45 protein-coding genes and 1 tRNA gene are annotated in these 52,607 nt (G+C 51.5%); 35 read left to right on the top strand and 11 right to left on the bottom strand.

Annotation, left to right across the window (positions count from 1 at the left end; genetic code table 11):
• The 10 genes from AD930_RS02410 to AD930_RS02360 all read left to right on the top strand — a co-directional run.
• Positions 1–814: hypothetical protein (locus AD930_RS02410; RefSeq protein WP_208598549.1), on the top strand; the 814-nt coding region annotated here is incomplete at its 5' end.
• Between the two features lie 20 nt (positions 815–834).
• Positions 835–2,448: a pentapeptide repeat-containing protein gene (locus tag AD930_RS02405; RefSeq protein ID WP_061504982.1), complete on the top strand. Its 1,614-nt coding sequence runs from the start codon at positions 835–837 to the stop codon at positions 2,446–2,448.
• Positions 2,408–2,944 carry a hypothetical protein gene (locus AD930_RS02400; RefSeq protein WP_156476816.1) on the top strand — a complete coding sequence of 179 codons (537 nt, stop codon included), beginning with the start codon at positions 2,408–2,410 and terminating at the stop codon, positions 2,942–2,944. The genes AD930_RS02405 and AD930_RS02400 overlap by 41 nt, the downstream gene beginning before the upstream one ends.
• 266 nt (positions 2,945–3,210) lie before the next feature.
• On the top strand, positions 3,211–5,172 hold the full coding sequence (locus tag AD930_RS02395; RefSeq protein ID WP_061504980.1) for a hypothetical protein: 1,962 nt from the start codon (positions 3,211–3,213) through the stop codon (positions 5,170–5,172).
• Between the two features lie 545 nt (positions 5,173–5,717).
• A complete protein-coding gene (locus AD930_RS02385) occupies positions 5,718–6,290 on the top strand; it encodes a lytic transglycosylase domain-containing protein (protein WP_061504978.1) in 573 nt (190 codons plus the stop codon).
• The gene (locus tag AD930_RS02380; RefSeq protein WP_061504977.1) at positions 6,290–7,642 is read left to right on the top strand and encodes a secretion/conjugation apparatus DotM-related subunit; all 1,353 of its coding nucleotides are present in this window, start codon (positions 6,290–6,292) and stop codon (positions 7,640–7,642) included. Before AD930_RS02385 ends, AD930_RS02380 begins: the two co-directional genes overlap by 1 nt.
• Before the next feature lie 239 nt (positions 7,643–7,881).
• Entirely contained in the window at positions 7,882–9,063 is a 1,182-nt protein-coding gene (locus AD930_RS02375; protein ID WP_156476814.1) for a hypothetical protein, read from the top strand.
• Positions 9,064–9,110: 47 nt separating this feature from the next.
• Positions 9,111–10,307 carry a polysaccharide biosynthesis/export family protein gene (locus tag AD930_RS02370; RefSeq protein ID WP_061504975.1) on the top strand — a complete coding sequence of 399 codons (1,197 nt, stop codon included), beginning with the start codon at positions 9,111–9,113 and terminating at the stop codon, positions 10,305–10,307.
• A gap of 32 nt (positions 10,308–10,339) precedes the next feature.
• Positions 10,340–12,598 carry a glucans biosynthesis glucosyltransferase MdoH gene (gene mdoH, locus AD930_RS02365; protein ID WP_208598548.1) on the top strand — a complete coding sequence of 753 codons (2,259 nt, stop codon included), beginning with the start codon at positions 10,340–10,342 and terminating at the stop codon, positions 12,596–12,598.
• 76 nt (positions 12,599–12,674) lie between these two features.
• Positions 12,675–12,764 (top strand) — tRNA-Ser (locus AD930_RS02360).
• Here AD930_RS02360 and AD930_RS17290 read toward each other — a convergent pair.
• Positions 12,743–13,402 carry a RusA family crossover junction endodeoxyribonuclease gene (locus tag AD930_RS17290; protein WP_082781636.1) on the bottom strand — a complete coding sequence of 220 codons (660 nt, stop codon included), beginning with the start codon at positions 13,400–13,402 and terminating at the stop codon, positions 12,743–12,745. The two genes, AD930_RS02360 and AD930_RS17290, sit on opposite strands and share 22 nt — an antisense overlap.
• Positions 13,403–13,688: 286 nt before the next feature.
• Between AD930_RS17290 and AD930_RS02355 the strand changes: the two genes are divergently transcribed.
• From AD930_RS02355 to AD930_RS02330, 6 genes are all read left to right on the top strand, one after another.
• On the top strand, positions 13,689–14,390 hold the full coding sequence (locus AD930_RS02355; protein WP_167375128.1) for an exonuclease domain-containing protein: 702 nt from the start codon (positions 13,689–13,691) through the stop codon (positions 14,388–14,390).
• Between the two features lie 596 nt (positions 14,391–14,986).
• Positions 14,987–15,646: a thermonuclease family protein gene (locus AD930_RS02350; protein WP_156476813.1), complete on the top strand. Its 660-nt coding sequence runs from the start codon at positions 14,987–14,989 to the stop codon at positions 15,644–15,646.
• Positions 15,647–15,971: 325 nt separating this feature from the next.
• Positions 15,972–17,093, top strand: coding sequence for a replication initiation protein (locus AD930_RS02345; protein ID WP_061504971.1), 1,122 nt, complete (start codon positions 15,972–15,974; stop codon positions 17,091–17,093).
• On the top strand, positions 17,086–18,273 hold the full coding sequence (locus AD930_RS02340) for a hypothetical protein (protein ID WP_061504970.1): 1,188 nt from the start codon (positions 17,086–17,088) through the stop codon (positions 18,271–18,273). Before AD930_RS02345 ends, AD930_RS02340 begins: the two co-directional genes overlap by 8 nt.
• Positions 18,274–18,677: 404 nt before the next feature.
• Entirely contained in the window at positions 18,678–20,039 is a 1,362-nt protein-coding gene (locus AD930_RS02335) for an AAA family ATPase (RefSeq protein WP_061504969.1), read from the top strand.
• A gap of 673 nt (positions 20,040–20,712) precedes the next feature.
• Positions 20,713–24,027 (top strand): DEAD/DEAH box helicase, encoded by a 3,315-nt coding sequence (locus AD930_RS02330; protein ID WP_156476812.1) that lies wholly within the window; start codon positions 20,713–20,715, stop codon positions 24,025–24,027.
• 174 nt (positions 24,028–24,201) lie between these two features.
• Here the strand turns inward: AD930_RS02330 and AD930_RS02325 are convergent, their stop codons facing one another.
• The 4 genes from AD930_RS02325 to pilV form a co-directional block, all read right to left on the bottom strand.
• The gene (locus tag AD930_RS02325; protein ID WP_156476811.1) at positions 24,202–24,855 is read right to left on the bottom strand and encodes a hypothetical protein; all 654 of its coding nucleotides are present in this window, start codon (positions 24,853–24,855) and stop codon (positions 24,202–24,204) included.
• Between the two features lie 59 nt (positions 24,856–24,914).
• A complete protein-coding gene (locus AD930_RS02320) occupies positions 24,915–25,634 on the bottom strand; it encodes a hypothetical protein (protein ID WP_156476810.1) in 720 nt (239 codons plus the stop codon).
• Complete coding sequence (locus tag AD930_RS02315) at positions 25,634–26,398, bottom strand: ParA family protein (RefSeq protein ID WP_061504965.1); 765 nt, start codon at positions 26,396–26,398, stop codon at positions 25,634–25,636. The genes AD930_RS02320 and AD930_RS02315 overlap by 1 nt, the downstream gene beginning before the upstream one ends.
• 309 nt (positions 26,399–26,707) lie before the next feature.
• A complete protein-coding gene (pilV, locus tag AD930_RS02310; RefSeq protein WP_156476809.1) occupies positions 26,708–28,768 on the bottom strand; it encodes a shufflon system plasmid conjugative transfer pilus tip adhesin PilV in 2,061 nt (686 codons plus the stop codon).
• 81 nt (positions 28,769–28,849) lie between these two features.
• On the opposite strand from pilV, the gene AD930_RS02305 reads away from it, so the two are divergent.
• The 3 genes from AD930_RS02305 to AD930_RS02295 all read left to right on the top strand — a co-directional run bounded on the left by AD930_RS02305 (position 28,850) and on the right by AD930_RS02295 (position 31,738).
• Complete coding sequence (locus AD930_RS02305) at positions 28,850–29,773, top strand: hypothetical protein (RefSeq protein ID WP_156476808.1); 924 nt, start codon at positions 28,850–28,852, stop codon at positions 29,771–29,773.
• Positions 29,774–29,804: 31 nt separating this feature from the next.
• Positions 29,805–30,128: a hypothetical protein gene (locus AD930_RS02300; protein ID WP_061504962.1), complete on the top strand. Its 324-nt coding sequence runs from the start codon at positions 29,805–29,807 to the stop codon at positions 30,126–30,128.
• 131 nt (positions 30,129–30,259) lie between these two features.
• A complete protein-coding gene (locus AD930_RS02295; protein WP_061504961.1) occupies positions 30,260–31,738 on the top strand; it encodes a hypothetical protein in 1,479 nt (492 codons plus the stop codon).
• Positions 31,739–31,778: 40 nt separating this feature from the next.
• Here AD930_RS02295 and AD930_RS02290 read toward each other — a convergent pair whose 3' ends face one another.
• Positions 31,779–32,780, bottom strand: a complete 1,002-nt coding sequence (locus AD930_RS02290; RefSeq protein ID WP_167375127.1) for an alpha/beta hydrolase family protein — start codon at positions 32,778–32,780, stop codon at positions 31,779–31,781.
• A 270-nt stretch (positions 32,781–33,050) separates the two neighbouring features.
• On the opposite strand from AD930_RS02290, the gene recA reads away from it, so the two are divergent.
• Positions 33,051–34,103, top strand: a complete 1,053-nt coding sequence (gene recA / locus AD930_RS02285) for a recombinase RecA (protein WP_061504959.1) — start codon at positions 33,051–33,053, stop codon at positions 34,101–34,103.
• Between the two features lie 146 nt (positions 34,104–34,249).
• Complete coding sequence (locus AD930_RS02280) at positions 34,250–34,714, top strand: hypothetical protein (RefSeq protein ID WP_061504958.1); 465 nt, start codon at positions 34,250–34,252, stop codon at positions 34,712–34,714.
• Positions 34,715–34,744: 30 nt separating this feature from the next.
• Here the strand turns inward: AD930_RS02280 and AD930_RS02275 are convergent, their stop codons facing one another.
• Positions 34,745–35,389, bottom strand: a complete 645-nt coding sequence (locus AD930_RS02275) for a hypothetical protein (protein ID WP_061504957.1) — start codon at positions 35,387–35,389, stop codon at positions 34,745–34,747.
• Between the two features lie 280 nt (positions 35,390–35,669).
• Between AD930_RS02275 and AD930_RS18460 the strand changes: the two genes are divergently transcribed.
• Positions 35,670–36,290 (top strand): HU family DNA-binding protein, encoded by a 621-nt coding sequence (locus tag AD930_RS18460; protein WP_082781626.1) that lies wholly within the window; start codon positions 35,670–35,672, stop codon positions 36,288–36,290.
• Between the two features lie 90 nt (positions 36,291–36,380).
• Here AD930_RS18460 and AD930_RS02265 read toward each other — a convergent pair whose 3' ends face one another.
• A complete protein-coding gene (locus AD930_RS02265) occupies positions 36,381–38,372 on the bottom strand; it encodes an LPD1 domain-containing protein (protein ID WP_061504956.1) in 1,992 nt (663 codons plus the stop codon).
• Positions 38,373–38,546: 174 nt separating this feature from the next.
• Between AD930_RS02265 and AD930_RS02260 the strand changes: the two genes are divergently transcribed.
• A complete protein-coding gene (locus AD930_RS02260) occupies positions 38,547–38,828 on the top strand; it encodes a hypothetical protein (RefSeq protein WP_061504955.1) in 282 nt (93 codons plus the stop codon).
• A gap of 86 nt (positions 38,829–38,914) precedes the next feature.
• Positions 38,915–39,268 carry a hypothetical protein gene (locus AD930_RS17605; RefSeq protein ID WP_156476807.1) on the top strand — a complete coding sequence of 118 codons (354 nt, stop codon included), beginning with the start codon at positions 38,915–38,917 and terminating at the stop codon, positions 39,266–39,268.
• Here AD930_RS17605 and AD930_RS02255 read toward each other — a convergent pair.
• Entirely contained in the window at positions 39,237–39,812 is a 576-nt protein-coding gene (locus AD930_RS02255) for a DUF1311 domain-containing protein (protein WP_061504954.1), read from the bottom strand. The genes AD930_RS17605 and AD930_RS02255 overlap by 32 nt on opposite strands.
• A gap of 246 nt (positions 39,813–40,058) precedes the next feature.
• Between AD930_RS02255 and AD930_RS02250 the strand changes: the two genes are divergently transcribed.
• Genes AD930_RS02250 through AD930_RS02240 form a run of 3 tightly spaced genes read left to right on the top strand, consistent with a single transcriptional unit; the run spans position 40,059 to position 43,462 of the window.
• Positions 40,059–41,747 carry a Hint domain-containing protein gene (locus tag AD930_RS02250; RefSeq protein WP_061504953.1) on the top strand — a complete coding sequence of 563 codons (1,689 nt, stop codon included), beginning with the start codon at positions 40,059–40,061 and terminating at the stop codon, positions 41,745–41,747.
• Between the two features lie 53 nt (positions 41,748–41,800).
• Complete coding sequence (locus tag AD930_RS02245; RefSeq protein WP_061504952.1) at positions 41,801–42,463, top strand: DUF47 domain-containing protein; 663 nt, start codon at positions 41,801–41,803, stop codon at positions 42,461–42,463.
• A gap of 12 nt (positions 42,464–42,475) precedes the next feature.
• Positions 42,476–43,462: an inorganic phosphate transporter gene (locus AD930_RS02240; protein WP_061504951.1), complete on the top strand. Its 987-nt coding sequence runs from the start codon at positions 42,476–42,478 to the stop codon at positions 43,460–43,462.
• Here the strand turns inward: AD930_RS02240 and AD930_RS02235 are convergent, their stop codons facing one another.
• Complete coding sequence (locus tag AD930_RS02235; protein ID WP_061504950.1) at positions 43,463–44,683, bottom strand: ATPase, T2SS/T4P/T4SS family; 1,221 nt, start codon at positions 44,681–44,683, stop codon at positions 43,463–43,465.
• 24 nt (positions 44,684–44,707) lie between these two features.
• Positions 44,708–45,514, bottom strand: a complete 807-nt coding sequence (locus AD930_RS02230; RefSeq protein WP_156476806.1) for a hypothetical protein — start codon at positions 45,512–45,514, stop codon at positions 44,708–44,710.
• A gap of 175 nt (positions 45,515–45,689) precedes the next feature.
• Here AD930_RS02230 and AD930_RS02225 point away from each other — a divergent pair, with 175 nt between their 5' ends.
• The 8 genes from AD930_RS02225 to AD930_RS02190 all read left to right on the top strand — a co-directional run.
• A complete protein-coding gene (locus AD930_RS02225) occupies positions 45,690–46,775 on the top strand; it encodes a DNA/RNA non-specific endonuclease (RefSeq protein WP_061504948.1) in 1,086 nt (361 codons plus the stop codon).
• Between the two features lie 4 nt (positions 46,776–46,779).
• Positions 46,780–47,112 carry a hypothetical protein gene (locus AD930_RS02220; protein WP_061504947.1) on the top strand — a complete coding sequence of 111 codons (333 nt, stop codon included), beginning with the start codon at positions 46,780–46,782 and terminating at the stop codon, positions 47,110–47,112.
• 350 nt (positions 47,113–47,462) lie between these two features.
• Positions 47,463–47,999 carry a hypothetical protein gene (locus AD930_RS02215; RefSeq protein WP_061504946.1) on the top strand — a complete coding sequence of 179 codons (537 nt, stop codon included), beginning with the start codon at positions 47,463–47,465 and terminating at the stop codon, positions 47,997–47,999.
• On the top strand, positions 47,999–48,625 hold the full coding sequence (locus tag AD930_RS02210) for a hypothetical protein (protein ID WP_061504945.1): 627 nt from the start codon (positions 47,999–48,001) through the stop codon (positions 48,623–48,625). The genes AD930_RS02215 and AD930_RS02210 overlap by 1 nt, the downstream gene beginning before the upstream one ends.
• A 17-nt stretch (positions 48,626–48,642) precedes the next feature.
• Entirely contained in the window at positions 48,643–49,527 is an 885-nt protein-coding gene (locus AD930_RS02205) for a hypothetical protein (protein WP_167375126.1), read from the top strand.
• 130 nt (positions 49,528–49,657) lie between these two features.
• Positions 49,658–50,899, top strand: a complete 1,242-nt coding sequence (locus AD930_RS02200; RefSeq protein ID WP_156476805.1) for a hypothetical protein — start codon at positions 49,658–49,660, stop codon at positions 50,897–50,899.
• A 26-nt stretch (positions 50,900–50,925) separates the two neighbouring features.
• On the top strand, positions 50,926–52,191 hold the full coding sequence (locus AD930_RS02195) for a hypothetical protein (RefSeq protein WP_061504942.1): 1,266 nt from the start codon (positions 50,926–50,928) through the stop codon (positions 52,189–52,191).
• A gap of 27 nt (positions 52,192–52,218) precedes the next feature.
• On the top strand, positions 52,219–52,607 hold a 389-nt coding region (locus AD930_RS02190), incomplete at its 3' end, for a KH domain-containing protein (RefSeq protein ID WP_208598547.1).

Genomic DNA, 52,607 nt, shown 5'->3' with positions numbered 1-52,607 from the left:
GGCTCCGCCCACAGTGATATCGAAGAAGGCACTGCGGGATCTTGCTACAAATGCGCGAGAAAAAGCTGCCCGCCCCCCCCCGCCCGCCGCGGCGCACAAGGCCGCCCCACTCCGCCACATCCACCGCAGTGAGGTTTCCCCGAGGCTTATACAGGCTATTGAACACGCTCATGCCGTGACCGGGATGGACCGCTCCATCCTCGGGACGTTTGCGTTCCTGGAAAGCAGCCTGAACCAACATACGGCTACTGCGAGGTCAAGCGCCGAGGGTGCGTTCCAATTCACAAAGCAAGCCTGGCTGGATACCGTCAGTCATTACGGACGGCAGCATAGCCGAGGGCTGGCGCTGGCTGCAGACCACATTGCCAAGGATGATAGTGGGCATCTGTCCATTGACCAGAAACAGGCCGGCCGCTTCATCTACAACCTCAGAGACAATCTGGCCGTATCAGCTACGCTGGCTGCCGATGCCATGAAGCACAATCAATCAATTCTCGAAGAGAAATTTGGGACATCTTCACCAACAGCGCTATATGCCTTCCACCTTCTTGGCCCCACTGCAGCCATCCAATTCCTTCGCGCTGAAGAGCGCGGCGGCAAAGAAATGTGCAGCGATGTCCTGAAGAGCGGGCTATCCGCTAACCGCGAGATCTTCACGCGTGATGGCCACGACATTACCGTCGCCGAAGCATACGAGAAGATCAACAACAACGTGACAGTTGCGCATGAGATGATGAAGGACATTTTCCCTGAGAACCCGCGCAACATGCATGTGGCATACGAGGAGCCAGCCCCTCCGGAGATGTCACCGTAAAAGATCGGAGGTAAGGTACGATGTCAGATTCCAGACTAACTTTCAGAATAAATTTCCTGGAAGGCCATGACAAAGACCCTATTGAAGATACCAAAGCCGAGTTCAAATCTTTTGGGGACTTTGTGTCGGCCCATGCGAAGAATCTATCTTACGCCGACTTGAGAAACCTGGATCTCACAGCATGCGATCTGTCAGGGGCCAACCTCGCTCGCGCCGACCTGTCTTTCGCCAAACTCGGCTCCGCAGTGCTGGATGGTGCTTGCATCGACCACGCCAAATTCAATCATGCAACCCTCACGAATGTTACGGCTAACAACGTCTCCGCAATAGGAATGCGCGGCGAGTATGCTGATTTGTCCGGAAGCGTCCTACGCGCTTGGAAGGCTGACGGTGCCGCCTTGACCGGGGTGACGGTGGATGGAACCACCATCACCTCGTCGTCGTTCAAAGAGGCTGATCTATCGGAATTACATGGCGTCAACACCAAGCTTATCGATAGCGACTTCCGCGGCGCTTCTTTCGCTCAGTCTTTCGCCGTCACTCCTGTTATGCGCGGGTGCAGTTTCTCCCGCAACAGCGCACGCGCGGCCATAGAATGGAATAATGCCCGTATGCCTGGGGCATCCATCGATAAATGTTCAGGTTTCCTTCCTGTAACCATCACCCTGGAAAGCAAGATAAGCCGCTTAGCTGCCACAGCGGCATCAACAGCATTGATCGGGCTGGGCACCACAGTCTGCGCCGCCGCCGCCGCTATGCCGTCCCTAAATGGGCTTACGAGCCACCTTTATGGCACGTCCGCAGTGATTACTGCTTCCGGGGTGGGGTCCCTTGCCGCTCTGCGAGCCTCTGACAGCATCTGGAATAAGGCTGCAAGGAAATTTGGGGGTATTCTGGGAAAGACCGCAAGGAAAGTAGTCGCTGCAACACGAGCCGCAGCCGAACGGCTGGGGATAACGCCGACATCCTCAGAAAAAGCCCTGCGCAAGTTCCAAAGAATCCTTGACGAGACTTACGTCTGCCTAGGCTCAAAAGAGTCTGAAAATTCACTGAAGTCAGCATTCCATGCTCTGTATATTGGACGCGAAACATTAGGACGCAAAATCGGTATTGCCGAGGACATGGTCTCTACATTCGGGCCATCATCCGAAATACTCGTATGCAATCGAACTGACCTCCAGAAGCTCGATTACACATTCTCCAGGATGGCCCAGGGGCATGAGGCCGGCTGCACAGTTGTCGTTGACCCGCATTCTGTGGTTCAGGCGGATGGTCAGACCCCTGCCATCATCAAAACTGGGAAAGTCCTCACCGACATATGTTTCGTTGAAAAACAGGCTACCGGAAAGATCGCCTGTATCGTCGCTGAATATAAAAAAGATGGATGCCTGTTCGGCATGACGCGCACAGTCGATGGGATCACAAAGCGGTATCGCCCACAGGATCCAGAGACGATTAATCTCGATCTTCCATCTTTGGAGGATGCCGTTTTTTCCATGGAAAGAGCAGGCCATTCTGGTAGCATTGTTGAAGCTGACCCATCTCCTGCAGCCAGGGAGACCGGGGAAATGGATTGTGCAATCAGGAACGATTATGAAGTGTCTTCAGGGAATGCTGCGCCGACACCGGCATGATCGCTCTGAGAGTGGCTATACCCCCCTACAAATATCCGCAGGACTGATTGTTGTGGCGGCGCTGACGGCGCTCACGGTTTCTGTGGTGCAAGCAAGCTTTGTGGATATGCGCATCAGGACGACGTACGTTCGGCTTCAGGATGTGATTACCGCGACTGAGGACTACATTTCTGACACGCACGGCTATTCGTTTTCAACAAACGACCTCCTCGCACAAGGCTCTATCCCAACCTCCATTGCACCACAGACTGGAGGCATAGTTATCGGATATCAGTGGGTGACGATAACGGGCGCCCCCGACCATACAGAAGTCAAAATCCAGGGCCTGAGCCGGAGGGCCTGCGCACGACTTCTTATGTACGATTTTGGGAGCCGGGTGGCTGGGAGAAGCGCCAATCAGTCTCATGGAAACTCCCCTCGCTTTCCAAACCTGCAATTCGCTGAGTCTGCATGTGCACTTCCAGAGACAAATTCCATAACATTTTCAATCAAGTGACACATACGTCCTGAACCCGGCCTTTACTCCCCATGAATGAAAACATTCGAGGGAGATTTAGCTCCGGTCTCTCCTTTGATATGCCGGACGTCAAGGGCCGCGTGACAAGCAGATTGCTTTAACCCCTTTCAAGGATTAATTCGCCCTCTATTCGGCGATGCCCCATAGCTGAGTGCTTTCTCACCCTCTCCGAAGGAAATCCTTCGTTCTTTGCGTCTCTGATCTATACATTTACATCAAAACACTGCATGCGGCGGCACTTAAGAATGGAAGTGAAAACAGATAAGACCGGGAGAGTACCGAAAAAATCCGCCTGGGCGCTAACCCCCCAGGATGCGGATCATGACGCGTGTTTATTCACCATCCTCGATACCGCGCTGCCGCGCATCCCTTCCGATCAGGACAGCTCCCTTCATCGTTACGCGCACAGCTTTTCGCGCGTCGTAGATGTGCCCTTTACCCGAGGGCTGCCAATTCAGAAATCTTTATCTCTGTGGTTCGATCACCTCTCAAAGATGCGTTTTATAAGGAAAGTCGATGTTTCTGAATGGAGAAAAAACTCGGATCTGAATGAGGCTGCTCAACTGCTTAAAGAGGCTGATATCGATGCCCTCCGCTTCACTGTGTCAGGTGCGCGTCAGCCATGCTTAGTCGTTATCAATGAGAGCAAGGTCAGCAAGGTCAGCCATTTCCGCTATCATCGAGACAATGCAGCCCCCCCTTCAATTCAGTGGCTGGATAAGACCCCCGAGATCCAGTCGCTAAATCCAGACGGGAGTCTGCTCAATCTTAGCTCTGGGGGAGCCGCCATCCAGGCTGCATGCAGTAAATTGGATGAGGATCTGGTATCCAGTTCTCATGTGGTCGCGCTTGCGCTCGCAGAATTTCTTGGCGGGGAGAAGGCCGGGGCCGGAATAGGCGGGATCTTCGACACTCAGACAGGAAGGCCTGTCTGGATTGCCGCCACGCTCAAAGTCGGAGAGGACATTATCTTCCTCGACCGAATGGGCGCGCGCAAACGCGGCGATATCGCAACTCAGTTGGCTGCGGGGGCGTTCGGCAATCCAGATTCGCTGATCGCGAGGCAAGGCATCTCTTTAGACAGCCACGTTCATGAGCCGCTGAAAGGTGAGGCGCAAAATCTGGCTAAAGAGCTTGGCGGGGTGCTACCTCCATCCGAAGCCTTTGCGAGCCTTCTCACCATATCCTCTCCTAGCACTACTGCACTCCCCGTGAGAAAGAAATACGCATGGAATTTCCGGCCAGACGGCGCAAAAACAGCCGTCTCGGAGTTCTCCATACTTGATGCAGAAATGCCCGCAGGAGGTCGAGATAATACAATCCTGGTCAAGTACTGCCACAACTTCAGGAAAATCGCTGAGGTCCCCGACAATGACTTTATGTCTCTCAAAGATTCTCTTCTGTTCTGGCTCCAGCACCTAGCTTCAGAGAAACTGATCCCTCCTCACAAGTTTCTGGACTGGGAAGTGGCAGGAAGGTCTCCGAAGGGCGCAAAAAGACTACTGGATGAAGCCGGAATTGATGCTTTGAAATTCGAGAGGGAGGACACTGGAACCATCCATCTTGTTGCCCTGAACCTTTCTCAGATAGAACCTGTACGCACGTTCGATTATCAGGCCCAGACAAAGCTATCGGCCCCATTGGAGAATGTCGCCGACTTCCCATCTGCTCTCGAACTAACTGGCAACCCTGAGGCCCCCTTCCTGAACCTTACCGCTGGCGGAATGGTACTCAAAAACGCCTGCGAGAAGATCAGGAGTCCATTTATGGATGATCCACATGCCACTGCCATTGCACTGGCCAATTACCTCGGCGGTGAGAAAAACGGTGCTGGAATAGGTGCGATTATCGACACCCGGACAGGAAGACCCGTATGGGTCGGGGCAACACTGGACGGGGTGTTCCTTGATCGTAATGGAGCAAGAAAGAAGAGAGACCTGGTTGAGCAGATGCAGTCTGGGGTCTTTGGCCCTCCGGAGCAGCTTGCCACTAGGGAGGGGATCTCGTTGAACAGTAAGATACACCGTCCTGCAGCAATGAAGGCGCAAGCTCTGTTGAGAGAATTGCACGCGCATATGCCGCCGGCCGATGCCATGACACTTTTGCTGGAATTGTCTGCCCCCGCCCTGCTGGACGATAGGATCGGGGAGCCTGTGATGGAGGGGCCAGAGAATAATCCAGAAAAGACATACGCCCCAGAACCATAGAAGACGACGAGACGAAAATTGTCAGCTAAATCTCCCCTCCCCTTCTTGGTCGCCTCGCAAGGCGACAAGAAAAAGGTTGTCTGCTTCATCCCTCACACTCTGTTCGCGATAGTCGACCGGCGCTGCAGGGAAGAGGGGATCACAAGACTTCACTGCATCCAGGAAGCGGTAAACGCCTTCGCTGAGGCCGTTGGCGACACACGTCGAATATCCATAGCAATATCGAGAGATCACAGAGAAGGAGGTCCACGGGCCTCCCTCCGCCTCGACACAGCCACGTGTAATCGCGGCAAGTTTTTTCTCGGTGGCTGGGTCGACCAGAAATCCCATCAGACAATCAAAGGCCTCTCGAAGAGCTACGGTGTGACAATCTCCTCGATGTTGGAGTGGGGCATAGCCCAAACTAATCAGCCAGACTGATCGCCGACCAGGACAACGGAGGGGCATATGGTGTTTTTGCCTTGAAACGTAGATGACCGGTTGGCATTTTTATACAGAATTGGCCCTTTTGGCTTGGTATAATGCATGATCGGTGATTGACGAATATGTCGAGCCTCTTGAGCACTAGACTGCGTAGACGAATACATTTCTTGTCTCGTAGCTTCGCAATAGCTGCTGGACTGACTGTACTGGTTCCGCAAAATGGCAGGGCTGAAGAAAGACCTGTTACGAGAGAGTGCATCCTCAAATCCGCTGATGCGTTCAATGTCCCATATAGGATAATTCTAACACTGTTGCGCACCGAAGGCGGTCGGCTAGGCCTGGAGCATCGCAACAATAATGGCACCTATGACCTGGGTCCGATGCAGGTAAATAGTAGGTGGATGCCAGAGGTGGCAAAACTTCACTTCAACGGCAATCAACGGGATGCCTGGGTCGCAGTGAGAGACTGGGGGTGCTACAACATCATGATCGGAACATGGGTGTTCAGGCGCTATGTCGACGAGGCCGATGGTGACTTAAAAGAAGCTGTTGGCCTCTACAATTCACACACCCCAAAACCGAAAAGAGCCTACCAATATAAATTTGCCTCTCACTACGCTGAGTTATTCTTCAACAAGGTTACGGCGCAGAGTCAGGGATCGGGCATACCTCTTCAACAGGGACAGCATGGATAATGGCGCCACGCCCAGAAAAAGCCGCCCCCCTTATGGGGAGCGAAGAACTCGTCCTTCTGGTCGTTGTCTTAATCTGGCTCGCGATCACTTTTCTATGGCCTTGGATAAGGCCTGTTGTCGAATACATTATCTTTATAAATGCGGACTGGCAGTATCATCTGCTCGACAAACTTTATCTTCTTCACGATGCCCCTGGCATGCAGGCGATGCGCTATGTTGACTTGATGGTAGGCAAGCCCTTCCAGATTGGCATTGTCCCTTGGAAGTCTGCTTTATGGGTGGCTGAAGATATCTCCAACTTCCGCCATATGTTCTTCGGATACGCAGCAGTTCTAGGCTTGCTCTTTTGGCTAACCACCAGAAACAAGCCAAAAAAAAGCTACAAAACCGTCTACAGCCTCACGGGGAAAGAACTCTCTGCCGTCCCATATATTTTTGGCCTTAGAGTCACATTTAAGCCCTTCCGCTATTTTCTCACGGGAGACTGTCGGTCTGATTTTATTAGGAAACTTCTCAATATATTCCTGAAATACTCAGGCATCACTTTCCTGGTGAAAACGAAAAAAGAATGGCTCCGTGTTGGGCCAAGTTTTTTTGAGTATCAAGCCAAAGCGTGGAACGGCACGCGCTACAGCGCAGAGTTTGTGCCGGAGCTGGCCGGCCCGATCGAAAATCCATCCAAGAGTCCGCAGGAGTGGATGAGGGATAACGGCATAGAGATTACTGCAGGCGAGGTGAACGTCGATCAGGCGGAAAAGGTCTTCATATCTCAACTCGGTGAGCCATGGTCTGGGATCGAGAACGCACCCTATTATATGCAAGCTGTGGCAATCCTGTCCTGGCTGAACTACACGGATAAATCCGGGAAAAAGGCAAACGAATTCCGGGGTATTCTCGATATCATTCACTGCACATCAAAAAATCCCCAGGAAGCAGAAGTATCGGCGCGTAAACACCTCCAGAAATATCTGGGTGACAAAGAAATTGTTGCCGGGCTTAATCGCCGAGGGAATTCACACGCTTACCTCAACCCCGCGATGATGACCATTTATGGTGCCGGCGGCCCGATGATCAAATGGGAGGGGGGCGCATCAGGGGTAAACTCTTCTGGCGGGTTCCGGTGGGTAAAAAAAATAGACCGCACCTTTTGGTACTGCATGAACAATGTGGGTCGGGAAGCACATCACATTGAATGCGCGGGAGCGGTCAGCCATTTCCATGCCGAAAGGGTTGCCGGGAAGAGACTGGTTGAGCCTTACGTGGCCAGCGCCATTGAAGGGCTGGAGATAACGGTTAGAGAAGACGGCGTTATGTCCATCAAGGATTATTTCCATGAACGCACCGCGTTCTGACGCCAAGGACTATTCCTAACCATTAATCTTTGATTATACCTTGTCTTTATGCTACGGCAGGCCTTGAACGATAGGAATTGACCCCTATCAGAGTATTATCTCAAGGCCAAAGGCTTACAGTATGCTGCCTCACATTCATTCCTCCCCTATGCCAGCAACCACATTGGCAAGGAAAGGGGTCCCGTAAGCTATTGTATCGGCACGCATTATTATCACCCTTAAACATTTAGGCCGCCTCCATGTCAGATACCAATCTTCCTTTCGTGGATAATTTTCTCCCACGACCTTTGCGGAACGAAAAAACGGTTAGCTCTTCTGGGGCTCAGACTCGTCGCCTCACAGGAAAGAGAAAGCCCTCTCTTCCGGCCGGTCTGTTTTTTTTAAAATCTCCTACGTTCCTTATCCTGGTAGCCGTACCAAATCTGGCTACTGTGACCTACTACGGTCTCATCGCTGCGCCCATTTTTGAATCGGAGTCCATTCTTCGGGTATCATCACCAGCATCTGCGCAGAAGGGCGACACCTCCGCTGGCGCAAGCATGATGGGTAAAAGCAACGCCTCCGCAAACACATGGATGCTAAAGGATCGCCTTGAATCATGGGGGGCTTTCCAGCATATCAACTCCCAATACAACATCGCTGACATATACGCGGGTGGGGATTTCGTTGCGCGCTCAGGCGGTCTCAGTTCGCTTTGGCACCGTGGGTCTGGTGATGTGGCAACCCGAGGCTATTTTAATCGATCTTTCGACCTGAAGATCGACGAAGATACGGGGAATGCAAAACTCACCGTAACCGGGTGGACCCCCGATGCCGCAACGGATATCGCGAATGCCCTCGTCTCTGATGCCACCGAAAGCCTGAACCAGCTCAATGCTCGCGAAGACGGGGAAGCCATCAAAGCCGGGGAACGCGAAGTAAGTCGTCTCACTAAAGCCCTGGAAGCCGACGATCTCGCGATTTCCCAATGGCGAGGGCGTATCGGCATACTCGATCCCAAAATTGACTACACCTCCCTTTCACAAAAACAGGAAGAGCTTGACGTCAAGCGCATCGAAATGAGCGGTCAGTATAATGCACTGACAAAATACACGCCGAACAGTCCGTCTGCTGTGCCGGTGCAAGCGCAAATTGATGCCTTGATCGATGGGCTGAAGAATGCCGCTGGCGATGCTCGCAACATGATCCAGGAAGCGGCCATCTATGAAGGCTTAGACATCCGGCGGAAGGCTGATGCAAAACTGTTGTCCTCCGCTGAGGAAGCGCTGCAGGAAAGCCGCCTGAAAGCCAGCCAGAGTCATTATTACGTTGAGGTGATTTCTCCTCCGTCCAAGCCGCAAGCCGCATCAGGACCATATCGGCTTAAGTGGATCGGGATCGTGTTCGTCATCTCCATGATCTTTTTCATCGTGCTCGGCTAGGCCTGAACCGCTTTCCCTTTTAGATTTTAAGAACAGGATAGAATTCGATGCTACTGCGCGCACGTACTACACTCGTGGCCGTCTCATTTTCCACTCTGCTTTCTCTCAGCGCTTGCGGGACCTCCATGCCTAATGCTGGCCCCTTGGCCAACGAGGTGGAGTCCGCACAATCTGTGGAAATCCTCAAAGTTACCCCCGCCGTTGCGTCACAGATGCTGACGGAAGCGCGCAACAAAGAAGCAGCAGCTCTTGAAAGCGCTCTCCAATATCTTTCGTATTCTGACCCCCTCCGTGACTATCGCCTACACGCTGGGGACGATGTGCAGGTGTCACTCTGGAGCTTCTCAGAAGGCGGCGGCGGCGGCGGGCTGGGTATTGAACCCTCTCAGGCATCTACCTCACCTACACTCGCCAGTGGCATCCAAGGCACTCCCCTAGGCAAGTTCCAGATTGATGCAACAGGCGGCATCACCCTTCCTTACGCCGGTCGTATCAACATGGCCGGGAAAACAGAAGGGCAGGCCCGCCTAGCCATTATGGCGCGGTACAAATCTCTTGGCATGATCCACAATCCTGACGCCACTGTCCGCGTAGTGAAGGGGCATGAGGGTATTATCGTCACCGGAGCAACCGGAAAGCCCCGCATCGTCCAGTGGAATGCTGGAGGCATCTCGCTGAGCGAAGCCATCACCATGGGACTTGGCGATGGGAGCGATACGCTTGACGAGAAAGAAGATTCCTCATTCGAGACGTCGGGCGGTTCTTCATCCAACACCTCCAACGTGAATGCTGTTACTGTAGCCGTCGTTCGGAACGGGACTGAGACAGAACTTCCAATCGCGGTGGCTCTGGATCAGGATATCCCCCTGCACCAGCGAGACAAAGTGGTTCTCAAAAAGCGTCCTGCCGTGCAAGTGACCATGCTCGGAGGTGGCATCGTCCGGAATGGCCTTGTTAATTTCGGTAAGGCTCCAACCCTGGCATCTGCAATCGCAGCCGCACAAGGCCTCAACCCCAACACGGCTAACAGCACGAAAATTTTCATCTTCCGGCAGAAACCTGCCGAAAAGCCGAAGCTCTATACCTTCGAGTGGGCTGATGGTGACGGTATCGTCGCTTCGCAATCATTCCCCATGGAAAACAACGATATCGTTTACGTGGCGGAATCTCCGATCATCCCGATTTCACGGGTGCTGAATACCATCTTCCAGATGGCAGAACCGGCTCTCATCGCGAGGCCGTAATGGACTTTACACCCTATCTCACTGCGACAGGCATGACCGTGGACGAGGCGAGTATAATCGCCCCGTCCATCACGAACTGGGAAGACCTGACGACCTGGCTCGATACGCAGAAGCATCAGGAAACAACGCCGCCCCCCAATCGAACTCCTTTAGGAACTCCGGTGCTGGAAACATCTTGGAAAGCGGCACTTCGGCGCCGCTTTTTTGATATGAAAGAGCAAGGGGAGCCTGTCGGAGAAGAGCCTGTTTGGCCAAAGGTCGTGGAACGAAGGAGAAGAATATCCCTTCTTGTAAGCGCGGCTCTCACGCTACTGCTGACATCGCTCGCGTCAGAAATGATATCTGTACAGCACACTCAAGAGGAAGTTGCCGTCGCATACATCGTTCTTCTGACAATCATGAATTTCTTCATGATTAATGCGTTCTCCAAAACTCTGATCGGAACATGGCATGCATTAAAAGGCCCAATAGGCAATCCGTGGCACCCAAAGCACACGGAGACAGATCCACGACCTGACTCAAAGGTCGCTATCGTGTTCCCAGTTTACCACGAAGACCCGCACCGGGTTGTGGCTGGGATGATAGCTGTTGCACAATCTCTTCAGACGAACGTGCCTGAAGACTTTCATCATTATGAGTTTTTTCTACTGTCTGACAGTAGGAACCCTGCCTATCGTATCGCGGAAGTGGCTGCAATCGACCAGGCACGGCTGGCCTGCCCCCAGATGAAGTTCCACTATCGCTGGCGCATTTCAAACGATAACGCCAAGCTGGGCAATATGACGGATTTCTGCCGGAGATGGGGCAGAGATTATGACTACATGCTTGCTATGGACGCTGACAGCATCATGAATGGTGACACAATCCACCAACTGCTGCGCATGATGGAGGGAAACCATCGTCTAGGGATACTGCAGACCAACCCTACTCCGGTCATGCGAAAAAGCCTGTTTGGAAGAATGCAGCAATTCGCAGGGAGATTATACGGCTCGTCTTTTTCCTATGCTCTCCAAGCCATGTATATGGGGCACGCCAATTACATTGGTCATAACGCTCTTATCCGTACACGACCATTCATGGAGCATTGCTTGCTCCCCGACCTACCCGGTTCGAAACCATGGGGAGGCAAGCCACTGAGCCATGACATCGTGGAGGCGGCATTGATGGCCAGAGCGGGATACGAAGTGTGGTTCCTTCCGGATCTTGGCGGGACATACGAGGAAATTCCAGCCAATATTTTAAGCTTTCTCATCAGGGAACGTCGTTGGATGCAGGGGAACTTGCAGCATACGAGGCTTTTGTTTGTGGATGGACTTCACAAGACGCACCGTGAGAATTTTATAACCGGGTTTATGGGGTATCTCTCAGCTTTCTTCTGGGGGATATTCTTGATCATTTCAGCCGGATCAATGGTCAACTTCCTGAAGGCTGGTAAATTCAGCCAAAAAGAAATCGGAAGCATCGAGATCCCGGCTGTCATGATGCTGATAGCATCGATTGTATTTATGCTGGCGCCTAGATTTCTGGCTGTAATCAAAACAGCAAAAGAGAAGAAAGCTGGAGAATATGGAGGCCTTCCCAAAATGGCTTTTTGCATATTCATCGAAACCGCTTTTAGCTTCCTGTTCTCTCCTCTGATGATGGTATTCATAACCAAATTTCTTTGGGTATGGGCCAAAAGAAGAAGCATTTCCTGGGGGACCCAACAACGAGATGATGAAGCCCTGCCATGGTCTGCCTGCATCAAGAATTTCTCATGGAGTTCTGGGATAGGCATTATCGCCTCCACGGTGTTGTTCTGGGAGATCATGTCGATACCTGCCCAGACGGAAGCACTCCTCTCGATGGCATCAGGACATTCTATCAGCACCGTCAGCCTTTTCCTTTGGTTCTCTCCGATTTTGGCCGGCCTCAGCGGAAGTGTAGTTATTGCCCGGTTTACAAGCCGAAGCTTCCCCGTTCTGGAGAAAATGAAGTGGTTTATGATTCCTGAAGAAACAAACGTTCCTCAGGAGCTAATCGACACCAAAATCTGGCAGGAAAAACTGGCAAAATCGACACCTTCCCCGGAAGATGAGGTTGCCACTTTCTCCTATGCGCTGCGTGACCCGTGTTTTTACGTTGCCCAGCGAGCCAGATCTCGCCGACGTCCTTTCCTCGAAAGAGAAATCAGAAGAAAAATGGAAGGTCAGAATACGCTCACACTCAAAGAGCTGATGCTGGCCCTCTATGAGACCGGCTGCCTGGATATTCTTCACCGGTCTGCAATATCCGAAAAAGAAGCCGCATAACCACGAAAAAAATCTTGAGCCGTCTTTCCTTGGTTGACGGCTCAGATAAGCCTTTATAAAAGGATTAAATTAAGACGGAAGGGTGGCCGAGTGGTTTAAGGCTCCAGTCTTGAAAACTGGCGTGCGGGCAACTGCACCGTGGGTTCAAATCCCACCCCTTCCGCCAATTATCGCTTCCAGTTGCCTTATATCTTCCCTGGTTGCCCTCCTTATGAGCATGTCTATGCCAGGAGAGTGGCTGCACACTTTCATGTGGGAATTCCCAACAACAAGCCTGTCATCTTCATAAGCCACTTTGTTCATTCCATCGCAAAGTGCTTTCTCCAGGTTGTCGATATCTCCATCCTGAATGTGTGTTGGCCATAGTGATGGATCGCCAGAAATACGAAAAATTGTGAATTTCATTACGGGACCCGAGAACGGCCGCAACCCGGCAGATAGCATCGCTGCCCAAGTGATATCCTTGATGGTCTTCTCGTAATTGCGCGTTTTTTCTGGCGTGCGTGTCATCATTTTAATGCTTCTTTCCGCGCCTCCCCCCTCGCCAGAGCTTGCCCTGGCCCACAACTCTCTGTCTGACGATGCTGCGACAAATGTTCGCGCTCTCTCTTTCGGTTGAGGGGCGATCGGGAAAAAGATCCTTATGGAATCGTGTGTTTCTGGTTCATGCACCCCAACTTCTGGACGGAATCCGGTTTCTCGTTTCGGCTTTTTTATTGCCTTTGGCGAACGCGAAACAGTTTTTCCACCGTTTTGCGCAAGCCTCTTCTCAATGGCCTGAAATTGCTTTTCTGTAAGACGCACCAGCCCACATCCCCTTCCGTCAAAGGATTATTTAATCTTCAGTTTACTTTTTTATCATTGCGTGCTTTTTAAGCCACAGGGAAGGATGAAATGAAGCAATAAAAAAAACGCATAACTTTTCTGCATTTTATGACTATTGCCTCTGGCCATCTTACCTTGTATCTCGCCGTCATAACAAAAATGAAAAACAATTATACAATTACCGTGACCAGGAAACGTTGTGTGGGTATAAGAAGTAACTTGATGATTCAGGCATCTGAGGCTCATTATGAATAGGGTAGGAAGTGTGAGCCCGAGTGGCCGAGAACTTATTACAGATACGGAAACAACCGGACTGTCAGCAGACGATCGCGTTATCGAACTAGCTATGATCGAGCTGCAGGATAAGATTCCCACAGGCCGGACGCTCCATATGTATTTCAACCCTGGCAGGCCGGTCCCCGAAGCTGCCACGCGGATCCACCACATAACAGATGAGTTTTTGGCCGATAAGCCAACATTTGGGTCTCAACTCCCCGCCATCTTAGCCTTTGCCGGGGCCTCCCCTATCGTGGCGCACAACGCGCTTTTCGATAAAGGCAAGATGAACTACGAGATGGAACTGCTTAATCACGAAGCGTTCCAGAATGAATTCATCGACACACTGAAAATAGCACAAGAAAAATACAGAAACGCTGACAATAGCCTGAATGGATTATGCCGGCGTTTCGGAATCAGCCTTGAAAAGAGAGATCGTGAAGGACATAACGCTCTTTTGGATTGTCAGCTCTTAGCTCAATGCTATGAAGAGCTTACAGTGGGCAGAAATAAGAAGCTTAAACTCGTACAACACACGTCCACAGAGGCCAGTCACATCACGCAAACTGCCAGCAATATTGCCCGGCGTAATTTGCGTGAAGACAGAGGGATTGGCCGACCCTCCACAAGTGAAATTCAAACGTGGCAGTCATACAGAAAAAAAACTGGCCTCCCAGAACTGTCTTTGTAATCAGCGCAACCACTAGCTAGGTGACAATTATGCCCCAAAATACTCTTCCTGTTCTTGCCAGTCGGTCTCAAGCAAGAATGTCATTTTTTTCTATCCCCGAACTCTCCCCGGTTTGCGCGGGCAATAATAACGGCCTGAATATCTCCCCCCTCCCCTGTGCAAGCGAGAATTGCTCCAGATCGCCTTACGTGGGGACCTTAGCTTCCGGTCTAAGGATTGCAGGGAATGTCATTTTCTCCGGCGACATGGCGTTACGAAAATAATCTGGAATCTGCTCGGTTCAGTCGTTAGCCTTTGAAGGAAAAAGGGGTGCTACCCACACACCCCCTTTTCCTTGTAATGACGAAAGCGATGACCTGAGCAGCCCACCCCGGCATGGTCGGCATCAAGACAGGCAGATCATGATAAAATGCTTCCGACCCTCGTCCTTCTTTGCATTTTCGACAGCATTTCTCCTATTCTCGCCTGCAGCCCAAGCTCAGTTCGTAAGGCCTTTTTCGACAACCCCCCTTCCATCCACGATGCTCCAGAGCAATGGGCAACTCGGAAGCGCGGGTGAATTTGGAACGTTCCAGCCACAGCCGGCCCTGCCCGGAATGCTTGGAGCAGGAAATGCCCAAAATGCAGAGGACAAAGCTGTAGCCGAACAGCAAAGGATTCTTGAAAACACCCAAAATTTAGAAACGGGAGCCGAACCTGGCGAGGCCTGCACTCGGGCTAAAGATGAGCCTCCACCAGCGCGCGATATGACTTATGGCGGGAACGCGGAAGATGCTGAAAAGAAAGACCCCTGCAAACCCAAGCCAACAAAAGCCGAGAGCGTCGCCAGCAATAAAAGTCTACCCCACTCACCTTCTCCACTAAAAACAGGAAGCCCTGTCTCTGGCGAAGCTCAGGTCATTTCAGGGGATACCCTAAAAATAGGCGGGACGCTGGTACACCTGGCGGGTATTGAATCCCCTCCACCAGGAGAGGTGTGCAGATCCGGCGCCACCGCGTGGCGCTGTGGCGACGAGGCAACCACTGACCTACAGGAAGTAGCTGACCACAGACACTTAACATGCACCATTCAAGCAGAAAAATCTGAGTTAGGGGGCTTGAATATGCCTGACGCCTCATGCGGCGGATCATCTGGAATAGCTGATCTTTCGATCTTTCAGGCAAGTCGCGGCAACGCGCTGGGCACGACCCCCGAGACAAAAATCGCAATGCGGTCAGCTAAGTTAAGGCATTCAGGAATTTGGCTTTCTCAGTAGAATGACTGATCTCCTTTTCGCCTACACTTCGCGCTGAACTTTGCCTTATTTCCTCGTGTTTCTGAGTGATCTATGTAGTCAACTTCGTTTTCGGCCCTCTCACACTATTACAAGACCAGACTTAGATTTTCACGCCCCTCTATGATACCAGCCCGCCATAAAACCGAGGCCTATCGACTACAAACCGCGCTAAAGTTGACTACATTATTAATCCTTGTACACAATTTAATGTAGTCAAGTTTCATTTTTGTCCTTGATTGATCGTAACCGATTTTGCATATCTCAAGGACAAGTTGAAGAATTCCTTTTCTAAAACTGGACGATCATGGCCTGGCGCACAAACACAAGACCTTCCAAGTCGACTAATACCGCGCATGGCGGCAAGCTCCTGAAATCGGCTCACGTCATAATGGCCAAAGAAACACGTGGATCACTGGAACTTATCGACAGGAAAATTTTTAATTTCTTGCTCAGCCGGACTATTGGAAAAAACATCGAACCCAATGACGGTATCCATTCGGTACCCGTCATGGACGTCTTGAAGTTTCTAGGCCATACCTCTACCGACAGGCTAAATCAGTCTCTGCATAGACTGGCGGCCATTAGCATCAGTATCGATTACGTCGATGCTAAAAGTAGAAAGCACTCTGTCGTCACGCATTATCTATCTTACGATTTGGAACATAACGAGACAGGTTCCATCTCTTTTGCCTTCGATAAGATGCTCCTAAAATTCCTCGCCAACCCAAAGGTTTTTGCCGTCTTAGACATGGCTACCGTACGGGGCTTTAGAAGCGAGTATGCAGCTAGGCTGTATGAAACAATGGCATTGCAGTTCGGGAAGCAACATCCTGAGTGGTCTCCTTCATTAGAAGAATTCCGTGAGCACATGGCCGTTGGAGAAGCTTACCCAAGATATAACAACCTTCGCGCTCGCGTTATCGATCCGGCCATCAATGAGGTGAACGCTGCAGCTCCATTCAGCGTCATAATGACAGAGAGGCGCGGAGGACGCGGCGGGAAGATTATCGGTCTCAATTTCCGCGCAGCCCCCAAAAGCAGTGCCTCTCTTAGCACCGTTGGCGATGTCGCCAGGCGGGGACTTCTCAGCCGACGCAAAAAGACGCCGGGGCGTGACCCGCTTACTATCGATCTTCTGTCCAATCAGACAGATCTTGAAAAAGACCCGCTGGGGATATCAGAAGCAACAATCAAACAGGCCATCGAGAATTATGGTCTCACTGACATTGCCCCTCCCCTTCAGGAGTGGCGCGCATCTTTCAAAAACAGACCACCGCCGGCCCAAGCTGACATGGCCTTCCTATCTTGGCTTGATGTCTATGCAGAGCGCCTGCATGGGGAGGCAGACGACCCACTAAAGAACACAGATCCGGACATTATATCGAACATCCTCGATATGATCGGGGCCGAAGACGAAGATGATTGAGAAACTGGCCAATGAGAGAGGAAAGACTGCTGACCGCGTTCGGCAGGCCCTCAAGGATCTCCACATTACAACGCCAGTGATGGCACTCGTCTCTCACATGAGTATGGCCCCAGGCATCCCTAAAGAAGTTAATGCTGAGTGGCTGAGGAAGAAATGGCAGTCGGAGGTTATTTATCACAGTGAAGGTCATATTGATCTGGGCGGCATCCCTTCTGATATTGCCTTCCAGAATTGGGCCACAGAAAAACTAAACAACCCCAGAGGCCTCCTCCGCAAGTCCATTTCTATGGCTCGCAAGGAAGTGCGCCATGATCACCTATCGTATTTCATCATGACACGCTGGGACCAGGAAAACGCCTGTGCCGAACGCATGCGAGATAGCGATGATGCCAGAACAAGCCTGATGGCCAGCCTATGGCTATCAAAGTCCCTGCTCGAACAATCGCGGTATCTGATAGAAGCGATCATCCTCTACTCCGGCAGAATTTCACGCAACGGCATTGAGAGGATAACGCCTGGATGGCTTAAGTGCGATCCAGACGAAATCCGGTGCTGGGACACCATCCCCGTTGATTGCGCACCTATATGGCTTGACCACGCAACCGAGCAATTCGGCGCTGTCCTCGATAATATGAGAACCAGCATCATACAGAAGGCGGCGATCCAGGCGAGGGAGACCCAGAAAAATGAAGTGAGATTCCTCCGGCTCCGCAATCAGTCTGATCGTGTAGCAATAATGCAATTTCATCAGATGTCAGGCCCCCTGGAAGAGGCGGCAATGCTTGGAATTAATGCAAACGAGTTTACCCTTGCGCATAGAATGATGACGGACGCGATTCTGGACGGAACTTGCGATATCGCACAGGCCGTGGAGATCCCTGTTTGGCGAATATTCGCTGATTTTTTGCCTCTAGCAAAAAACAAATTACCCCGGCCGACGGAAAATGAAGTGTCGATCAGACTCAACAATTTATTCTCCTTGAATGCGATTGAGTTTTTAGAGCAAAGGAGCACCATCCTAAAACGTATGGGGGTCTCTTTCAGCGAAGCTCAGCAAATACTCTCAGACTGGAGCGTCACAGTCGCAAATTATGCGCAGAATACTGAAGACTGGCATATGATCCCCGGAAACCCGGAGGTGGGCTTCTTCATCTACGTCAGTTCCAGGAACCGAGGGTAAGGCGCAGACCTCATTGGGAATGAAATTGGATACTTCCCTCCGGGTCGTATGAACCCATATCTGGAACCCTGAAGCCTCCCATTCCCGCATCTTGCTGGAGCAATGACGAAGCACAATTCATCACGAGACAACCCACCCCACAATTCGACGCTGGAGACAATGCCCGTTTTCAGATGCCTAAATCCGGCGCGATGCGCATTAGAGAATGGCGACTGTAAAAATAAAATGCTATTGTTGGACACGAGATAATTGAATTGATTTAATTGGAGACTAAGTTGCCCAACCGCGATAAGACTACCAAAATTTTACGGTCAATGCCTTCATGGCTGTGGTCTCCTACATCTGCTGACATTGAAACGCTTGTGCGCGAAAGCCTTAAGCAAATTGGCAGAACTTCAGCAATCATGCCGACCAAAGAGGCGGCATGGACAGTTTATTGCACCATGTCTTGCGGCATGAGTGGTGCTGAGCAATGGCTGGACAATAATGTCCGCACTTGGCTCTTCGTATCTGCCCTGCTCGGCGTCGATAATGCCATTCACACGCTTTGCAGCCACATATCTACCGTCACAGAGGATGGGATGACCTCCTTCCTGGCACGGAATCCAAACCGGTATCCCGATCTTGTCACGCGCGTCAGCGCAGGAGAATGGCCGGCGATTCATGAGCAAACCCTTAAGTCATGGTCTGACCATGCATGGTCTTTTCATAAGGACAGTGCCGAAGAGGACGCGGATGACGGATGGTCTGGTACAGCCGTTCTTGGATGTTCACCCGAGGCAGTCTCCACGATCGATACCCAAATCGAAAGCGAACTATGGAATGATGACATCATTCCGGGCAAGGTCGTTATTAAGGGCTTTCGCGCTTCCACAGCAATCGAGAAAGAGCTTTGCCTCAAGTATGAGAATATTATTGGCAAAAAACTCCCCCTCCGAACCCCACAAATAACTCCCAGGGAGTTTCGCGCAAGTTTTCTTCGCAAGTTCCCATGGGCGCGGGCCGTGGCTGACGCCGTAGCACAGCATCTCACACTTAGCGAGATAGCCATCAGCGGGGGCAAATACGATCTGCCGGCATTACCGCATATGTTGTTGGTTGGCCCATCGGGTGCCGGGAAATCGGCGATGGTTGAGGAGATCTGTAGTCTTTTAGGTATTCCTCACACCACCGCTTCAGTGGGAGGGACGGCCGACGATTGCGGGATGTCTGGGACGGGGCAGAAATGGACAACTCGCTCGCCTTCCATTCCCGTGAAGCTTATGGCTTACGAACATTGCGCCAACCCAGCTTTGATCATTGATGAAATTGACAAAAGTGCTGGGTCGGACAGCCGCAATGGGACAGTCCAGGGCAGTCTTCTTTCAATGATGCAGCCCCCTGACACTGGGTATATGGACGTGTGCCTGAATATGCCAGTTGACTTAAGCATGGTGTCGTTCATCGCCACCGCTAACTCTACGTCTCTTATGGACGCGGCGCTCCTTAGTCGGTTTAAAATTATCACCGTGGGCAGGCCTAAACCTACCACTGACAACTTCTGGTCTCTTCTGGATGGGATCGCGCTCAAATCAGCGGCACGCCTGAACCTGCAGGAAACTATGCGGCTGCCGGACAGTGCGATCTTGGATGTTTACAAAAGCTGGATTAAAGCGGGGTGTGATATTCGGGAGCTGGAGCGGGCCTATACCGAAGTCTTCGCCAAACTTCTTACGATGATGGCTGACTTCTCTCTTCCAGATGGACCAGAAGCCGTTCTGCACTAACACAAACATGCTACCGGGCGCTTTTATCGCGCCCGGTAATGCACTCTATCTATCGGCCCATACAATCCTGATCAACGCAGGTCGAACTCTGACCCGCATCTGGCTGCTGATAGCCTAACCCCCTTACAGCCATTCCCGTCCAAGGCACAAAATATCCGGTGTCCCAGGCATCCCACGGCCGGACATTTTGATATGGGGAGGAATAATAGTCTGGGCGCACCCCCCAAGCCGGAGCGCCCCATGGTGCACCGTTATGACCATCACGATACCCATCTTCTTGCCACGCTTCCCCTGGGGACGGCGGAGGGGCTTCCGGTGGAGGAGGCTTTGTCAATTCACCCACTGGGGGCGGCGGGGGAGCCGGCGGGCCATCAACATATTCGCTGCCGCCGTAACTTTGTGCCACGGCCGAACGCGGTATCACGCTAACAAGCAGTGCGCCGCAGGCAACCGCTGCCAAAAATCTCCTTGATTTCATTGATCTCTTCCCTGTTTGGGCTTTGCTCGTCCGAATTTCCAATGTAATGTCAACGCATCTTACATCACAAGGTTAGATTTCCGGAGCCTTGCACTTGTGCATGATCATCGCGCCTTGCGAAGTAAGCCGTCCTGTCATTCTGAAGGTTAACCCCTACCACATTAGGTAAGGCAGATCAGAGAAAGCTGTTTCGTATTGCCGGCACAAGAAACGATAAGAAATCCGGATAAAGCCATCAGCGCGCCGGGACAGTCAATATCTTCAGGAGCCTTCCCGGAGAGGGTATCTGAGGCTCAGAAAGCCATTCGTTCATGGATTTCTCTGGAAATCCTTACGCCAGAAATCCATCCAGATGGCCAATGGGCGGATCTCGCCGCCACTTACGGTGGAAAAATATGCCCATTATCCGACAGTCAGGGAGACAATTTTCGCACGCCGACACCCGAAGATGTTACCCCTTGGGCCTCTTTCGTACCCCCCGTTTCTGACCCTGAGGCAAGGGGAAGAACGCCGGATCTGTTCCGAAACCGCTCAGATGAAGACTACGTGGACCAAAAGGGTCAACCTCCTCGCAAGAAGGCGTGGTACCACATCGTTCTCGGAGCCATGAAGGCCGCACCATCACTTCAGGCTCTGAATGAATCCTTCGGTGACAATAGTGAAAACGAAGATCTTCTGAGACAACCCCGCGCAGGGCAAATCATCGCGGCAACAGTCGTGTTGAACGAAAGCGGTCACATGGTGACTGACACCCTATCTCTCGCGAGTTTCGCGTGGGGAGTGGGGCATATGGTTGAGACGCGAGATGCATCCTCTCTACGTCGGTGGCGCACAGCTCAAGGCGATATCCTACTCAAGATATCAAACATCCTTGCTAAAACCGATGACTGTGGCGTTCCAATCCCTCTAACCTGGGAAGATCTTTGCACGGCCAGCGCTATACTGGCAGATGAACTGAAGTTGCCCCCATCCCTATGGATGGGAGTTCAATGCGCAATTGTTGAATACAGGGTGCGTCAACCTTCGGCAGACATTCTCTCCTCTCTGTATCTTGGAGATCTGCAAAAGGTGGAGGCAAACCTAAAGACGGCACCTACAGCACTCCAGGAATACATGGGGATTAAGGCCCCTAGGCATCAATGGAATGCCCTGCGCGACAGAAATGGCCTCAGCAAGCTTTTATATCCTGGGATGTTCACACTTGCATCCTGGCCGGGACCTGGCCTCAAACCGCTGAACCTGCTTCAGCAAGCCGCAGTGAACAACATCTGCTTCAACCTATCATGTGAAGGGATGGAGTCTGTTAACGGGCCGCCAGGGACTGGTAAGACCACACTCCTGCGAGACATTATAGCTCACGTAATGGTGCGCCGCGCAGAGAAGTTGGTAGGCATCAAAAATCCAAGCTTCGGACCAGGCAATATCGATCTATTGGATTACGCAATAATCGTGGCAAGCAGCAATAATGCCGCGGTAGATAATATCAGCATGGACCTGCCGTTGCGCTCAAAAGCCCTAGACCCAAGCATTTGGAAAGATCGAAGGCTGGACCATTTCGGCGACTTGGCCTCGCATATACTGGGCCTGAAACAAGACACTCCTGAGGAAGAGAGGGCCTGGGGGGTCATTTCCGCTAAATTAGGCAATTTCAGAAACAGGAAGAATTTTTTTGAAAAGTTCTGGTGGGACCAAAATTGGGGTCTGTCGGGCTGGCTTGGACAGGCCGCAGCCTATAACATCGCGGCAGATAAAAGTGCAGCCCTCGCTGAAAGATATCCACCTCCTGGGGGGCCAGAAGCACTAGCGCGCTGGGATAAGGCGCGAGACGAATTCCAACAAAAGTTTGACCGGTGCCTGCAGATTCGTGAGACCCTATCAGCGATCTGTGACGTCAGAGAGGCGACTATCAAGGGTGAGACAGACATCCCCTCACTTGCAGAGAGCACATCGGAGCTCAAATCGGATTTAGAATCCGCCGATCGCGCGCGTAGGCACATCGAGCAAGATCTTGCAGCCCAGCTCACTCAGCTCGCCACAGAAACGTCCAAGCTAAACTCCCTATCCGACCTGTCACCTTCCCCCGCGAAGGACCATCGCATTCTCATGCAGATCGGCCATATTGACCAAGTACAGAATGCGGTTGCAATGGCGCGGTTGCGCCTTGAGAGTGCTGCAGAAAACCAAAAAAAGATTAGTGACCAAATTGGCGTCAATCAGCGCGCTCTCAGAGCACTCAAAAAACAGGCAAGCGCGAAATCGGCACCAGAATCCGGCCTAGATGACCCGGCCGTCCAAGAGGGCTTCTGGTCCCTCCCTGACGCCGAGTTTCACACCAGCAGCCCATGGAACAGCGGCGACTTCAAGCAGGCAAGAGAAGACCTGTTTATTGCCGCCGTGAACCTGCACCATGCTTTCATCGTAGCCTCTGCGAAACATGTCAGGCGAGCGATTAACGCAGTCGCCATGAACGAAGCAAAACCACAGGACTGGGGGCTTTTCTTTTTAACTGTTCCGGTGGTTTCAACTACCTTCGCATCGTTTGGTCGGATGTTCGGAGTTTTAAATCCCGGCTCACTAGGATGGTTACTACTCGACGAAGGTGGACAAGCAACCCCTCAGGCTGCCGTAGGTTCAATAGCTAGATCAAAAAGGGTTGTCGTAATCGGCGACCAGCAGCAGATTGAGCCTGTTGTGCCGATCCCACCGACAAGTACCTCGCTAATATTCAAAGAGAACGGCTCCCCGCCTGAGCGATGGGCACCGCCCAGGATCTCAGCACAGACACTTGCTGACAGAGCCAACGAAGCCCAGGGGCGGTTCAAGACAGACTCCCCAGATGAGATCCGCCGCACTGGCTTCCCGTTACTGGTTCACCGCCGCTGCGACAGTATCATGTTTGGCATCTCGAATGAGATCGCTTACGGAGGGAGTATGATCCACGCCACAGAGCCTGCACCATCCATTGTTAGAGACTACCTGGGTGACAGTGTATGGGTGGATGTTAAAGGACCTACACATGACAAATGGGTGGAAACGGAGGGCCGCGTCATCACGCGAGCACTCTCATGTATCGCGGAAAAAATGGGGGACCTCCCCGATGTCTATGTCATATGCCCTTACAGGCAACCCATAAGGCGGCTTAAGCAGATGATCCGCTGCTACCCCTCCCGAGGAGGATTTAAGGGCATAGACAGGAGAAGCCTGACCAAGTGGTTGACGTCAAATGTCGGCACTATTCACACATTCCAAGGGAAACAAGCAGAGGGTGTATTCCTGATGCTGGGGGCTGGCACAGGGGCAAGAAAGGCCGCCAGGTCTTGGGCAGGGAATACGCCTAATATACTGAACGTCGCGGCCTCGCGTGCGCAGAGATGTTTTTACATCATCGGCAACGAGACTGCCTGGAACAACGTCGGCAGCTTTAAAGTCGCCTCTAAGCGACTAAAAACCGTCAGTGCAGGTGATTGGATACGTCATCTGGACAAAGAAACAGTCTCTCCAGGAAAGTAGTCATTGCCCTGAAATTGACCAAAGAAAACCATCAGCCCGCTAGATGACTTAACCGAACCACTAACATCAATGCCTGATGCGATGCTTTCTCCGACAGAGGCACCACCAGCTAATGAAGGGCACCCTCCTCCGATACAATCCCTGACACCCGCCCAAGGAAAGCCTTTAACAACCTCACATATCAGCGTCGTTCGACCAATATCCGTCATCTTCTTCATCCTCGCTTGCAATGCAGGCAAGGTTAGATCTAGCAGCATCATGCCTTGCCTCATACTGACCTTGTATTACAAGGCTTTCTTCGTAGACAAGGCTTCCAAAAACTTTACCAACGATTTTAAGGCTTTCTGCGCAGCTTTCATGGATAAAATCTTGCTCACCATCAATCCTGGAGAACTTCAGCCCCTTCGCCCTGTCGCTTAATGACACGGCATACCCGCAAATAAGGCATGCGCCTTCTGGCCTCCACCAAAGCCGTCTTTGGAAAGAGAGCCTCTCAGGTCTATCCGACTTTACGATATCAGACCAAAAGGCCTGAGCAGTATTTCCAACCGCTTCGCAGGCGGCCCGGACATGGGGAAATGGAAGACATTTCGTGTTACACCCCATTAGCGGACCAAGGACAGAATAAGCCTTTAGAGTTCGGCCAGACATAAATGCTAAATTGTCGGCATCAATCAGCGCCTTCTCAAAGCTTTCTTCCTGATCAAACCCCTGAACAAAATATCTTGCAGCAATTTTCAGGATAGCGCTTCGGTCAGGTGGGAAAATCATGTCCCACAGATGCTTTGGCACGCGAGGGGGCCGCTCTGGAACTGCATCTTCTGACATATTGCAATCTAGGCTTTATGTGTAATGTGGGCACAGGGTAAACTATGCCCACGGTTTGGTTATTTGGAGATCAGTTCAGCAAGAAAACTCTTGAGAGCGGGATTCTTCTGTACGGTCTCGTGGAGCTGATCGACTTCACGCTTGGACATGGCCTCCATCCCTCCAGATTTCGACACTTTGATCAGAACAGAAGCCAGCTCGGCAAAGGGATCTCTCTTCGCTTTCGGGGGCAGAATTTCCACACCACCTTGTTCTTTAGGTGACTTGAAGCTTTCATCCTCGATACCAAGATTGTCGAGTGCCTCCTTTAGTTTTCGCGGTTTTGAATTGGCGAAGTCATAACCGGAATCACGCAATTTCCGGATAGTATTATCCTCTAGCCGAACAAGGAGCGTCCCAGACCGAATTGATGTGGGGACCTCATGATCGCGCAGCTTCCCGAGCCTCACAGCCTTTGCAAGAGCCATAACATCGTAAAGGCGGGCATATGAGAAAAATTCCTCCATTCTCGGCACAATCTGATGCTTGAAGTCTGGAAAACGCTCTTTCATATTGAGGCATAACTCGCCAATCGCCAGAATGTTATTCGTCGCAGCTCGGTATAACACTCGTGCCGTTTCAATTCCGTCCTCTGGAGTGAGAGGATCCATATCCACAGAAGGGGTTAATCGGTTGGCTTGCCGAGCAGTGCCTGATACAGAGGACGTCTGGGTCGTAAGCAAGCGTCCGTGATCAGGCGAAGTCTTTCTGCGGAGTTTGTCAAAATTAACTCCACCCATCACACACTCTCCCGCTTGCGTGACATTACTTGACCTTTGCGATAAACCCAACGCCACAGAGATTCAAAATCAGGATCTCTTTCTCGCGCGGAGCTTGAATCAGATTCATTAACCCCAAGACCTATCTGATCGGTTGTTCTGTAAATCTCAAGGTCACGAATAATCACTGGGCAGACATCGCCAGTCTCGGCCAGCATATTGTTGGCCATATCGCATGAACGCGATTTCCGCCGCACCCCCATAAGCACCATCGAGGCCTTTGGGCTTTCATGTAGCAATTCTTTATACCACGAAACGACTGCACGGGTATCCGTTGCAGACTGCTTGCATGGCACAAGTATGATATCGGATCGACCAATAAGTGTGGGCAGTATCCCTTTCGCATCCCCGACCTGGTATCCTGAGGGAGTGTCTACGACAATTATATCGACATCCAGCTCTCGCAACCTCTCTAGGGCAGCCACTCCCCGACCATAGTCGACAGCCTCGACCGGAATATCGCGGAGCTTTGTCTGGGCCTCTGGACTGAGCTTTAACAGTGTCTGGTCACGAATATCAGACCACGTCCGGAGTGAAAGCTGCTCATCAAGATCCAGACCGACCACCTCCAAGCCTGCCGCTCTCGCACAGGATAAAAGGTTCCGAGCCAGAGTGGTCTTTCCAGACCCACCTTTACCGGATGAGACGAGAACAACAATCGGAGCCCGATGCTCAGGAACCTGAAGTTCGTGGACAGGTTTTTTTTTGGTGCGCTTTGCGTTCATGGCTTCTATTTCACCTGTCGTTCAATTTTTTCATGTCTATAAGCCCGTTTTTTGGCTTTCAACGTCAAAATATCCTTAGAAATCGATACTGGCAACACATTTTTCGGGTTTTATCTTAAAAAACGAAAAGTCGAGTTCTCAGTGAGAACACGAAAAGCAGGACTCCGCTTCATTCGAATGAGCAGATCTTGCGCCTGCCAACCTGGATCTTCCCAGCCTTAATTACGATCTGATTCGGAAAAGTCCTGACATATCAATGTGTTTGGCCGCAGAGACAAATCCAATGCGGCCATATAAAGATCTTGCCCGTCAGTAATACTCAACAAAACACGCATCATCTTGGTGCGTACCAAAACCCGCTTCCCAAACACCATCCGGCGGGACAACAAAGGAAACGCTCTGCCCTACACGCCCTTCATTAATAGTGCTCGTAACAAAGGCCACCTGTTGGTCATTAACCGTGGCATATGCCCCTGTTACACCGTGATATCCCGCAGAAAACCATACGTTTACGAAATGAACGTCGGTATCTGTATTCACTGAATGGATAGCCTCTACGCCATTTGACCCATTGTGATGAACCACGGAGTAACCGGAAGGTAAGCCGCCACCAGAATTGATGCACCCAGATGAATATTTGTGGCCGAACTGCATCCCGCCCGGATAACGCCACTGCCCCTTCACACAGTTAAGCATCCTACCCTGTGCATCCTTTGCAATATCTCCATCTTTAATATCGAAGGAGGCTGCGTCTGTCTGGCCACCACCCCAATTTGAACCTGTGTCTAATGCAGAAATGGATGAACACGAAGCCCCCTCCGTAGCTACGTACGCCGGCCGAAACACCTGGGACTGGACATATTGCGCCGCGCCAACAACACCTTGGTGCGTCATATACGCATTAATAGAATTGCCAGTTCCCATGCCTAGGCTGCCATCTGCGTAGATATCGCCCGTAGTCACCCCCGCCCCGACAAATCCAGACGGCCAAGAGTAGACCGGGTCCCTGCCATTCGTCGCAACATTACCGTAGAACCTGCCGACATTAAGCTGGGAAACACCTGAAGGATGAAGATAATAGCCGGAGTTGTCAGTATCAAAGAGGTAGCGAGTTGTGACATTCCCATCAAAGTAAGCCATAGCGTCAACTGCTAGAGGCCTACCCATAATGTGGAGCTGGTATCCCCTGCCGTAAGGAGAGGCGTCACCGGCAACTGACAAACCTGGCGCGGCCTGAGACCAAGTTATCGGCCCACCCGAAATTAGATCCAACCCCGTCTCGGCCGTGATCTGACCAACAAGATTAGAACCTCCATCCACTTGGAAATTGTTTCCGGGCCCTTCGATGTGGAGTCCACCGCCACTGATCCCTCCATAGTAGCTAATCCAGCTCCCATTATGATAGAAACCCCCTGTACTTGCTATTGAAAGACCACAGTTCGACGCGGAAACGGAATTGTCATGACATATATTCATGTCGCTATCGACGAAAACGGTATGGTCAGATGGGTCGGAGGCGTAGCTCCCCACTATTGATGAACCGATCCCTAAGGAACCATTACTCACGCCGGTTGTGGGGTTGACGTTATCAATCCTCCCTACGGCATTAAGATTTTTCTGAGTCATATCGATATCGGTGTGCATCGTATTTGCCTCATGTATGCCGATATCATTCCGATAAAGGAAATCAGCCAGACCTCCCGATATCGTAAACTGACCAGATGCTGCCACATGCCCTGGAGTTGGGGTCGCATAATCGCCAGCCAATTCGTTTGCAGGATACGACCACCCCCCACCTACACCGCTGATAGCCCCTGCGGGCCGGCCGGAGGAGGCTCTCGAATAATAGCCGCCTCCGGCTGCATTCAATTTTTGGCCAATCCGTCCGATATCGGCATCTTTGATTGTGGCCCCCCCAGTTGTGTAGACCATCATATTATACCCAGAAGGATTGTTCTCATCAGCCCATACGGTCATTACGCTGTGCTGCCCGTAGGAGTTGGTATCCACAAAACCAGAGGGCATGAAGCCCTGACCTTGCAAGCTCTCCTCAGGAATCTGGGCATTGCTATAAGCTCGGCCAGCAGGGATCTGATAGACCCCTCCTGCGTCTTGAACCAGATTGGCGAGGTTCTGCGTATTGCCTTTAACCCAGTTTTGAGCAGCAACATAAACCTCGTTTAGCTGGTCGGCCGCAGCGCTGTCTTTCGACTTCTTAATCTGGATATTCACCTCATTTCCCAAAACCCCGGCCATGATTGCCATAACAATCAGCGAAGCGGATACCTGCAAAGGTGTATAGCCAGCTTCTGCGCGGTCTGAGCGAGCCTTGAGCCTTCCAATTGAGAATGTCGACAGGAAGCTTTTCATTACGAACAACACACCATAGCCATAAGAATTGATATCCAATAATAAGCGATCAAAAAGCCTATAAAGAAGAAGTATTTTTGATTGCTCACTTACCGCTCTGTTATGGGATTGTTTATTAACAAAGCCTTTACGGAAAAAATGTATGATTTCTTCTTAGATTTCAGTGAAATCATCACTAGCATTGGTCTTGTAACTCTTTCGCAAAAAACCACCCCAAACACTGGCTACGAACGGGAACATCAAGAAGGCGCGGCCATGGCTCTGATGAACATTTTCCAGGATACGCCGAGGCCTATAAAAGACCTCCCTTCAGCTATACGAAAAGCAACAAAGGCAGGCATTGTAGATTTCAGTGGTCACAGTGGGCTGACGCATCTGCCAGACCATTTCGCGACCCCACTCTCTCTGGACTTGTGCGGATGCGAAAACCTCACCTCCCTACCCTCAGACCTATATGTCGGGGGCTGGATCGATGCGTCTGGATCGTCTTTGACCGCCACTCCAAAGGGGATGATTGTCCGACGCGACATCATACTGCGCGGTTGTGACACTCTACAGTCATTACCCTACCCCCTTTGCGTTGATGGCAGCCTTGACGTTACCGGATGTGAAGCGCTGAGAGACATTTCCGGCGTCCGAAAAGTCTCGGGTAATCTGGAGATGACCGGCTGCATTTCCCTTCAGAAGCTTCCAGATGAGATTGCTGTTGGATGCTCCATTAATTTGTCAGATTGTCGGTCACTTACACACCTGCCATCGAAAATAACTGTCGGGAAAAGCCTCACAATGCGGGGATGTGAGTCTTTGGAATGTTTGCCCGATATTTTGCATATCGACGGAGACCTTGATCTTACAGATTGCACATCCCTTAGAAGGATACCACCAAAAATCAGCGTTTCAGGCTATTTGAAGTTGAGCGGATGCACGGGCATAGCCATCCCACAGCAGCTCATTTCCAGCATGTACAGGAAAATACTCCTTCCCATCGACTTTTCTGTTTTTTAACCTTGAATCGGTACATCACAAGGATAAGAGCATGCCTAGTCACGCTATCATAGAGGACATCGCTGTAAGGGAAAGCGGCGGAGATCTTCTTTTCCTCTTGCCACCCACCCCCTACAATAAAGACACTCCTATTTATTGGGAGTATGACAAATCTGGTAAGCGGCTCCTTCTTTCCCAGAACAATAAGAAAATTGGCGACACTTTTGTCGACGATGACAACGCCGAGAAAATCTTCTCCGCTGCACGATCAGTCATAATCATCGAGACAGATGATGAAGGAGCGATCGGAGGGATCAATCAATACTCCCACGTGAGGAGAAAGACCGATCAAACAGTCGGGCCTAATACGAATTGAAGACTTATGGCGCCCCTACCCTAACTCACAACAAATCTGCGCATGGGAAGGTTAGTCCCTTGCATCGCTCTCAGGTAACTTAGGGGCATCAAAAGACCGGATTCTGGTCCGACTAGAACAGGAACTCCACAATGCTGCAGCCGCAATCAAACTCCCACCTGCGTGACATGAGCGAGCAAATTATGGCGGTACACGAACAACTGGAGAGCGATCTTCAAGCTCAGGTTGGGGCGGCTACAGCCAGGCTGATGTCGAAACAGAACGTATCCCCCGTCTCATCGCTCGACAAATTTTTCAACTTAGACAGCGCCGCTGTCGGCACCGCTGGGGGCAAGCGTGCGCAATCCTTTGAAAGAGGGTTGGGTTATGTCAGGAGCGCTGCCATTAAGGGCATGGCGGAGGGCATCCAATCCTCCTTCGTCAATTCTGCCGTTACGGTCAACGGACAGGCATCCCCGAACTGGGGGCGCTTTGGCGTTGCCGCAACACAAGGCTTTACCTCCGGGCTTGCCTCTACTTCCAGCATGAACCACCAGGCCTTCACTGCGACAAATGAAGCCCTGTCAGCAGCGGCTAACGCCAGGAACACACAGTCTCCTGCGAATAGTCAGAGAATTGCAGGTCTGATGCGTAGGGTCGCCAGGCAGAACGCCGTTCACGCTCAGAACGAGCGCGTGACAAAACTTCCGCCTTTACGGACCACCTTCGCCCGTGAGGCGCAGAGAATGCGGAGCTGGGGTAAAAACCTCGCGGCCGCTGCAGTGCTTAACGCGCAACTCACAGCAAGCGCAGCAACCCGTAAAATGTCTTCAATCGGAAAATTCTTCTCAGCCAAAGCGCGTGACATCAAAACAGGGGCAACAGAGTTCCTGCACGCACAGTCAGTGCGCCGGACAATCAAGTTGGGGACCTGTGTAGCAGCCTGCGCGGCGCTGGGCGCGTTTGCTCCGCACATGATGACCGCAATGCCGAACGCAGCAGAGGTTGGTCAGTCGCTCGCCCATCACGGTCAGCACGCCGTGCATGCTGTGGGGGATATTCATCACCACGCACATAACGCCGTGAAGGCGGCGGCCAGAACCGGGCACCATCTCGCCCATTCCGGCTTGCGCTCGGTCATGCATGGCGGTCACCAGCATATTGAAACCGCATCTCACATCGTTAAATCCGCAACATCCATGAACCCGGATTTGTCGGCCGATGCCCTGAATATGCAGCAGCTCCAAATACTGCACGATCCAGCGAAGACTATTACTCAGCACGCTCAGACGTTGGGGAACTCTGCGCCACAAGCGGTGAAGCATGCCGTGCACACTATGGTAGCACAGGCCCCTGCCGCCACAGGCGGGATCACGCCGTCCAACCCACTGGCCGCAGAAGTGGCGCAGAATATGCAGAAAGGACCGGCGGCTGCGCTGCACGTCCCCCTCGGCCAGCAAATCGCTCATGTGGCGAAGTCGACCTTCGTGGATCAACCCTCAGCCTTCCTCAAGGGGATGGCCCAGGGGATCAGCGATATGGGCAAGCAGATGTCAGCGCAGCCTCATTCCACAATGCTGGCTGACGCGGGGAAATACACCCACGATTATTCAGCAAACACGCCACGCTGATCACAATCCGGGCGGCTCTGTTTCGGCTGCCCGGATTTCTCTAGCGGTATAGCATCGCTAAACGCCCGTCGGTATCATTCTCGAAATCTGCGCCGGCAATAAGATTGAGATATTTCTCGTCATAATCCCCATAAGCCTTTAAGAAGCCGGTCGTCGCTGCGCATATCTCCTCAAACTGGTGCTGGTAGCCTACCCCTGACCATGCATGTTCTCCGGTGCAGGATGACATCGTGGTTTTGCGCATCCAGGCCAGATGCTTAAAGTTTGGAGCAGAAAGCGCGTAAGCATCCGTTCTGTCATCCGCAGTAAGCCCCCGATTGAACAAAGAGTCGTCTCCAGGCCCGGAAACAGTAAGGCACGGAGAACTCAGATCCCTCCATGAGTCCATGTCAAAGCCCAGCGCGCCATGCCCCTGAGGCGTAAGAAGCATTCCCGCATAATAACGGTCATCTTTCATGCTCAAAATCTCATTGTCGGCAGGGCCAAGTCTGGCGGTTGCGCCCAAAATAAGCTGGGCTGCAAAAGCACCAAGAGAGTGACCGACAATAATTGGCCTTTCGGTCGAAATATCCAGTCCAGAGACCTGCTGCATAATCGGGATTACATCAAGGACCCGCTTGAGTGTTGCACTTCGCTCCTTCCAGGCATCTAGGGGAATTCTAAATGAGTCATCCGCCCCTAGCGGAGCGCCTAGATATCGAGGCCACTTAAAATCAGACTTTATGGCTGCCTGAGAAACAGTTTGAACAATTTCTTCGTCGTTGTGCATCGGCGCGACAACCACGAAGCCGTGGCTGGCCCAATGCTTAAGCAGTTCCGTGTATGAAGAGGGAGTCAAAAATTCAGCGTGACTAAAAACGACTAACCTTCCACCTTTCTTCCCGACAGGAGACCATACGCTCAGATGCACGTCGCTGTCTGGTGAGAAATTAACGCTTCCTGACGGGGCGCCATAATCCCCCTCACTTGCAAGATCAGAGAAAGGCGTATGATCCCCCTTTGATGCCAGATGTTTGACCGTAAACCGTGAGTCATCAGGCATTGATAGGCTGGGGGATGAGAAAGCCCTACATGATGGGAAGGAGCCAAGACCTGCAGCCAATGATGTAAGCAATAACCTTCTTTTCATGAGTGCCACTTCTTTATTAATTCACCAACCGACATGACGATAAAGAAATCAAGCCAAAACATCAAAATCAAGGTGTAATTTTTTACATGAAATAGTCTCGCTTTTTCCTGTTTTGTCCTTGCAAATAACAGCGTGCGCTGCGAAAATATGCTATCGAAACAAGAGACAAACAAGGTTAGTTTCATGAGCACGACCCCCAAACATGACTCCCGCCAAGACGCGCTCCAGCAGGCAATGGCTCATATCGAACGCTCTTTTGGCAAAGGCAGTGTTATGCGTCTGGGCGCTGGCACGGCTGAAGGACTTTCTTTTAAAGCTACCCCTACAGGCTCTATTGGCCTGGATATCGCTTTGGGAATTGGCGGCATCCCCGAAGGTCGTATTATCGAGATTTATGGCCCCGAGAGTTCCGGCAAAACCACACTAGCCCTCCACGCTATCGCGGAAGCACAAAAACGCGGAGGCACCTGCGCATTCATTGATGCTGAGCACGCTCTAGACCCTGGCTACGCTAAAAAGCTTGGGGTTGATATCGACAATCTTTTAATCAGCCAACCTGATTCTGGTGAACAAGCGCTTGAAATTGCCGACACTCTTGCACGATCCGGCGCAATCGACGTGTTGGTGATTGATAGCGTGGCCGCACTGGTGCCTCGCGCTGAGCTTGATGGAGACATGGGCGACAGTCATGTGGGCCTCCATGCGCGCCTCATGAGCCAGGCTTTGCGGAAGTTGACCGGCACAGTGTCGCGAACCAAAACAAAGTTCATTTTCCTGAACCAGATCCGCCTGAAAATCGGGGTAATGTTCGGGAATCCGGAAACCACCACCGGTGGCAATGCCCTGAAGTTCTATGCGTCAATCCGCATGGATATCCGTCGCATCGGGTCCATCAAGGATAAAGATGAAGTCGTCGGGAATACTACTCGTGTGAAAGTCGTCAAAAACAAAGTGGCACCCCCGTTCCGTCAGGTCGAATTCGACATCCTTTACGGGCATGGCATCAGCCGAGAAGGCGAGTTGATCGACCTTGGGGTAAAGGCCGGTATCGTTGAGAAGGCTGGAGCCTGGTTCTCCTATGATAGCCAGCGCATCGGACAAGGTCGTGAAAACTCAAAGCAGTTCCTCAGAGACCACCCTGATATGGCATCAGAAATCGAGAAAAAAATCAAAGAACATTCTGGTCTGATCGCGGAAGCAATGCTGAAAGCAGGAGGCGGGCCTGAGGAAGAGTGATTGTCTTCAAACTCACTAATTTGACGAAGAAGATCGCTGTCTGGTAGTCCTTGAGAAAGTCCTCTCAAGGACAAGCTCTTAATCCCGTTCACGAAACCTAAGGAAAAGGCGCCATAGAGCGCCTTTTTTGTTTAAGGCAGACGACAATGACCAAAGACAATGCACCTACACCGTCTTTCTCCGTTAGACGGCTATTGAAAAAGCAGCGGCAGATCCATGATGCAGCAGCTTTGGATGGTCGCCTTAAATCGTTAAGGAAAATCGCGGATCACGATAGCTTACTCTACTCAAAAACATCTGCTCAACATGCCAAACGATTCCTTCAAAACCTCTGCGAACTTCACCAAACACTGTTTGAACCATCGATCTTCTTGATAGGAAACGGGAACACTCGACTACTGTGGATTCATGGAAAAGAACAAGTAGGACTCCAGTTTCTTGCAGGTGGAGAGATCCAATTGGTGATGTTTGCAAAAAAAGCCGACTCAGCAACAGAAATCGAAACAAAAGTGGGAGAGAAAGTGACCCCAACTTTTGCCTTGGAAGCAATCACTGCCATGAACCTCGCCCACCTTATTACGCCCAATCAGGGCAACTCATCCCGCTCCTAACGCCTTCAAAGAGGCGGTGTACAGTGGCTCTCAGCCACCCCGCGCCGCCCCATGGCTTGCCGACCAGGCCAAACAAAGTGCTGAAGCCGTCTTCGGAATCTCCCTCGGCCTAGGAAGCTCAAAAGCTGCAAACTTTTTCTGGATGCCAAAAGACATCCTGCCGTCGACACTTCTTGCCGAAACATTACCCATAGCTTTTAAAATTGCCGGGACAGCATCACCCTTCACAACAAATACCGGAGGGCGCCCCGGAGGAGGGGCCTCCGTAACATCCATTTTAACGAACTGCATCAAAGCACCGATTTCCAGAGCAACGTCCTGGGGAACCCCAACTTTATAAGCTACACCCGGCATAGATAAAGCCATTTCCATAGTTCCGCTTGACCGCTCACACTGGAATAAGACACCCTTCCCGTCTTTTTCTGCAGGACGCATAAGCCGTAATTTCTGTCTTTCCTTGTCGTGCAGTGGTCCCATCACAAAAGCCCATTCTCCACGTCCCCCACCTCCCGACACCACAATATCCGCCTGAGCCGGAATATTCAGTTTCTTCAGTGCATCTGGCGTGGCAGCAGATATTCCCTCAGCGGACGCTTGAGATCCAAGGATAACTGATGCGCAAAGGATAAAACTCAATCCAATCGAAGCACTTTGAGCTTTCTTCTTACCATTCATAAGGACCACTCCACAGCAAGACATAAACAGGATTTTTTCCAAGCGCTCCTTACCTTATAACCGTAAGCATATGAAACCTATTGATTTTCTCTTTTTTTACATTCATAAATGCGGCTGCAACAGACCCAAGTTTAGTAGCCCGTCGCTATTTTCTCGGTGTTTTCAGACATTCATGCCCAGTGGCGTCCAGAATAATCTCATTCAGCAAGGTTAATATTGCTATTTAGGTTTCGATGGATATCAATTCTCAAACCAACCTCAATGGAGACAAGAGACTCTCATGAGCAAACAGTTCGTGGCAGACCGACTGCAAAAGTCTTTGGGCGTTACCGGCGTGGCCGCTCTCAAGGCCGTTGATGACATGATGGCTGCAATCCAGGAAGATCTCATCGAGAACGGGACGTTCCTTATGGCCCGCTTCGGGACTTTCAAAGTCCACAAAACGGGTCAGCGTCCTGCGATGAACCCACGGACGGGTGAGAAGATCTCTGTGCCGGCCTCATACACCGTCCGCTTCAAGCCTTCTCCGGTTTTGAAAAACAAGGTGGTAGAAGCCAAAGGCGGCACGCCTCGCCCGGCACGACGCACAAAGAAAGCGGTGAATGGGTCAGCTCCGAAAGGTAAGCCTGGCCGCCCCGCAAAGTCCGCCACCGCGCCGAAAGCAGTGAAGTCCGCAAAAGCCCCTGCCGCAAAGGTGAAGGCGACACCGGCAAAACCGGTAAAATCGGCTCCTGTAAAAGCCACGCCGCGTAAGGTCGTTCCGGCAAAAAAAACGGTGCCGGTGAAAGCCCCAGCCAAAATCGCCGCCAAAACGGTAAAAGGCAAGGCAGTCGCCCGCCCCGCTAAACCTGCAGTGGCACCGGCTTCCAAAAAGTCTCGTTCAGCGAAAAAGTCCAGGTAACTTTTCGTCAGAGCAAAAACGGAAAAGGGCGACAGCATAACGCTGTCGCCTTTTTTTATAGCAGGTGTTGCACGATGAGGATTAGCCGTTTCATTGCGGCTCAGGCGCTGAGAGTTCCTCTCTAACGGCTTCAGGCTCAGGAATTTTCGCTGTCATAGCGTTTAACGGTCTCGGAGCTTCATTTCGCAGCCCATACTCCGGCCCCACAACATCCATGAAGCGCTCGAAAGCCTCCCCTATCACCTTCCTCTCACGGCCTGCCGGGTAAGGATTGGCAGCGATAAGTCCCAAGTCCGCCAATTTCTGATAGATTTGCGGATCCGTGCTATGAACAAGATATGGCGATTTTCTGATGCCATCAGCATTATTTAGACGGTCCTCAACCCAGGACTCAAACGCTCTGGCGAAAAGCTCCGTAGGACGCGTCCAGTAGTCCGTACTCCCTATTTTCGCAGAGTTTGTCGCATAATCGGTTTGAACCGATCTAGTTTCCCCCCCAAGTTCTAAGCCTGAGACTGCTGCCTCCATGCGTTCGATCTGGGCGGCGCAGTTCCTGATGGTGATATCCCACCCTTCTAAGCGCTTTTTTGTGCTGATTGCCATATATTCGGGAGCGTCTCCGTTAGGATACTCAGCTTCAAAGCTCTTTTGGTCACTGGCTTTCCTTGCCTCATACCGATGCTGCAGGCTCTTTTCCTCAGTTATTGCCTTTGCCCACAGCGCAATATCTTCCTCTTTGGTCAGCTTAATCTTGAGGAAAGAATGCAAAACGGCATTGACCTGCTGGACGACGGCGCCGGGAAGGAAGGATAAACTTTTTGTCCGCTTATCGCTGAAGTCAAGTCTCCCTCCGCTGGCGTATCTTAAATGACCTTTTTCGCTCTTCATCCCCTCTGGCGCTCGGGAATTAGCTATGAAGAAGTCCAGGGCATGTGCCCATTCATGAGCAAGGGAACCCGCTCCACGCATCCGCGTAATATTCATGACCATCCTGTCCGGCTCAAAATGAGCCGACGCGTGCCCCTTGCCTCGCGCGCCCAGCGCTAGAGCCAGAGTTCCATCCAAACCAACACCTCGGGGATTGATGCCTATAGCATCAGCCAAATCATGACACGCAACCCAAGCTGCGTTGATAACTATCTGGCGCTCATCATTCGGAAGCCACTCCCCGAATTCAATTCCCCGGAAACCGAAATCGCGCATCAGTTGCTCAGCCGAGACATTATGCCCCCTACGATAGTCCGGCCCTCTGCGAGCGAGGTTTTCGAGGTGTGGCCTCTCAGGCAGTCCTACTCTTTTCGATTTTTTTTCATCATAGTGCGTTTTCGCAGCCTCAAGGGCAGATTCCTCGTTTTCGAAGTAACCAACGCGATCAATCCTCTTCGCCGTCTGAAATCTCGCTTCCACCATGTCGGTGTATTCGGCGTCTTTCGACAACTTGATTCGAACTTTCCTGATTACAAGAGTTTTCATCCATGCCGGTTTCTTGTTTTGTTTATATGGGAACCCGTCCGCCAGTTCTTTCTTCATCCGTTTTTCATCGCTGTATGAAAAACTCAGCCTATTGGACCTTAGTTCGGGAAGAGGGGAAACATTCCCCTTCCATATTTGGTACCAGTCCGGGCTGCATACATTATCTCGGTTTCTTGCGCTCGGGAGAGGAGGCGTTCTGCCTGGGCCTGGCTGCCTGTATTTCTGCTTGTATTCATTTATTGCAAGCACCAGATCAGCCTCTGTCTTGCAGGGGAGCACAGTCGCAGCAAGACTATCCACCATCTCAACATACAGCCCGGCACATTTTTCGTATGTCCCAAGATTCCCACCATAGTCATCCCTTGGCGCTGTACCCAAGTTCCGTCTTATCGTCTTAATTTTCGCAGCAACCTCTGGAGCCATTCCTTCTTGAGCAAGCTTCTCCCAGTCAGGCTCAGGCCAAACTTTATCCTTCTTAATCAGGTTGATCCGCTCTTCTGAATTCATCTCAGCGAACTGGTTTAGCGTAATCCGCATTCTGGCCTGGTCTTTTCTGGACCCACCAATTTTTGCGCCTATATTTGTGATTTTAGTGGCGGCTTTTGCCATTTCCCAGTCCTCAGTTTTAACCGAAATTGTTGCGGACAATGCTCTCTGATCGGGATGCAAGACACAATCTATTCTGTCACATTGTGAAGATGGTCCTACCAGTTGCATCCCTCATGCACTAATATTTCAAGGATAAATATCGATCGCGACAGGGACCGGAAGCAGGATAGTGGAATGATAAATCTAACCGTGGATGATTACGGATCATTAAGCATTATCTGTTCATCCAGGGCTCATGATGATGTTACGTCGCTCCTGATCACCCAGAGCAAAATCGGCAGCCCCTATCACCTTGTCATGCTTTCCGAGGACGGAAATAGGACCGAGGTCGGATACCTCGAAGACGGGGCGATAGACCCCCTGGATATACAAAGGACAGGGAACATATTGAGAGTTCGTGGTAAGGAAGTCCTTAGTAGTCACTCTCTAAAAATTATCCTCGACACTCCGAAGTAGCCATCTACCTTGCATGTGAATGTGCTAGAAATTCATGCAACAAATATTTGCTAAAGAAACACCGGACGGAGGTGGAGAAGAGGAACATGCAAGATCTGTTCGCGTGGGCGGAATCGAACCCTAAAGCACAGGCACCCCTGCCTGAACTCTCATCGGCACCTCCGCCCTCCAAACCCATCACTCCCCCATCTAACCGCATTCTTGCTGCAAAGGCTTCTGCCCCCATACAGGCTCAAACGCAGGAAAAACAACGGCTCGATGTCTTCCGGCGCTTGCCGCCGCCCCCTCCTGGTTGGGTTGAGGAAGATTTCTCCCTTACAGCACCTCCCGGCATGAATATGCTGCCGGATATGCCTGAGCCTGAAATCGGACCAGACCTTGACCTTCCCCCGCTATCACCTGAACTTGTCATTGAGGAAGCTCCGGCTCCTGGGATGTAGTCTCACCTGTGTCGCTTGGGCCGCCAGAAGGCCCGGCATGCTGAGCATCATCCCTAAGACGCTGGACGGTCAATCTACGACTTACCAGACCATTTAACATGCACTCCTGAAGGTTTATTTCACCATCGACCCCTTCAGAAGCACCTGCCGCCGCCATTTCCTTTGCCTCTCGCTCCACCTCTCTCTGGCAGTTAGAGACAAGGCTTTGGGACCATTCCTTCTGCCCAATTTCTACGGCCTCTTTCGCCTTCGCATCACCAGAAGCTAGTATTGCCTCATAGTCCGATTTAATTGCATCTTTCTGGCGTCTCCCCTCGTCCGTCAAACACTTTAGGGTGGCACCTCTTGCCTCATCGTCGATATTGCTGGCCTCATCTTGGGATGTTTCAGCGGACCCTGCATGAACTGCGTTCAAGCAGGAAGAGAAATTATCGGAAATCAATCTTCCGCCCCCTTCTTCTGCTCTGGCCAAAGACGAGCCAGACAGTAAAGCGGCCGTCAATGCAAAGACTGTCCCTAAACTCTTTAAGCTTACAACGGACATGAGAAACACCCTCTTTAGCGTAAACGCACGCGGATATATTTATCGATACTTACTTAAAGCTACCCATCCCCTTGCGAAACGCAAATACGGTTATCACTCCTAGCAAGGAAAAATAGTCTGGACCGCACCGGCTTCGTTTGATTTGTTCGTTGTCAATTCTTGTTTTTTATTTCTTTTCGGGCAATAATATCCTTATTGAATCAGAGGCCCGCGCAAGGCGTGTCGGCATTAAAGGATACCGAAGTTATGACCACGATTTCCGCCACTACGACCGAATGGATTGGCTCCAATAACGGGCTTTGGAATGACCCCGATAATTGGACCAATGGCGTTCCTCGTAAGGGCATTACAACGGTAATCGACACTGGCAACTCTGAGGATTTCAACATTAATCTGTCTGGCGGCAGCTATCAGATCAGCGGCATTCAGATTACGGGCAACGGGAATGTAACGCTTTCTGACGGTAGTGTCGGCGTTTATATTCAGACCGTGCAGCTTGCTCAAAATTCCAAACTCACCCTGAACAACGCTACGGTCGATGCTATCTATCAGATCACGGATACAGGAACTATCGGAGCCGTAACCGGGGGCACTATTGCCATCACCAATGGATCCTCCCTCAAGGCGAACTACATCACATCTAACATCACCTTTTCCGGGCCGAAAAACGAGATTTATCAATTCTGGAGCGGTTACACGATCCCGACGATGACGAATATCTCCCCGGACGATTACATCCTCTTTTCCGCCAACGAATGGGCCGGTGTTTATTGGAATCAGAACGCTGATGGAAGCTACCGCATTGTCGACACATCCGATAACGTGCTTGTCGCATCTATGCGCTTCGCTCCCGGCTCTTCCCCATCTGACTTCCGCTGGGTCCGTCCGTATGGGGCAGGCTATTCCGGCCTTGTCTGCTTCCTGCCGGGAACCATGATCCGCACCCCTCATGGTGAGGTCCGCGTAGAAGACCTTGCTGTGGGTGATAAAGTCGTCACCCTTACAGAAAATGGGATTGATTGCTCTCCCGTCTCTTGGATCGGGAAGGCTCACGCAAAGACCAATCCCCACGCATCTTCTGACGATATGAGCGGCGCTCCCGTTCGCATCCTCAAAGACGCGATTTCTCAGGGTGTGCCTTTCAAGGACCTTCTTATCACCCCCGAACACTGCCTCTTCATCGACGGAAAGTTTGTGCCTGCCCGGATGCTGGTGAACAACACGACGATTTTCTACGACAAGTCCTTTTCAGACTATGATTACTACCATGTTGAGACAGCGCGACACTCCGTTCTTGTCTCCGATGGACTTGCCACTGAGAGCTATCTGGATACCGGCAACCGCAAAACTTTTGTCGGGACCGAAAATTGCGAAACCAAGGATTTGAAATGGGGTGAAGATTCCTATGCAGAACTGAACACCAGCCCGGAGTTCGTGACGCCCATCTTTCAGGCCATCGCAGATCGCGGGCGTATCCTCTCTTCCGGCAATGTTTCAGAAATGGCGTCCACAACGGACACCCCAATGCTCCGCCTGATTACAGACAGCGGCAAGATGATCTTCCCCCTTCGAAAATCTGGACAGAGCTATTTGTTCATGATTCCTGATAACACCTCTGAAATCCAGATTACCTCCAATACCTCTCGCCCTTCTGATGTGAGCGGCCCCTTTGTAGATGATCGTCGCAATCTTGGTGTGGCTGTGGGGCGTATCTCCATCTTCTCCGCAGCAGGGCACACTCCCGTCACCACGCATTTGCAGGCTCGGGATGCACAAGGCTGGCACGAGGTGGAAGGCGACGCACGTTGGACCAATGGCCGTGGCAAGGTCACCCTTCCAGAAGCGGTTCCATCTCTGGGACAGAAAATGATTTCAATCGAAATCAAAAAGGCTGGCCCTTATCTCAAGGCAAACTCTCACAAGAAAGCTGCCTGATAAGCGTCCGCCCTACATGGGCGGACCCCCTTTTTCAACGTAAGGATACTTGTATGGATTTCCTATCGCATCTCGCCCGACTGGTAGGCCTGGCAAAACCTCGCTCCTCTCCAAGCCTTTCGCTTCTGCAAGAACACACAAGCCTTGTTAAAGAGGCCACAATCCTTCTGGAATCCCTCCTTCGAGCACCTCCAGCCGGTCTTGAGGCGATCAACGAGCAAATCATCGCCTTAGAAAAGCAGGCAGATGTAATCGAATATCAAGGGACGCAGGCTATCCACCAGGCCATCCTGCTCCCTTTCGACCGATCAATGCTTCTCGCGGCTTTCCACCTATCTGACAATGTCATCGACAATATCAGGAAGCTATCATTTGAGTTGACAGAGACCCAGGTTGAGCTGCCTCAGGAAGCCAAGGATATTTCACGCGCCATTGCTCAGGCAGCGGCCCGCATGTGTGATCTTCCGCACCAGCTCGAACGGCCTGAACGACATGCTGATGATATCAAAAACACTGTCCGCTCAGTTCATTTCTTCGAGAAAGAGGCTGACCGTGCTTACAGAACTCTCTATTCAGAATATTGCAAGTTCGCTGAAGGACAGGAACTCTATCGCAATATCATGATCCTTGATTTCGGGAGGAAGCTGGAAGCTATTGCTGACGGATGTGAAGATTTTAGCAAAGAATGCTACAGAATCTTGACAGACAATTCTTGATCTGGAGGTCGAATGGCACCGCTCGTAGCCGTAATAGTCCTTGCACTTATCTTCGACTACACCAACGGCCGCCATGATGCGGCCCTGATCACTTCACCAGTCACTTCCACCGGCACGCTTACAATCAGGCAGGCTGCCATCTTTACCACGGTCTGCTCTTTTTTTGCTTTCCTGGTTTTTGGCCTTCATGTTGCAGCTACACTGGGACATGGACTGGTCAACCCCAACTCTGTCACCCTTAAGACTATTGCGACAGCGCTTATCTCAGCCTGCGCTTGGAATATTTTTGCCCAGCGCGTCGGCGTGCCGACCAGTAGCTCTCATGCCCTGATTGGCGGTCTTATCGGATCCGTCATAGCCAGTAGCGGCGTTTCTTCTGTAATCTGGTCGGGTCTCTTGCCGATTATAGCCGCCATCTTCGTTGCGCCGACTCTTGGCTTTGTGGGCAGTATTTTGCTGACCCGCCTCGCTGCCTTTCCCACAAATCGCCTAGACTCACTCTTTATGAATCGTTTTTTTCGTCCTATGCAAATCCTTGCTTGTGGGCTTTTGGCTTTGTCGCACGGAAGCAATGATGCACAAAAAACGATGGGGATTATCACTCTGGCACTATTCAGTAGCCATGCGATCCCGACCGCTGATACTCCTCTGTGGGTCGTCCTGATGTGTCAGGCCGCTATGGCGCTTGGAACGATCAGCCCTCAACCTGCCGCCATGACGCGGGCTATTAGTCGCGGTATTGCACGGACACGCCCCTGGCAGGGGGCAGTCGCTCAAGGCTCAGCAGGGATCGTCCTGTCTCTGGCGACGATCTGTGGCATCCCTGTTTCATCGACACACGTCCAGACAGGAACCCTGGCTGGTGTAGGAGCACTTCATAGCCTTGGACGTGTGAGGTGGCGCACCATCCTACGAATGCTCATTTCGTGGATTGCGACTATCCCTGCATCGGCCGCAGTGGCAATGGGCATCACGATCCTACTTCGGGCGGTCTGGTGATTAAAAAGAGAACCAGGCCCTAATTTTGTCCACAAAGGTTGGCGGCGGAGGGGGAATTCGTCTCTTAACCCGCCGCCCCCCATTCGACCGCCTTACGGCTTCACGCTCACTCCCGTCACCTGCATCCCCTGCCTCATCATGATCTGAATCTGGCCGGCTCTCTTGCGAAGTCATTTGCTTCGAGTAATTAGGTGGAACCGCAACCACCGTTTTAGATCCGTATGTCGGATCTTCACCTTCGCTGCGTGCTAGAGCGGTTTTCTGTGTCTGCAGTTCATTTTCAAGAAGATGATACTGACCTTCACGAAGCAGGCTGCTAACAGCGGGTGTATTTTCAAGAAGCGTGATATGGGGCCGCCCATTTACGAGAGTTTGATGGGCGGCCCCTACCAACCCTTGTGCAAGCTGAATTCTGGCGGTTACATCCGCATTCTGGGTGGTCGCCTGAGCCATAAACATCAGACCGTCCTGCACAGAGAATGCATGCCCTGTTGAAATAGTCAGATGCCCCGATGTTGATCCCCTAATTAACATTTTAATACAGGCAGCATTTCTGAACTCAGACGCATACAGACAATCCGGATTAGAACGCAGAGCGTCTTCCATGACCGGTTGCCATTGCTCGTCGGTATCAATCTCTCTCTGGCAGATCTCTGCGTTATCATAGTTGTTAGGCGAAAATTCAAACTCCACTGGGTTTTCGGCGGCGTAAAGATACCCCCCATGGTGAGAGAGGAAATAGTTGATCAGGCTTGTGCAGGTCGTAGACTTACCTTCGCCTGTGGCACCGAAGATATAAATCCCAGCTTTCTTCGTTACCCATCGCTTCAATGTCGCTAAGACGGATTCACGAATGTTCAATTCATCAATATTATGGACGTCTTTATCAATGCTACGAAGGGCTGTACGCCACTGTCCTAGCTGGTCAGAGTAGGAGACGGCGCGGATACGTAGGTTATTGGTAGCGCGGAACGAGAAGTTCGCTTTGTTTTTCTCCGCGAAACTTTTTAATGTCAGAGCCACAAGCTCATCCGAAGCACTTCTAAATTCTGTTGGTATCGGATGCACACCTTTGGGGGCTGGCTCTCCCATTTTAGGCTTCGGCTTATAGCAGACGACTGGAGGGCCTGCCTTGAAGGGGTCCGGACCGGGTGGAAAACGCATATAAATGTCTTTGAACCGGAGCTGTTCGAGTAGCGCCGATTGTGCATCACCAAGCATGGCACTGCTCCATTGTTAAACTGGTCAATTTACGATTATCCTTTTGCCCCATTCCTGCTCCCCAGAGGCGACTGCTACATCTCTGAAGAGCCGCACATCACTGACGCGCATAGGGAGCCCCACTCGCCTCACCCCCATTTCACCAGCCGCATACTCTCTCCAGTGACTGAGGGATGATGCCTTGGCGGAGAGATCACCGCCGACACCATCGTAAAGACGACTAAGGACGGAGGGTGGAAAGACACCAGGCGCTGCGACGACGTTTGCCACCGCTCCGAGAATTGCGCGCGGATACTCACCATCTGATACGGAGGATGAAAGGATTACTGGATAGGTTGAGAATGAGCTGTTAGCGCATACGCTCTGAAAGGCTCCCTTGACCCCAGATGGGCTGGACGCCATTAGCATCACCTCATCCATCGAGCACCAGTTGGGAGTAAGCAAAACCCTGGAAGTGTCAGGGAAAAGTTTCCCCTCATTTACACAGCGCGCTAACTCATGAATATCCGGCTGTGCGTCCTTGTAAGCCATAAATGGAATAGCAAAGAATTCCAGACATTCGATGCTGGCGTTGTACCCTTTCGTCATCCACGAGACTTGAGCAGACAAGCGAACGGCCGTAGTGGCCCTCTCGATCTGTGTAAAATCTCTCATGCCAATTCGCGACACAGCAAAGAGCGCGACTTCGTCAGCATTTGGGGCACATGCAATTTCGCCACTCATGTCAGTAACAAACTGTGACACCCCGCGACGAAAAAATGTATCTGCTGCCCGTGCCATTCTTTCGTGCATCAGCCGCACATTCTCGGCACCCAAGGAAGAAATATTCATAAGACACCCAAGAAAAGAATACGCACAAACGGCACAAGGTTTGTCACCTCCCAGAAAGATAACAACCAATATTCATCACTCAAGGGTTTTAACTGTCCTTGCAAAAGTGTATTGTCATTCCTCGTTTTAACCTTTCCCTCCGCCTTTCATCTAAGGCCCCACAAGGTTAGTTTAGTTGAAAAAAGCCTCCTTCGCTCTGCTCTATGGTACGGCCATCGCAGCCTGCTACCTTTTATCCCCGGAAACGGGCCTGGCGGATGATTTCGCCGCGTGTCCCGACCATTTCCAGGGCGGTAGCGCACCACAGATCACAAGAGACGCCATGTCGAGGGATACCTTCCCTCTGTGCTATCAGGGCTTTGCTGTGCTCTACTCGGGCGTAAGTTACACGCCACTTTGGTCCGCAGAGCATCTCACGGAAGAGCACGTTGATGCGGCTTCTGCCATACGGCGCGTTAACGCCTTCCATCCAGAGTCAAATATTCCAGACGAATTCAGGTCCGAATTATCCGACTACACGCGCACCGGTTACGACCGGGGGCACATGACGCCCTCCGGTGATGAATGGACCCGTGAAGCTCAGCAGGAAACATACACACTTGCGAATATGATCCCACAAAACCCAGACAACAACAGAAACCTATGGGAAGGCATTGAAGCCTCTATTAGAGAACTTGCCGAAGATGACGGAGAACTTTACGTCGTCACGGGGCCAGTTTTTACAAAGAAACTGCACGCGGGCCGCCTTCTGGTCCCCACAATGATTTTCAAGGCAGTCTACGACCCCTCACAACATAAGGCCGCGGCATATTTAGTGGCCAATGGGCCGGGACGGGCATGGACGCAGGTGCCTATCCCTTATCTTGTGACGCTATCCGGAGTGAACCCCTTCCCTACACTTCCAGACGAAGAGACGAACAATGAACTCCCCCTGCCCTGGCCAAAGCCCCATGGCGATCGACATGGAATTCAACCTGGCCAGGTTTCTCCAGATAACGGAGGTATCCCCGGCGAAACGTCCGGCAAGAAGGAAGAGGATCTCCAAAGTGCCGATCTCAAAGGGAGCGGGAGATCGCCAGCTTCGACAATAGCGTCTGGTGAAACTGAAGCAAAATATGGTGCCATACTTTTGATGGCAGATATTATGAAGAAAGAGGCCAAAAAGGAGTTTCTGAGGCTCGGAAAATCTGCTCTTGATTATGTCCAGAAACACTATCAGTCCGGTGCCAGCATCTTCCACAACCCTACTTCGAAAGAGTGACTAAGTGACACATGTTGAGAGCGCCCTCGCAAACTTTTCGCCGTTCGTTGACGACGGGGTATGCATCACTCTCCCCGATCTGACCATTGAAAATGCATCAGACAAGGTGTCAATTACTCATCATGGCGAGGTTTTGGATATTACAAGAGACAAAGATGGCCTGAAACACGCACGTACCCTTGTCGACGAGATGACCGGGGCGGCAGATGAAGCGTCTGCGGCTATTCATACAATAGCTGCAGCATGCCTCATATCACTTCAGAACGACGCCGAATGCATCCCCGATAAAATCAAGATTAAGCCCACAATCGAGCTACCAGGAGATCCTTTCTCCTAATACGTCACATCGACAGATCTGGGAATGGAGAGGCTTCCGGGACCACCACGGGTTCTGGAGTAGGGTTTTGATCCGGGGCGATCTGATGATCGTTGGAGATCTCTGGCCCTGTTGGCTGTGTGCGCGCAGAGGCATCAGCCAGACAAGGGATGCTATCAATAGCAACCATACGTTCAAGATCAGTAGTTTCCGGTATTGGAAACTCCGATAAAGACAGCCCAAACAAAGGGAAATGTGAGGCCACTTCGCTGATCTCCAAATATTCATCTTAAGGATGCATGATCTATTCGCTACCCTTCTACTCGACTGAGAACAACTCTTTCAAGATCGGGTAGCAAGAGAGATCAGAAATGTCTGAAACAGACACGAGCCAGGACGGAGAATTTCACCTCGATATTGCGAGCCTAGGCGCGTGGATGTCTTCTCGGCCATCTCTTTTGCGAGCGTTCCTTGCATCTGGCCAACCCATGGACTCTGCTCGATGCCATGATCTCGTCGATAAGATAAAGCCTGACCGCGCCGATATTGCAGGCATTATATCTAATCTATGCCAGGATTTAAACGGAGTTGTCGGACTAGGCCGGCCAGGACGCTTCCGGATCATGGCATGGATGGCCGATGTTGAAAGAGACGAAATACATCCCCTGCTGCCAGTCCTAATCGGTGATATTGGTATGGAGGATGTACCGGTAAGTCCGGAGGTCTCAAAACTCTTTCATGACGATCTGCTGCAGTTTGCAACTAACGTAATAGCACCTCAGTCTGAGATGACCCTCTCAACCCCATCTATAGTGGCAGCCCTTGAAGCTGGCCTGAATACTCTGACGCCCGAGGCCACTCCCGTCAGTGAACCTGTTGCCGGGCCATCTCCAGAAGGAATTTCCTGATGATGCAATTCAGTAAGAAAGTAGGCATTGCTTTGCTGCTTACCTGCGCAACATTCCCGTCTGCAGGCATGGCCCAGTCTTCTTCTGGTTATTGGGGAGCGCAAAGCTCTTCTAGCCAGCCAGGCGGGGCTACAGGGGCCGACTGTCCTGAGAGTGTCGCCGCGGTCATGAACCAGCAAACCAGGCAAGCAGTAGATCAGTATGGGTCGCTGGCACAGACCCTCTACGATGAACTTCAGCAAGCCAAATACGCCGAGCAAGCTTGCCTAAAAAACCTCCTTAATCAACATCCAACCCTGTCAGGACTAGGCATACCGAGCCTCTCAAGTCTCTTGCAGCAATTTGAAAGCGCTGCCTGCAATGCCCTCCAGACAAACGTGAACTCTCTTGAGTCAATGGTGCAGACGGCCACACAAAGGAATACAAACGGGTATGAAATTATGCCCGGCGTCAGTGTAGGACAATCTTCATCAGCAATAACGTTCGCTTCAGGCACGACACCCGAGCAGAGCGATGCTGCATTCGGGGTGAATCAGGCAAATCAAGCATTATCTTTACTATCTAATGCCGCCAAGTACCCCGTAAATAGTATGATCAGCTCGTTTTCTGATTACACCCATCAGTGAGAAATTGGATAACCGAGATGAGTGAAATATCGCATACAAAACGCTCAGCGTTTTTCATCGCCTCGCTGATGGCTTGCACACAAGTCTTAGCGCCTCCTCAACTTGCGCACGCTTCGGCAGACAGGCGAGCATCTTCTGAAGATCAGGAAATTGCGAGGACAACTTTTCAGAGCTATCTCCAACGACATAAGAACGTCAGACTAGACACAGTCCGATCAGAAATATCCTCTACAGCAACAGCACTCATAGTCAGGTTCGCATCTTCGGAAACTTGTCGATCAGGATTTTGCACGACAGCGTTGCTTATCTATTCAAAAGAGAGCGAAAGCTGGGAGGTGGCATTCGAGAGGCACGTGAAGGATCTGAGGATTATAAAAAAACCAGGTCCGGCCGGACTATACTTCCTAAAGGCGGACGACGTTGTGTGGGAGTGGAGCGGCGGTCCAGCATACTACCCGGTGATATCAAGTCTGGGAGAGCCTTTCAGCACCCTGAAAAACCGCGCGCCCAATCGCATCTCCGAAAGATTCTCAGAAATCCTCCACTCGGGTGAATGGCTGAAATATCATCCGTACTCCGGCAAATCCGATTACAAAATTTCAGCAAGTAAAGTTCCAGCTAATCCGGCAACTTCCATCTGGTTCGCCTATGCCTACGCGCCAGGGGAGTGTGGTGATACTGGCTGCCCCTCTGCCCTTTTTCAGGACACTGCAGACGGCCCGACCGCTCTATGGCTTGGAGCGTCGGATGGAGAAGGCGCGACAGCAGCAGAAGCCGCCTCGGGTGGGTGGCGGGATATCCTTGTCACCACTCGGCAAGGCTATAAAGGGCTGAAATATGGAGCTGGCCGGTACAAGGAGAGTTACACAAGCTACCAAAGCTCTTACACGCCTTCTCCTTGAAAATGTGCCTGAAGGACCAGTCCCCAAAAATTACCTCTAAGGTTTGCATACCCCATTCGGTATACCGTTACTTAGATCTACTACACGCGTCGTCGCCCGCAGTTTCTTTGTGCTTGGAGATTTGTTCTGCATGTTAAATTCAAATTTAGCGCCTGCGCGCAAACAATTACATGCCAGATCATTTCTCATTGCTGCCGGCCTGCTCGGAGCCTTCGGGGTGTTCTCAGTGAGAACTGCGCTCGCGGATTCAAGCGCGACATCAGGCGGCACATACCAAATGTCATCCTATCAGGAGAACCTGATCCCTCTAGAAGGTGGTGCGAAGGGCTTTGGTGCTTCTGGTTCAAACGGCGCATATCTTGGGGCCTTCCAGTTATCGAGCTCTGCGCTTCAAGATGCTGGATTTAAGAATTCAGATGGAAGCTGGACTCAAAAGGCCCAATCATATGGGGTCTCTAGCGATTCAGACTTTCTTTCTACCCCGGAGGCACAGATTGCCGCGGACACCGCATATAACGCAAAAAATGCAAGCTACCTTCAGAGTGATCTTGGCCCCTCATACTCTTCGTATTTGAACTCAACAGACAAATACTCAGGGACCACGCTCTCCTCTGGCGCACTGGCCTACTGTTCTGAATCTCTGGGGGCATCCGGATGCGCAACCTATCTGAAGACTGGGAATATTTCGGCCACTGCCCTTGCAGACAATCCGTCATGGCAAAATGGTGGCTGGCAAAAGAACATGCAAAAGATGTCTACAACGAGTCTTGGGGACACGGTTGACGCAACCGTAACATCTTCGACTACAACGGACTCAAACGGTAATACTGAGTCCGCCACCACCGTATCCTCAATGTATTGCGCGCCAGAAGTTAAGGCTGCGATGCAATCGTCATCTGCGAACATGCTCAATAACTGGGTCAAGCTCGCCGAAATGCCCGGTACAGGCTACACCCTGGTTAACGGACAAAGTGTGCTTCAGGCTGGCGGAGGGATGAGCAGCGGAGATCCGGGGTATGTAAGCGATGAAGGCGACATGTATAATGCAGGATATGCCGCTGTATCCTGCATAAAACAGATACTGAACACTCGTCCAATGCTGAGCACATCGTCCTTTTCGCTGTCCGGCCTATTGCAGCAACTTGCATCAGCGGCATGCAATGCAATGCAAACACAGTTCAGCAACCTTACCCAACCCGTAAACCAGTCGCTTTACAAAACAATCGATCTGGATGGTGTTATTCCAGGACTCCACCCTGGAAGCATAAGCGTTGGAGCAAGCACGTCCATGACTCAAAGTAGTGGAGGCATGGGAGACGCCCTTCTCGGGGATACGTCTAACACTCCAGCAAGATCCTGGGTCTTTAACTAAACAACACATGCCACGAGGAAACGCTTATGCACGCCTATAAAAAATTTCTTTTGCTTGCGGCATGTGGGGTTATTTCAGCCTCAGGCTTTACCCAGAAAGCCAGCGCCTTCCCCGTGAGTGTTCTTAGTGATCCCGTAGCGATTGCCAACTCGATAAAAGAGATTGCTCAACAAAAGCTCAGTACTCAGACAATTTCAAACTTCATCGACAAAGAAACTTCCCAACTATCCGATTACATCGGCAAGCAGACAGACCTAGTAAATAGCGATCTCACAAATCTGCTTCAGCAAGGCGTCATTAACGACGACACAAATCTGCAAGCTCAGTCTCAGCTCATGGACGCCCAGGATAAGAGGCAGGTCATGATGCGCGTAGAAGATGAGAAGTTGCATGCAACCGAACAGACGGCGCAAGGACCGGCAGGCTGCAATGTGATCACGGAAGTTATAGCTGATGCGCAGGTCGGCGCAGCCAGAGAACAGTGGCGGGCGGAACTGGTAAATGGCGCGCTTGACGCCTATTCCGAGATCGACACATCAGGAAAAGATCGATCCCCTGAAAAGATCATCCAGGCCACCCTGGCAGGCCATTGCACCAACGGTGCCGGAGATATGGACGTCTCCAGCGGCATGTGTAAATCGAAAACTCAAAACACGATCTCAACTGACACAGGCTCCTCAATATCTCCCAAAACGGGGCATGATCTTAACGCTCAGGTCCTGACGCACCCGAGAAGCGATACGCTGGATCATACTGAAATGCAGCAGGCAAACAGTTTCATCCGGACATCAATTTTAACAGCCCCCCCTCCCCCGCCGCCGAACAACTCAAGTTCCAGCGCAAGCAATAGAGCGGCCTATCTGCGTCGGATGTCCATTATAAATCAGACATCGCAGGCTCTTGATGTGCTTGCCCAGTTCGCTGCCGATGCCGCCCCACTCCCCGGAAGCGACCCGACGGGAGACAACTACGACAGTTCACCGACTTCACTACATACATGGGCTGAGAACACCGCCGAAAAAGTTGCAGGATATTTGCCATCTAACAACTTCCCCCATGGCGTAAGCTACAGGGCTGTGGCGAAACTTCGTAGTAGGGCATGGTATGGCAATGCGGATTACGCCTTCAAAGTATCATCCGCCAATGAAGCGCAGAACGTCAAAGACCTAACTCTGATGACGGCATGGCAAGTCAAGCAGCAAGAGGAAATCAAAGAAGTTCTGCAACAGATAAGTCTGTCCCTTGCATTACTTTTGGCCGACAAACAGGAAGATAGAATGCAAACGCAATAACCTTCAAAAGCAGTCAGGAGACCTTCCGTGTCTGACACAACACAGCACTCCATTGCCACACCGCACCCTTCCGGCCCGGATCGGTCATCTGCTCTTTCGCTCGACGAAACATTCGAGGAAGTGGCACCTGGTGAGGATCATGAGCCTGATCTGGAGTATGAAGAAGAATTCACTGGTGCAGGCTCTGTGTCACCAGAAACCAGCGTTGACCTTAGCCACGCTGAAGAACTGGTCCAACCTGACGTGCAGCCAGGTGATCAACCGGCCACACAGGTCGACTCAACACCAGCACCAGTTGAACCAGAACAGGATCGAGGCACGTCTCACCCCAATGCAGGCCCCGACCCTCTTCACAAGGTCAGTTCAGCATCGACGCCAGAGAGCTTCTCTGAGGCTCGTGTTCTCAGTGAGAACTC

This window comes from Acetobacter malorum, assembly GCF_001580615.1.
Classification (GTDB): domain Bacteria; phylum Pseudomonadota; class Alphaproteobacteria; order Acetobacterales; family Acetobacteraceae; genus Acetobacter; species Acetobacter malorum.
This window is presented reverse-complemented; position numbering and strand designations above follow the sequence as displayed.

Excerpts from the sequence above, each read along its gene's own strand:
- AD930_RS02405 (WP_061504982.1), top strand. The coding sequence starts at position 835 with ATGTCAGATTCCAGACTAACTTTCAGAATAAATTTCCTGGAAGGCCAT.
- AD930_RS02400 (WP_156476816.1), top strand. The coding sequence starts at position 2,408 with ATGAAGTGTCTTCAGGGAATGCTGCGCCGACACCGGCATGATCGCTCT.
- AD930_RS02395 (WP_061504980.1), top strand. The coding sequence starts at position 3,211 with ATGGAAGTGAAAACAGATAAGACCGGGAGAGTACCGAAAAAATCCGCC.
- AD930_RS02385 (WP_061504978.1), top strand. The coding sequence starts at position 5,718 with ATGTCGAGCCTCTTGAGCACTAGACTGCGTAGACGAATACATTTCTTG.
- AD930_RS02380 (WP_061504977.1), top strand. The coding sequence starts at position 6,290 with ATGGCGCCACGCCCAGAAAAAGCCGCCCCCCTTATGGGGAGCGAAGAA.
- AD930_RS02375 (WP_156476814.1), top strand. The coding sequence starts at position 7,882 with ATGTCAGATACCAATCTTCCTTTCGTGGATAATTTTCTCCCACGACCT.
- AD930_RS02370 (WP_061504975.1), top strand. The coding sequence starts at position 9,111 with ATGCTACTGCGCGCACGTACTACACTCGTGGCCGTCTCATTTTCCACT.
- mdoH (WP_208598548.1), top strand. The coding sequence starts at position 10,340 with ATGACCGTGGACGAGGCGAGTATAATCGCCCCGTCCATCACGAACTGG.
- AD930_RS02350 (WP_156476813.1), top strand. The coding sequence starts at position 14,987 with ATGCTTGGAGCAGGAAATGCCCAAAATGCAGAGGACAAAGCTGTAGCC.
- AD930_RS02345 (WP_061504971.1), top strand. The coding sequence starts at position 15,972 with ATGGCCTGGCGCACAAACACAAGACCTTCCAAGTCGACTAATACCGCG.
- AD930_RS02340 (WP_061504970.1), top strand. The coding sequence starts at position 17,086 with ATGATTGAGAAACTGGCCAATGAGAGAGGAAAGACTGCTGACCGCGTT.
- AD930_RS02335 (WP_061504969.1), top strand. The coding sequence starts at position 18,678 with ATGCCGACCAAAGAGGCGGCATGGACAGTTTATTGCACCATGTCTTGC.
- AD930_RS02325 (WP_156476811.1), bottom strand. The coding sequence starts at position 24,855 with ATGTCAGAAGATGCAGTTCCAGAGCGGCCCCCTCGCGTGCCAAAGCAT.
- AD930_RS02320 (WP_156476810.1), bottom strand. The coding sequence starts at position 25,634 with ATGGGTGGAGTTAATTTTGACAAACTCCGCAGAAAGACTTCGCCTGAT.
- AD930_RS02315 (WP_061504965.1), bottom strand. The coding sequence starts at position 26,398 with ATGAACGCAAAGCGCACCAAAAAAAAACCTGTCCACGAACTTCAGGTT.
- pilV (WP_156476809.1), bottom strand. The coding sequence starts at position 28,768 with ATGAAAAGCTTCCTGTCGACATTCTCAATTGGAAGGCTCAAGGCTCGC.
- AD930_RS02300 (WP_061504962.1), top strand. The coding sequence starts at position 29,805 with ATGCCTAGTCACGCTATCATAGAGGACATCGCTGTAAGGGAAAGCGGC.
- AD930_RS02295 (WP_061504961.1), top strand. The coding sequence starts at position 30,260 with ATGCTGCAGCCGCAATCAAACTCCCACCTGCGTGACATGAGCGAGCAA.
- AD930_RS02290 (WP_167375127.1), bottom strand. The coding sequence starts at position 32,780 with ATGCCTGATGACTCACGGTTTACGGTCAAACATCTGGCATCAAAGGGG.
- recA (WP_061504959.1), top strand. The coding sequence starts at position 33,051 with ATGAGCACGACCCCCAAACATGACTCCCGCCAAGACGCGCTCCAGCAG.
- AD930_RS02280 (WP_061504958.1), top strand. The coding sequence starts at position 34,250 with ATGACCAAAGACAATGCACCTACACCGTCTTTCTCCGTTAGACGGCTA.
- AD930_RS02275 (WP_061504957.1), bottom strand. The coding sequence starts at position 35,389 with ATGAATGGTAAGAAGAAAGCTCAAAGTGCTTCGATTGGATTGAGTTTT.
- AD930_RS18460 (WP_082781626.1), top strand. The coding sequence starts at position 35,670 with ATGAGCAAACAGTTCGTGGCAGACCGACTGCAAAAGTCTTTGGGCGTT.
- AD930_RS02265 (WP_061504956.1), bottom strand. The coding sequence starts at position 38,372 with ATGGCAAAAGCCGCCACTAAAATCACAAATATAGGCGCAAAAATTGGT.
- AD930_RS02260 (WP_061504955.1), top strand. The coding sequence starts at position 38,547 with ATGATAAATCTAACCGTGGATGATTACGGATCATTAAGCATTATCTGT.
- AD930_RS17605 (WP_156476807.1), top strand. The coding sequence starts at position 38,915 with ATGCAAGATCTGTTCGCGTGGGCGGAATCGAACCCTAAAGCACAGGCA.
- AD930_RS02255 (WP_061504954.1), bottom strand. The coding sequence starts at position 39,812 with ATGTCCGTTGTAAGCTTAAAGAGTTTAGGGACAGTCTTTGCATTGACG.
- AD930_RS02250 (WP_061504953.1), top strand. The coding sequence starts at position 40,059 with ATGACCACGATTTCCGCCACTACGACCGAATGGATTGGCTCCAATAAC.
- AD930_RS02245 (WP_061504952.1), top strand. The coding sequence starts at position 41,801 with ATGGATTTCCTATCGCATCTCGCCCGACTGGTAGGCCTGGCAAAACCT.
- AD930_RS02240 (WP_061504951.1), top strand. The coding sequence starts at position 42,476 with ATGGCACCGCTCGTAGCCGTAATAGTCCTTGCACTTATCTTCGACTAC.
- AD930_RS02235 (WP_061504950.1), bottom strand. The coding sequence starts at position 44,683 with ATGCTTGGTGATGCACAATCGGCGCTACTCGAACAGCTCCGGTTCAAA.
- AD930_RS02230 (WP_156476806.1), bottom strand. The coding sequence starts at position 45,514 with ATGAATATTTCTTCCTTGGGTGCCGAGAATGTGCGGCTGATGCACGAA.
- AD930_RS02215 (WP_061504946.1), top strand. The coding sequence starts at position 47,463 with ATGTCTGAAACAGACACGAGCCAGGACGGAGAATTTCACCTCGATATT.
- AD930_RS02210 (WP_061504945.1), top strand. The coding sequence starts at position 47,999 with ATGATGCAATTCAGTAAGAAAGTAGGCATTGCTTTGCTGCTTACCTGC.
- AD930_RS02205 (WP_167375126.1), top strand. The coding sequence starts at position 48,643 with ATGAGTGAAATATCGCATACAAAACGCTCAGCGTTTTTCATCGCCTCG.
- AD930_RS02200 (WP_156476805.1), top strand. The coding sequence starts at position 49,658 with ATGTTAAATTCAAATTTAGCGCCTGCGCGCAAACAATTACATGCCAGA.
- AD930_RS02195 (WP_061504942.1), top strand. The coding sequence starts at position 50,926 with ATGCACGCCTATAAAAAATTTCTTTTGCTTGCGGCATGTGGGGTTATT.